Origin of the sequence: Streptomyces exfoliatus (genome assembly GCF_000725545.1) — a bacterium.
GTDB lineage: Bacteria > Actinomycetota > Actinomycetes > Streptomycetales > Streptomycetaceae > Streptomyces > Streptomyces exfoliatus.
Window position 1 is genome coordinate 111,138 of sequence record NZ_JNZP01000029.1, and the last position, 57,671, is coordinate 168,808.

Consider the following 57,671-nt stretch of genomic DNA (forward strand, 5'->3'; position numbering starts at 1 on the left):
CGTGGCCCCGCTGCTGCCCGCCGGGACGGTGCCCGACACGCTCGACGGGGTCACCTACGTGGGACTCGTCGCCTTCCGGATGCACCGGGTCGGCTGGTTCCGCCTCCCCGGGCTCCCCTATCTCGGCAGCTTCCCCGAGACCAACGTCCGGCTGTACTCCGTGGACGGGCACGGACGCCGCGGTGTCGTCTTCCGCTCCCTCGACGCGTCCCGTCTGGTCCCCGTGGCCGTCGGCCGCTGGGCGTTCCGGATCCCCTACGTCTGGTCGCGGATGAGCGTCCGCAGCGACGGCTCCACCGTGACGTACACCAGCAGCCGGCGGTGGCCGGGTCCCCGGGGGGCGGGCAGCGCGATCCGCGTCGGGATCGGCGAACGGGTCGAGGAGCCGACCGCGCTGGAGCACTTCCTGACCGCCCGCTGGGGCATGCACAGCTCCTTCCGCGGGCGTCCCATGTACCTCCCGAACACCCATCCCCGCTGGCCGCTGCACCGTGCCCGGCTCCTCGACTGCGACGAGACGCTCGTCGCGGCCGCGGGTCTGCCCAGGCCCCCGGGTGCGCCCGTGAGCGTGCTCTACTCACCGGGCGTACCGGTCCGCTTCGGCGGGCCGCCGCGGCGGCCGGACGTCGTGTCCGTCCCGCGTCCGCGCGACGGCGACGCCTGACCGACCGCCCGGAGCGCGGTGCTCCAGTCGGTCGGTGCGGGGCCGGGCCGACCGCGCGTCAGGGGCAGCTGACGCGGATGTCGCCGGGGTCGGTGGTGCAGGTGTCCGTACCGGGGCCGCCGTTGGCGGTGTCGTTGCCCGCGACGCCGTCGGTGGTGGTGAGGCGGTCGTTGCCGTAGTTGCCGGTCAGGGTGTCTCCGCCCGGACCGCCGTTGAGGGTGTCGTCGCCGAAGCCGCCGTCGATGTTGTCGTTGCCGAAGCCGCCGTGGACGGTGTCGTGGCCGTAGCTCCCCCGGAGGGTGTCGTTGCCGCCGAGGCCGCAGATCACGTCGTTGCCGTTGCCACCGTTCAGGGTGTCCGCACCGCTGGTGCCGATGATCGTGCAGCCGCGGCTGTTGTTCACCGAGGTGGAGGCGACGGCTGTGTTGTTCGAGGTCACCGGGTCCTGGGGGGTGCCGGTGACGCCGGCCGTGTTCGTGAGCGTGCCGGTGCTCCTGGGCTCCGCCGTGACCGTGACGGTCGCGCTCGCCCCCGGGGCCAGGGAGCCCACGGCGCAGCCGGCGCCTGTCGCGGTGGTGGTGCAGCTGCCCTGCGAGGGGACGGCCGAGACGAGCGTCGCGCCGGCGCCCCCGAGGGTGTCCGTCAGGGTGACGCCGGTCGCCGTGGCGGTGGACGTGGCGGCGTTGGAGACCGTCACCGTGTACGTGGCGCGGTCGCCGATGCCGACGGTGGTCGTCCCGGTCTTCGTCACCCGCAGATCCGCGCTCGGCGTGGGCGGGGGCGGGGTCGTGCCGTCGCCGCCCTGGTAACGGGCGAGGGCGAAGGCGAAGCCCGCGCCGTAGCCCGCCGCGACGATCTTCCCGTCCGGCTGTACGAGCACCCCGCGGGCCTCGTCGAAGTCGTTGAAGCCGGTCACCACGAAGCCGTCGCCGCCGAAGCCGGTGTCCACCGTGCCGTTGGTGTGGAGACGGGTCAGGCCGAAGTCGTTGGCCTCGGAGCTGTTCGGGTCGTCCGCCCGCCCGGCGAGCACGATCTTGCCGTTCTCCTGGAGCGCCACGTCGTACGCGATGCCGCCGTCGCCCGGGACGTTGACCGAGGTGCGCCCGCCGGTGCCGAAGCCGGCGTCGGGGGTGCCGTCGGCGTGGTAGCGGAGGGCCGCGAAGCCGGCGCCGCCGGAACCCGTCGCGACGATCTTGCCGTCGGGCTGCACGGCCACGGCGTTGCCGAACTCGGTGCCGCCGAAGTCCGCGGTGACCATGCCGTCGCCACTGAAGGTGGTGTCGAGGCTGCCGTCGGAGTTGTAGCGGGCCACGCCGATGTCGAAGGCGGTGTTCCCGACGTAGCCGACCGAGACGATCTTCCCGTCCGGCTGGAGGGCCATGCCATGGGCGATGCCGCCGCCGTCCTGGGGCGAGGTGGCCGTGAATCCCGCGACCACCGCGCCGTCACCGCCGAGGCTGGGGTCGAGGCTCCCGTCGGCGCCGAGGCGGACCAGCGCGAAACCGCCGCCACCGGGCTTGCCCACGGCGACGATCCTGCCGTCGGGCTGCACCGCCACGTCCGCGCCGTCCGCGGACCCGCCGAACTCGTCGACGCGCACCAGGCCGCCGTCGCCGAAGCTCAGGTCCGGGTGGCCGTCGGGGTGGTAACGGGCCACGGAGAAGAAGCAACAGCCGCCGCCCACCTCGTCGAACACCGCGGTGGTGCCGGCCACGACGATCTTCCCGTCCGACGGCTGGATCGCGACGGCGTTGGCCGTGCCTCCGCCGCCGCCGAAGTCGCTGATCACCGTGCCGTCGCCGCCGAAGCCGGGGTCGAGGCTCCCGTCCGTGTTGTAGCGGGCGAGCGCGAAGCCGGCCTCGCTCACCCCGGCCACGACGAGTTTGCCATCGGTCTGCCGCGCGATGTCGTGGCCCTCCGCGTACCCGGTGATGGAGGTCGTCACCCGGCCGTCGGGACCGAAGGTCGGATCCAGATCGCCCGGGGCGGCCAGGGCCGGCGCGGGGAGCGCGAGTACGAGCGCCATGCCGAGTGCCGTTCCGAGCGCGGCCGGCATCCCTGCCCTCCCACCCGGTCCGCGGCGGCGTTCCGCCGGTCTCAGCTGTCCATGGGTCATGGGGGAAGAACCTCCGTCTTCGCGGTTGTACGGGGAGCAGCGCACAGCTTCGTGCCGGTCCGCTCCCCTCTCACGCGGGCCGTGCCGGAATAGGCCCACCGGCCCCCGGGAACCACCCCCGCGAGGGAGCGCGCGCGGGGCGCGCTCCGTCCGTCGGCCCCTGGGGGAGACCGCCGGGGTCGGCGATGTGCCCCGGGGGCGTGGGGCGCCTCGGGCACCGCGTACCCTCGCCTCGGACGGGACAGGGGTGCGGATCGCGGGATGCCGGACGCACGGCGAGCGGGGAACGGAACATGACGCAGGCGCACGGGCAGCGGACGGAGCCGCCCGGTGGGGACGACCGTGACCGGGCCGCCACCGTGCGCGTCTTCATCGCCCTCGCTCCGCCCGACGGGGCGAAGGACGAGCTCGCGCGCGCCCTGGGCCCCGCGTACGACGCCTACCCGCACCTGCGGTGGAACCGCATCGAGGACTGGCACGTCACCCTGGCCTTCCTCGGCGAGCTCCCGGTCGGGACTGTTCCGCTCCTGCGTCCGCCGCTCGCCGGCCTGGCGGCTTTCCGCCGGCCGGTCGGACTGGCGCTCCGCGGCGCCGGGCATTTCGACGAGCGGGTCCTGTGGAGCGGGATCGAAGGTGACCTGGACGAGCTGCAGCGGCTCGCCTCCGATGTGCGCACGGTCGTCAGGGAGTGCGGTGTCCCCTTCGAGGACCGCCCCCTGCGGCCCCATCTGACGCTGGCCCGCGCCCGTCGTGACGACCGGTCGAGCGTGGTGGACATCGCCGCGGGACTCGCCGGCTTCGCCGGCCGCCGCTGGCCGGCCGAACGGCTCCACCTGGTCGGCAGCGACTTCGGGCGCGGACCGGGGCCGATCCGGTACCGCGACATCGAGTCCTGGTCGTTCGACGGAAGCTGAGGCCCTCGGCGGTGTCGCAACCGGTCGTGGTCCCTGGGCGTGTTTCCCTGTGAAGTGATCACTCCGGAAAGGGAGTTCCCTTGTCCTTCTCAGGATTCAGCCCGTCCCGTCGCACCGCGCTGGCCCTCGGCGCGGGTGCCGCGCTCGCCTCCGCATTACCCCTCGGCGGGAGTGCCCACGCCTCCGCCGGGTCCGGCGGCGAGAACCTCGCCCCGCGGCTGCGGGAGCTGGAGCAGCTGCACTCCGCCCGGCTCGGTGTGTTCGCGCACGACGTGCGGACGGGGCGCACGGTGGCGTACCGCGCCGACGAACGCTTCCCGATGTGCTCGCTCTTCAAGACCGTCGCCGTCGCGGCCGTGCTCCGCGACCTCGATCACGACGGCGCGTTCCTGGCGCGGCGCATCCACTACACCAAGGCGTACGTCGAGCGGTCCGGCTACTCCCCCAAGACCGAGCTGCCCGAGAACCTCGCCCATGGGATGACCGTCGCCGAGCTGTGCGACGCCACCCTGCGCTACAGCGACAACGCCGCCGCCAACCTGCTGCTGCGCGAGCTGGGCGGCCCGACCGCGGTCACGCGGTTCGCCCGGTCGATCGGCGACACCACGACGCGCCTCGACCGCTGGGAGCCCGAGCTGAACTCGGGCGAGCCCTGGCGGGAGACCGACACCAGCAGCCCTCGCGCGATCGGCCGGACCTATGGACGGCTCGTGCTCGGCGACGCGCTCGCGCCGCGGGACCGGGAGCGGCTCACCGCGTGGATGCTCGCGAACACCACCAGCGGTGAGCGGTTCCGCAAGGGGCTGCCCGCCGACTGGCTCCTCGCCGACAAGACCGGCGGCGGCCGGTACGGCGGCAACAACGACGCCGGCGTCACCTGGCCTCCGGACGGCGGCCCGATCGTGCTCGCGGTGATGACCACACGGTTCGAGGAGGACGCGGCGCCGGTCAACGCGCTGGTGGCCGACGCGGCGGCCCTGGTGGCGGCCGAGCTCGGCTGACCCCGGGAGAAACGGCTCGAATAAATGGCTTGAGCGTCGCCCGCGGCCTTCCTAGGCTGTGGGTACACGCTGAAAGGAGGTGATCCGAGAACATGGTTTCTTTTCGGATTCGTGAGGTGACTGCGGGCTAACGGCCTGCCGTCGCACTCTGTGCACCCCGGCAGGTCACCTGCCGAAAACCACGCAGTCACCCGACCCGTGGGCCGCCGGTAATCCGGCCGGCTCCCGTCCGAACTCGAGCGGACGGGACCAAGGCCCACGGGTCGTCCGCGTTCCGGGACACCTCCCACGTCGACCCCTGTGATCCGGATCACAGGGAACCTTCGGGCGGTACAGCTCCTCCTCGGGGTGTCGGCGCGCTGCGGCGCCGGCCTCTGAACGGAGGGGAACCCCATGGAACCCCATGGCGGTCATCGGCATCGAGCGGCCTCGCACGAGCGCGGGTCGGCGTGCTGTCGCCGCGCTGCTCGCCGTCCTCGCGCTGGTGCACCTCTCTCGCCCTCAGCCGCTACGGCCTGCGGGCGCACTTCCACGGCGTGTTGCGGCCCGGCTGGTGCTGGCTGCAGAGCCGGTTCCTCGTCATCGGGATGGCTGCGGTGGACGAGGGAGGGCGGACCCGGGTCGCGCTCACCGGTGGCGTACGTGCCCCCGGGCGCGCCGCGCTGGTGCCGTTCGGCGCGCGACGCGAGCTCGAAGAGGCCATGACACGCCTGGCCGCCCGGGTCACATGACCGCCCGCCGCCCGAGTGCGGCGGGTCGCCCCGGGCCGCTGCCCGGGCACGGTCCCGTCGCGCCAGGCTCAGCGCGCCCGCCTGTCGGGAGGGGTCGCGGTCGCCTCGGAGTGACAGGAACCGCCCGGACGCTCCCCCCTCCGGTGCGGCGCTCGTCGCGCGCGTGACGAGCGCCGCACCGGCCGGGTGAAAACGATCTTGAGCTATCTGCTGACGCAGCCGGACTCGCTCCTGCCGAACGTCGACGGCGAGGGCAACGGCGGCATCGTCGACGGCGTGTCGATCACCGGCTACGGCAAGCGGCTGTCCCGGATCGTGTACGCGCCGGCGGCCGACGACACCACCCTGTGGACGAACTACCAGCGCTACAAGAACATCCGGATCTCCGGGCTCACCTTCACGAGCACCAACGCCACGTCGAGCTTCAACTACGCCTACTCCTCTGCCGACTACGGCGCCCAGGACACCTGGTACACGGACGTCGAGTGGCGCGGCAGCTGGAAGCGCGGCATCGGTCTGGACGGCCCGGCCACGACGTCCAACCTGAACAGCGAGATGGGCTGGGACCACTGCCAGGTCGGCGGCTCCTACTCCGACGCCTTCCTCGTCATGGGGATGACGCCGGCGGCGACGCAGCAGGACCAGTTCCTCAACTACTGGTTCCGCGACTGCAAGGTGGAGTACCAGTCCGGTGTGTTCGTGAAGAACAACCGGGGCGGCTCGATGAACTTCGTCGGCGGCTCCTACATCCTCACCGACGCCGCGTCGAACGGTACGTTCTTCCAGCTCACCGCCGACGCGACCACCCGCGCCGACTCCGTGACGCGTCTGTACGTCCAGGGATCCGCTTCGAACTGCGCGGCCTCGGCCACAAGGTGATCGACTCCCGCTGGTACAAGGGGAACATCACCTTCGAGTCGTGCGACGACATGGCCCTCAGCTTCAAGTCCTGGGCGCCGGACGCGGTCACCCACGTGTACGACTTCGACGCGAACGGTGCCCGCGGTCCGATGGTGCGTTACGTGGACTGTGGCCTGATGGGCTCGCACCAGGTGACGACCGGGTCCACGGCGACGACGGCGGGCAAGTTGCTGTACGACGGGTGCCGCTTCATCGACATGCCGACCGCGACGGGAGCGACCGGGTTCCTCCGCTGGACCGGGGCCGTCGCGCCCCGCTACGAGGTGCGTGACTGCCTCGGCGGCGCCACCTACCTGGCGAACGTGAGGAACCCCGCCTGAGCACCCACGGGCACGCCCCGCCCGGACGGCGACACGTGTCGTCGTCCGGGCGGCGGTTCATCGCACGTACACATGGATTTCCTGCCTCCGGTCACCCGGTGGCGCCGTACCGACACGGACGGGCAGCACGCTCACGCAGGACTGAACGCCCCCTGCAGAGGAGAGTTGTGTGACTCGCCCCATCACCGCCCGGTCACTGTTGCTCGTCATGACCACGGCGCTCGCCGCAGCGGCCCTCGCCGTGCCGGCCCAGGCCCATCACCGCTCCTCCGAAAGCCCGTTGCCCACCGTGACGCCCCGTGCGGAGACCCCGGTCCTGCACGACGACGACGAGGGCGGGAACGCCGACGCCGACGACCCGGCGATCTGGCGCAACTCCGCGGCCCCGGGCCGCAGCCTCGTCATCGCGACCGCCAAGGAGGGCGGTCTGCGCGTCTACGACCTGGACGCGCGACCGGTGCAGTCGATAGCCGCGCCCCCCGCCGTGGGCGAGGACGACGCCCCGGGCCGGTTCAACAACGTGGACCTCGTCCACGGTCTGCGACTGTCCTCCGGACGCGCCGACCTGGCCGTCACCAGCGACCGCGGCCACGACCGGCTGCGCTTCTACCGGATCGACCGCGACCGCGTCGGCGGCCCGCTGACCGATGTCACCGACGCCGCCGCGCCGCCCGTCTTCTCCCGGGACCAGGCCGAGATCAACGACCAGCGCACCGCCTACGGGCTCGCGACCTGGACCGACCCGGCGTCCGGAAAGTCCTTCGCCCTGGTCAGCCGCCGCGAGCGGACCAGCATCACGCTGCTCGAACTGCTCCCGACGGCGACCGGCACGGTCACCTACCGCACGGTCCGGACCCTGGACCTCCCCTCCTCGTTCCGCCTGCCCGACGGCACCTCGTGGTCCCCGTGCGCCGAGCCGGACGAGCTGCCGCAGGTCGAGGGCATGGTCGTCGACCCGGCCAACGGCACCCTCTACGCCGGCCAGGAGGACATCGGCATCTGGCGCCTGCGCGCCGACCTCACCGGCACGCCGAAGCTGATCGACAAGGTCCGCGAGTACGGCGTCCCCGGGACCTACGACGAGGAGACCGAGGAGTGCACGCCCGGTGCCGACCCCGGCTACGGCGGTACGAAGATCAGCGCCGACGTCGAGGGCCTGACGCTGCTCACCGAGTCCGACGGTGACGGCTACCTCCTGGCCTCCAGCCAGGGCGACAACACCTTCGCGGCCTACGACCGGGAGCTCGAGGACGCCAACGAGTACGAGGGCGGATTCCGCGTCGCGCCCGCGAACAGCACCCTCGACGGCTCCGAGGAGTGCGACGGCGCCGCGGTCCTGAACGCCCCGCTCGGCGACAGGTACCCGAACGGCCTCCTCGTCGTGCAGGACGGGCACGACGCGCCCGGTGACGGCGACCGGCCCGCGACCAACTTCAAGTTCGTCGACCTCGGCACCGTCATGGACGCCCTCGACGACTGATCCCGCGCCGCCACGCGCCCGTGCCGTCCGCCGAAGCCCCCGGGCCCGGCGGACGGCACGGTGTCATGGGGCCGCGAGAAGCTCCGCCACCGCGTGGGCCGTGGCCGGGTGGCGGGCCGTCAGGGACGGCGCGTGCCCTGCCGGGGCGGCCGCCGCCCAGGACTCCGCGCAGCCCAGGATGTCCGCCACGGCGTCACAGGTGGCCCGGTGGGCGGAGAGCAGTGCCACGCCCGTCGGGCCGGCGGCCCGGCCGTCCGCCGGGGCCCAGGCCTCCCCGGCGCCCACCAGGTCCGCCACCGCGTCGCACGTCTCCGGGTACCGGGCGAGTAGCGTCGCGCCGCGTTCGTCGCCGGACGACGGGAGGGCGTGCGTCTCCGGCTGGGCGCGCCACGGCGGGACCCAGGCGTCCAGGGCCGCGAGCCGCGCCGGGAAGACCCGTCCCGCCTCGCGGATGAGCAGGGGTGCCAGCTCCGCGGCGTTGGACCGCAGGGTGGTGATGAGGGTCGGCAGCCAGGGCAGCAGCACGGCGTCCGGCAGCCGTCCGAAGGCGTTCGACACCGCCTCCACCACCACGTCCGCGAGCCCCGGCACCGGCTCGAGGGCGTGCACGAAACCGCTGAGGTAGCGCGGGTAGGAGGGCACGACCAGGGGGTTGGCGAGGAGTTCGTCGCAGCGGGCGCGCAGCTCGCCCCGGGAGAGGGTGCCGAGCTGGACCTGAGCGGCCCACAGGAGCGCCGTCTTCGCCTGGTCCCCCGGGTGCGACTGCGCCACCGCCAGTTCCAGCTGCGTCCGGTCGCAGCCCAGGGAGAGGGCCAGACTCTCCATGCCGAACAGGAAGCCCAGCATCGCCGCCACCTGCCCCACGGTCGCGTCCTCGTCACGGAACGCCGTCGGCAGCAGCGTGCAGTAGTGGGCGTACCCGGCTCTGACGAAGGACTCGATCCACGGCGGCAACACCGGTTCGGCGGTGCGGTAGTACGCCAGGAGGCCGCGCACCCTGCGGAGCACCTCCGGCGCCCCGTCCACGCTGCGCTCGCCCGCGAGGACCTCGAGCGCACGGGTGCCGAGTTCGTCGGCGAGGCGCCGGCCGCCGAGGTACAGCGTCGCGTCCTCGACGGCGGCGAGGACCTGCGCCGTGGTGGCCTGGGCCCCGTACGCGGTGCGGCGCAGGCGCTGCTCCAGTACCTGCTCCAGGCTCACGCCCTCGTAGCCGAGCTCGATGAGGGCCCGCTGGTGGGTGCCGAGGGAGAGGTCCCACGACTCCTGGATGGACCGCTCGCCGAGCCGCCGCTCCCCCATCACCGGGCGCGCGGCGCCCGGCGGAAGGAGCCGGCGCAGCATCCACAGCACGTCCGAGCAGGACCTCAGGTCCGGCTCGGACGCCATGTCGAGCAGGGCCCTGCGCACTCCGCGCTGCTGCAGGTTCAGTTCCAGGGGTGCGAGCCGGTCGTGCACGTCGCGGGCGAGGGGCGGCAGCGCGTCGTAGCCGACCTGCCCGATCCGGTCTCCGCCCATCATGATCTCGACGAGCCGGCGCACGTCCCGGCGGCCGGGGACGGTGTCCTTCTCGATGCAGGTGACCGCCGCGTCCTGGAAGTCGTACGGCGTGGGCTTGGCCCGGTCCCGCATGGCGGCGAGCAGGATCGACGTCTCGAAGACGGCGATGGCGTCGGCGGTGGAGGCGAGGTAGCCGTTGCGGCGGGCGGCGCGGACGATGTCCACGGACCAGCCGAGCAGTTCCGCCTCGTCGAGGGTGTGCAGGGCAGGGGGCCGCTGGAGGAAGCCCGAGAGCCGGTCCTCGGTGGCCTCGGGTGCGGGTGCGGGCAGGGGTGCCCGCGCAGCGGTCTTCGCCGGGCGCGGCTTCTTCGTGCCGGCCTGGCCTTCCAGGCGGAACGGCTTCACCCGGGTGCGCTTGAGGTTCTTCGCCCATTCGGTAGCGGCGATGGAGACGGAGCCGGCGGCGAGGCCGAACTGCGCCTCGATCGCCGCGTGGCTGGAGGGGATCAGCCCGTACTGCCAGGTCGTGGCGGTGCGCGGGGAGATGGTGAAGCCGCCGGTGCCGTGGACGCCGAACTCGTCGACGCGGCTGGCCGCGTGGAAGGCGCCGCACACGTAGAGGCAGTCCGCCGGGTCGGTGCCCGTCGCGGCGAGGTGCTCGCGCATCCGGGTCCACATGTAGCGCTCGCGGTCCTCGTCGACGCGCACCCGGTCCCCCTGACCGGGGGCGAGGCGCCGGAACAGGCTGCCGATGAGGAACATGACCTGGCGGTAGGTGTCGTGGTCGCTGTCCCCGAGGGGGACCTCGACGTACTGGTGCCACCATTCGGACCAGTGCCGCACCTTGCCGTGGCGCAGCAGGTGCTGCTCCAGTTCGGCGAAGCGGGGCCGCAGGTCGCCGATCTCGACACCGACGGCTTCGCCGTGGAGTGCGGCCTCGGGCTCGGTGGACGGCTCCGCGGGCGGCTCCGCGGCTTCGGCGGACAGCTTCCCGGACTGTTCGTGCCGGGTGTCCCACTGGAAGACGTGGTCGGAGGAGCGGTCGACGAGGACCAGTTCCACGCCGGGGGTGTCGAGCGCGTAGGCGACGGCCTGGTACTCGGCGGAGGCCTCGGTGATCGGCGCGACGACGGAGAGCGGGGCCCAGCCGGGCGGGAAACCCTCGATGTCGCTCGCGAAGGCCTGCACGGCTACCGGCAGCCGGCAGTTGCGCAGCTCGGTGAGGAGCGGTGCCATGTCCTCGCACAGCTCCAGGTAGACGACCTTGGGCTGCTTCTCGCGCAGCCGACGGGCCATGGCGAGGGCGGAGGCGGGCGAGTGGTGGCAGACGGGGAAGATCTCCAGCGGTTCGGCGACCGCGCGGTCGACGTCGTCGACCATGCCGAGCAGGATGCCTTCCAGGGCGTCCTGGCCTCCGGCGAACTCGGCGGCCGCGTCGTGGAGTTGTCCGCGCAGCGCGGCGAAGGGCGGTGAAGCGGGCCGCTCGGGGACGGCCGTGGTCTCCGGGGTCCCGGTCACGACAGCTTGGCGATCGCGTCGCGGCCGCCCTCCAGGAACTCGGGCCAGGAGCCGCCCTCCTCCTTGCCGCGCGGCTCGACGACGCCGTGCAGGTACTTGTTGAGGATGGCCAGGTCCTCGGGCTCGCGGCGGGCCAGGGTGCCGACGAGCGAGGCGGCGAGGGCGCGGGCCGTGAGGGTCCGCTCGCCGAAGAAGTCGCTGTGCAGGACCGCGTCCTCCAGTACGCCGATCTGTTCGGCGGTGGAGAGGGCGGACTCCAGCTTCTCCTCGTCGCTGCCGGCCGCGGCGGCGGAGGCCCGCAGATCGGCGAAGCTCTGGAGGAGGACGTCGAGGAGGGTGGGGGGCACGTCCAGCTCGATGGAGTGCCGGCGGAGCAGTTCCTCGGTGCGGAAGCGGACGATCTCCGCCTCGCTGTTCTTGTTGGTGACGACCGGGATGCGGACGAAGTTGAAGCGGCGCTTGAGTGCGGAGGACAGGTCGTTGACGCCCCGGTCGCGGCTGTTGGCGGTGGCGATGACCGAGAAGCCGGGCTTCGCGAACACGATGTTCTCGCCGCCGGCGCTGTCGAGTTCCGGGACCGAGATGTACTTCTCGGAAAGGATCGAGATGAGCGCGTCCTGGACGTCGCTGGTGGAGCGCGTGAGCTCCTCGAAGCGGCCGATGGTGCCGGTCTCCATCGCGGTCATGATCGGCGAGGGGATCATCGACTCGCGGGACTGGCCCTTGGCGATGACCATGGACACGTTCCAGGAGTACTTGATGTGGTCTTCCGTGGTGCCCGCGGTGCCCTGGACGACCTGGGTGGAGTTGCGGCTGATGGCGGCGGAGAGGAGTTCGGCGAGCCAGCTCTTGCCGGTGCCGGGGTCGCCGATGAGGAGCAGGCCCCGGTCGGAGGCGAGGGTGACGATGGAGCGCTCGACGAAGCTGCGGTCGCCGAACCACTTCTGCGACACCTCCCTGTCCAGGCCGTCGGCGCGCTCGGAGCCGAGGACGAACAGGCGGACCATCTTCGGTGAGAGGCGCCAGGAGAACGGCTTGGGGTTGTCGTCGATCGACTCCAGCCAGTCGAGTTCCTCGGCGTACTTGATCTCGGCGGGAGCGCGGAGCAGGTCGGACATGCGAAGGGCCTTTCTGGGCGTCTCAGGTGAGGAAGGTCTTGAGTTCGTGCACGAGCTTGTCGATGTGGCCGGAGATCACCGGGGTGCCGAGCGCCTTGAAGCGCTCACGGAACCAGGGGTTGACCTCCTGCCGTCCGGAGCTGGTCACCGATCCGACCGGGATGAACCGGACGCCGGAGCGGTGGACCGCTTCGATGCCCTCGAACAGGGGCTGTGAGCGGGAGAACTCGTAGAAGTCGGAGATCCAGACCATGACGGTGTTCTTCGGTTCGGCGATCTTCGGCCGTGCCATGGCCATCGCCACCGGCCCGTCGTTGCCGCCGCCGAGGTTGGTCCGCAGGAGCACGTCGAAGGGGTCGTGCACCCAGGGCGTGAGGTCGATGGCCCGGGTGTCGTACGCGATGAGGTGGACGTCGACCTTCGGCAGTCCGGCGAAGATCGAGGCGAGAATGGTGCAGTTGACCATCGAGTCGACCATGGAGCCCGACTGGTCCACGACCACGATCAGCCGCTGGGGCGTGGTCCTGCGGACGGTCTGCCGGTAGTAGAGGCGGTCGACGTAGAGCCGCTCCTCCTCGGGGCTCCAGTTGGTGAGGTTCTTCCAGATGGTGCGGTCGAGGTCGAGGTTGCGGAAGACGCGCTTGGGCGGGACCGAGCGGTCGAGGTCCCCGACGGTGGCCTTCTCCACCTGGGTGCGGAGCACCTGGGCGACCTCTTCGACGTACCGGCGGATCAGGGACTTGGCGTTGGCCAGCGCGACGCCGGACAGGTTGCCCTTGTCGCGGAGGAGTTGTTCGATCAGCGACATGCTGGGCGTGAGCCGGGCCGCGAGTTCGGGGTCGGCCAGCACCTCGCGCAGGCGCATGCGACTGACGAGGTCGGCCTCGACCGCGCCGAGTTCGGGTCCGAGGCCGCCGGCGAGCGCGCCGGCCCCCTGTCCGCCGCGCAGTCCGCCGGGCGGGCAGCCGAGCGCCCGCTCCAGCCACCCGGCGTCCGACTGCCAGCGGGCCAGCTGCCCGGCGGACACCGCTCCCGATCCGGTGGCGAAGACGTTGAGCAGCAGCTTCGACGCGAGCGCCGCGCGCCGCACCTCCGCCGCCCGGTCGCGCGCGCCGTCCGGCTCGGGCTCCGGCATCATGAGCCCGTCGAACTCGCCGGCCAGTTCCGGATGGCGCTGTACGACGGATTCGACGGAGGCGCCCGGGTCGAGGAGCGCCGGCGGCAGGCCGATGTCCTCGACGACGGCGAGGCTCGCCGATTCCAGGGCGGCCTGCTCCTGGGGGTCGAAGAGGCGGGCGAGGAGTCGCCAGTAGAGGACCTGGCGGCGGTTGTCGTCGCTCATTTCCGCAGCAGCTTTCCGGCTCGCTCGCGCAGGACGGCGACGGAGTCCGTGGCCGCCTTCTCCGCCCGTGCGCCGAGTTTGTCGGTGGTGCCCCCGGCCCATGCGCCGGCGTGGAGGGCGACGGTCTTCTTCCGGACGGTCGTCTCCACGGCGAGCGGCTGGAGGACGAACTCGCCCGCGTCCCAGCGGAGCAGGCCCAGGCAGGCCCCGGACGCGGCGACGGCCTCAGGGGTGAGCGGGCTCGCGGCGGGGACGCGCTCGGTGTCGACGGTCAGCCGGTGTCCGGCGAGCGTGAAGGTCAGCGGCCCGTCGTCCTCGCGCTCCGCCGTGTACCCCTCGACGAGGACGGGGACGGCGATGCCGGCGGGGTGACGGTCCAGCGGGGCGGTCACCGGGTCGGCGGCGGTGGACAGGATCACCCGGGCGGTGGCGAAGGGGTCGGCGGACTCCCCGGTGCGGGCCCGCTCGTCGTCCCACACGAGGTCGCCCTCGGCGGTGACGGGCATGGCGTCGAGCTCCACGGCGCGCCCCTCCCCCGCCGCGCCGAGCAGCGACATCCGCGGCCGGAGGAGCTGCCACAGGCCGGCACCGACGACGGTGTCGGGCTTGGGCGCGGACACCGCCGCCCGGACCAGTCGCGGCGCCGAGCCGTCGGAGGGCTCCAAGACGGCGTGGACCTGGGCCTGCACGGCGGTCGCGTGCTCCTGTACGTCCACGCCCAGCGGCAACAGGCGGCCGGTCACCGTGTCCGCGGCGGGGGTCCGAGCGGCTCCGGGCAGGGTCAGGAGCAGGGCGCGCGTCCACAGGTCGGCCCAGCGGCGCACCGGGACGCGTTCCAGGGTGGCCCCCGGGCAGGAGGCGGCGAGTTCGGCGGCGAAGCCGTCGAGCAGGGTCGCCTGGCGGCGCAGTCGGGGGTCCGGCAGCATCGCGGAGACGACGGGTCCCGCGCCGGAGACCAGTTCGTGGTCGATGCCCTGCCAGCCGGCGCGGGCGAGGTCGCACAGCCAGGCGCGGGCGGCGGCGAGCACGTTCGCCCCGGGGGTGTCCGCCGGGGTGTCCCGGGTGCTCCGCTCGGCGCGCGGCCGGCCGGTGGCGTCCGCGACGCGGTCCGTGAGCGCGTCGTGCACGGAGCCCATGAGGGCGGTGCGGGCGGCGGCGAGCGCGACGAGGTGGTCCTCGCCCGCGGCGCCCGCCGCGGCCTTGTCGGCCGCCTCGGCGACCAGCGAGGCCAGCGGGGTGCCGGCGACGGAGTGCGCGAGCGCCGCGAGGCCGGCGGCCTGGGCGGGCTGTGGCCGGAGCAGTCCGGCGACGAGCACGCGGTCGAAGGCGTCGACGGCGGCCAGCGCCTCGTCGAGTCCGTCCACGGGGTCGGTGAGCAGGTCCGTGCGCATCAGGCGGCCGTCCTCGTCGCGGGGAACCACTGCATCTCGGGCAACGGAGCGGTGGTCGGCTCCAGTTCGAGGTAGGCGAGGTGCCGGAGGAACCTGCTGAACACCGGGGCGGCGGCCGAGGTGTCGCCCTGCGCGGGGCGCGTGCCGGTCATGACCGAGACGAGTGCCTCGGCGTCGGGCTCGCCGCCCGGTGTCTCGGCCTTGAGGTACCGGGCGACGCGCTCGGCCCCGTACTGCAGGACCGCCTCGCCGACGAGGGCGCGGATGTGGTTGCAGAAGGTGCCGCGCGCGCCGCCGCAGGGGCGGTTGTTGTTGGTGCTGCACGCGAACGCGTACGTTCCCGCGGCGATCGAGGACACGTACACGCGCCCTATGTCGGACCCGCTGGACACGACGCCCTGCAGCCGTCCGTCGGCCAGTTCCACGAACGGCACCTTGGCGAGTTTCCGCGGTCGCGCGGGCGGTACCACCCGCGCCGTACTCGACCTCTCCCAGACCGGCAACGTACCTCTCCCATGCACGTCGAAGGGGTTGTTCTCGCCGTCGCGGCGGAACGGGAACGAACTTATCCCCGCCCACTGACAACGGATCGGAACAGCCCTTCGGACCGGGGGGAGCGCCGCGTACGGTCATCGCCTCCCGGAGGGGGGTCAGAGGTGCGGGACCGAGTTCGCGCCGATGGCCCTGGCGTACCAGCGGGCGCTGGCCTTCGGGGTGCGCAGCTGCGTGGCGTAGTCGACGTGGACGGCGCCGAAGCGCTTGTCGTAGCCGTAGGCCCACTCGAAGTTGTCGAGGAGTGACCAGAGGAAGTATCCGCGGACGTCGGCGCCGTCGGCGACGGCCTGGTGGACGGCGGCGAGGTGCCGGTGGAGGTAGTCGATGCGGTCGTGGTCGCGGACCTGGCCGTCGGCCGTGGGGGCGTCGGGGAAGGCGGCGCCGTTCTCGGTGATCGCCAGGGGGAGGCCGGGGTGGGAGCGGGAGACGGCCATGAGGAGGTCGTACAGGCCGGTGGGGTCGATGGTCCAGCCCATGTCGGTGGTGTCGCCGGGCGGGGCGTGGAAGTTGACGTCCGCGGAGCCGGGCCACGGGGAGTGGTCGCTCTCGCCGTGGGCGTGACTGGCGGCGGCCGCTCCTGGGGTGGGCGCGGAGACGACGGCCGGGGTGTAGTAGTTGATGCCGAGGAGGTCGATGGGGACGCCGATGGCCGCCTCGTCCCCCGGCCTGATCAGGGTGTTCCAGTCGACGACGTGCTCGGTGTCGGCGAGGAGGTCGGCGGGGTATCCGCCGGAGAGCATCGGGCCGGTGAAGATCCGGTTGCCGACGGCGTCGATGCGGCGGGCCGCGTCGAGGTCGGCGGGGTCGGCGGTGAGCGGGCGGACCTGGTGCAGGTTGAGGGAGACCGCGACCTGGGCATGGGCGGGCAGGGTCGCGCGCAGGGCGGCGGTGGCGCGGCCGTGGGCGAGGTTGAGGTGGTGGGCGGCGCGCAGGGCGAGGGCGGGGTCGGTGCGGCCCGGGGCGTGGACGCCGGATCCGTAGCCGAGGAAGGCCGAGCACCAGGGTTCGTTGAGGGTGGTCCACAGCGCGACCCGGTCGCCGAGGGCGTCGGCGGCCAGGGCGGCGTACTCGCCGAAGCGTTCGGCGGTCTCGCGCTCGGTCCAGCCGCCGCCGGAGCCGTTCGGGTGACCGGTCTCCAGCTCCTGGGGAAGGTCCCAGTGGTACAGCGTGGCGACGGGCTGGATGCCCGCGTCGAGGAGTTCGTCGACGAGCCGGCGGTAGAAGTCGAGTCCGGCGGGGTTGGCGGGGCCGCGGCCGCCGGGCTGGACGCGCGGCCAGGACAGGGAGAAGCGGTAGGCCTGGAGGCCGAGGTGGGACATCAGGGTGACGTCGGTGCGGTAGCGGTGGTAGTGGTCGCAGGCGATGTCACCGGTGTCGCCGTTCGCGACCTTGCCGGGGGTGTGCGAGAAGGTGTCCCAGATGGAGGGCGTGCGGCCGTCCTCGGCGACGGCGCCCTCGATCTGGTAGGCGGCGGTGGCCGCGCCCCACAGGAAGCCCGGCGGGAAGTGCAGCCGGTCGAGGGCGGCGGAGGCGAAGGCAGGGGCGGTGGCGGGGGTTGCGGGCATGGCGGAGTACTCCTTCGGCGGAGGGTGTGGGACGAGGAGGGTGAGGAAGGCGGAGAGGGTCAGCCCTTGACGGCGCCCTGGGTGATGCCGCCGACGACGTGCCGCCCGAAGAGGGCGAAGACGAGCAGGAGCGGCAGGGTGCCCATGAGCGCTCCGGCGGTGATGACGGACCAGTCGGTGGACCAGCCGGTGCCGAGGCCGGCGAGGGCGACCTGGACGGTGGGGTTGGTGGAGCCGTTCATGACGATGATCGGCCAGAGGAAGTCGTTCCAGGACTGGACGAAGGTCAGCATGCCCAGGACCGCCATCGCCGGCCGGGCGATGGGGAACACGACGTGCCAGATGACGCGCAGGGAGTTGGCGCCGTCGACGCGGGCGGCTTCCAGGAGTTCGGTGGGCAGCGCCTGGGAGAGGAACTGGCGCATGAAGAAGACGCCGAAGGCGGTGACGAGGACGGGCAGGATCAGCGCTCCGAGGTGATTGCTCAGCCCCAGGTTCTTGGTCAGGATGAACAGGGGGACGACGCTGAGCTGCGCGGGCACGGCGAGGGTGGAGAGCACCAGTCCGAGCAGGACCTTCATGCCGCGGAAGCGGAGTTTGGCGAAGGCGAAGCCGGCGAGGACGGAGAAGGTCACCGTGCTGACGGTGACGGCCCCGGCGACGAGCGTGGAGTTGAGCAGGGCGACGCCCATGCCGCGCCCGCCGGCGTTGTGCCACACGTAGGTGAGGTTCTTGAACAGGTTGCCGCCGGGCAGCATCGGCGGTGGGCTGGAGACGACCGCGTGGCTGTCGGTGGAGGCCGCGACCAGCGTCCAGTACAGCGGGAACAGCGACGCCAGGGCCGCGAGTCCGAGGACGATGTGGGCGAGCGGTCCGGCCCGGTGCTGGCCGCCGGCCCGGCCGGCGCGGGCGGAGGGTCGTCCCGCCGTGCGGTGACGGCTGTGGGGGACGGGTGTGGTGGTGGTCATGTCGTACTCCGGGTCACTGGGAGGCGCGCAGGCGGCGGGTGAGCAGCGCGTTGACGAGCCCGATGAGCAGCAGCAGGCCGAACATGGTCCAGGCGACCGCGCTGGCGCGCCCGAGCATGCTGGAGTGGAATCCCTGGTCGTACATGAGGATGCCGAGGGTCTCGTACTGGTGGTCGGTGCCGCCCTGGTGACCGCTCTGGCCGCCGAACAGGTAGGGCTCGCCGAAGAGCTGGGTGGCGCCGATGGTCGAGACGATCACCGTGAACAGGATCGTGGGACGCAGGGCGGGGATCGTGACGTGCAGGAACTGCTGCCAGCGGTTGGCGCCGTCCAGGGCCGCGGCCTCGTACAGTTCGCGCGGAACGGCCTGCATGGCCGCGAGGAAGATCAGGGCGTTGTAGCCGGTCCAGCGCCAGGTGACGATCACGGAGATCGCGAACTGCGAGCTCCAGCGGCCGGCCTCCCAGTGCAGGGGTCCCGCGCCGAACAGTCCGAGGACCCAGTTGGCCATGCCGCCCTCGGGGCTGAAGATCAGGGCGAAGACGAGGGTGGCTGCGGCGACGGACGTGGCGTACGGGGCGAGGAGCGCCGTGCGCAGGAATCCGCGGGCGCGGAGCCGGTAGTTGAGCAGGTGGGCGAGGCCGAGGGCGATGAGGAGCTGGGGGACGGTGGACAGCACGCCCAGGGTGAAGGTGTTGAGCAGGGCGTTCCAGAAGTAGTGGCTGACCTGGCCGGTGAACAGGTCCTCGTAGTTCCGCAGGCCGACCCATTCGGCGCGGTCGACGTTGTAGAGGCTCACCCGGTGGAAGGAGAGCCAGCCGGTGTAGAGCAGCGGGAAGAGGCCGAAGGCGGCGAAGACGAGGAAGAAGGGCGCGACGAGGGCGTACGGCGTGCCCTTGGTGTCCCAGCGGTGCAGGCGGCTGCGCCAGGCCGACGGTCCGGTGGGGCGGGCGGGGGGCGGCTGGGTGTCCGGCCGCTCTGCGGAGCCGTTGCGGCTGGGTGCGGTCGTGGAGGCCACGGGCGGGTTCCTTCGGTGGTGACGGCGGTCGCGCCGGTACGGGGAAGGGGCGGCCGGCTCCCCTGTGACCGGCCGCCCCTCCCCCGCCACGGCGGCCCGGGGAGAGGCGGGGAAGGTTTACTGGATGGTGCTGTCGATCTGGCGGACGGTGGCGTTCCAGGCCTCTTCGGGGGTCTTGCCGTTCTGCTCCATCAGCAGGACGCCGGTGCTGAAGGCGCCGGTCAGGTCGCCCGCGCGCGGGCCGGTCTCGGCGGGCTTGATGGACTTGGCGGCGGTGGAGAAGATCAGGCCGGTGGCGGCGTCGGGGCCGATGTAGGCGTTCTTGTAGCCGACGACGCCGGGCAGGTCGTAGGCGGCCTGGTTGGCGGGGATGTTGCCGACCTTCTGGAAGACCTTCGCCTGCTGCTCGGGCGCGGTCAGCCAGGCCACGAGCTTCTTGGCCTCGTCGACGTGCTTGCCGGAGGCGGGCACGGCGAGGAAGGAGCCGCCCCAGTTGCCGGCGGCCGGGGGCTGGGCGATGTTCCACTTGCCCTTGTTGCCGGGGCCGGAGAACTGCTGGACGTTGGCCTGCTGCCAGGAGGGGCAGACGGTGGTGGCGAAGGTGGACTTGGAGAAGGCGGTCTGCCAGGGGGTGTCGAACATCTTCAGGCCCTGGCTGGTCTTGCCCTGGACGGCCTTGACGGCGAGGTCCCAGGCGGTCCTGACGCTCGCCGAGTCCTTGTAGGCGAGCTTGCCGTCCTTGTAGTACTGGACGGGGCTGCTGGAGACCACGGCGTTGAAGAGGCCGCTGGCGCTGTCCATGAAGGCGGTGCCCTTGGGGGCCTTGGCCTGGTACTGCTTGCCCACCTCGACGAACTTCGCCCAGTCGCCCGCCCACAGCTTGCCGACCGACTCGGGGTCGGAGGGCAGGCCGGCGGCCTTGAACAGGTCCTGGCGGTAGCAGATGGCCATCGGGCCGACGTCGGTGCCGAGGCCGATGGTGCGGCCGTCGGCGGTGGTGGCCTGGTCCCACTTCCAGGGCAGGTAGTCCTTCTTGTCGACGCCGGGGGCGTCGGACAGGTCGACGAAGGCGTCGGCGAGGTCCTCGGAGGTGGCCAGGGATATCCGGGCGACTTCGAGAGCCTGGACGTCATCGAGGCCGCCGCCGGAGAGCCGGGTCTGCAGGGCGGTCCAGTAGTTGCCCTCGACGGTCGTCGGGTTCTCCTTGATGGTGATCCCGGGGTTCTGTTTCATGTAGGCGTCGTACAGACCGGCTTCCTTGTAGCCGAAGGTCCCGAAGGTGCCGACGGTCAGGGTGATCTTCCCGTCGGCGGAGGCGGAGCCCTCGTCGGAGGAGCAGCCGGTGAGGGCGAGCGCGAGGGCCGCGACCGCGGAGACGAGTGCGGCGGAGCCGGAGCGGGCGCGCGGCAGGGACAAGCGGGACATGGCATCTCCTCGATGCGTCAACGGGGGTGGAGGGGTACGCCGGGCGGGACCTCGCCTCTTGGGCGGTCGGCGTGGGGGTTTTCGAGGGCCTTGCGTCGAAGGCCGGTGCGTTCGAAGACCGGGGCTTACAGGGCCAGGCCTTCAAGACCGGTCGTTCGAGGACCAGGGCGTTCAAGAACCCGGCCTTCGAATGTCGTGGCGAGAGCACGCTCTGAGGGTCGCTTCCCGGATTGGGAGCGCTCCCAAAACATGGCATCGAAACCCTGCCGTCCCTCTGACGGCCTGTCAAGGGTGAAGGCCGGGACGGCAGGGGGCACTGCTCGCGGGCAGGCCCGCAGGGGCGTCTGTCAGGCGCTGGCGCGCGTGACCAGACGCGTGGGGAGGATGAGAGGGGTGGGATCCTGCCCGCCGATGAGCGCGACGAGCATGCGGGCCATCTCCCTTCCGAGAGCCTCTATGGGCTGATGAACCGTGGTCAGCGGCGGATCGGCTATCCGGGCGACGGCCAGGTCGTCGAAGCCGACCACGGCGACGTCACGGGGGACCGGCCGGCCCGCCTCGCGCAGCGCACGCAGCGCCCCGGCTCCCATGTTGTCGTTGGCGGCGAACACCCCGTCCAGGTCGGGATGGCGCGCCAGCAACGCCGCCATGGCGGCGGCGCCGGTGGACTCGGTGAAGTCCCCGACCTCCGGCGGGTACGGATCGAGGCCCGCCGCCAGCATGGCGTCCCGGTAGCCGCGGTACCGTGCCCGACCGACCTCGGTGTCCAGGCGCCCGGCGATCGTGGCCACCCGGGTCCGGCCGGCCGAGATCAGGTGCTCGGTCGCCTGGCGCGCTCCGCCGACGTTGTCGACGTCCACGTACCAGCGAGGGTCTAAACCGACCGGGCGGCCGCCGAACACGACGGGCATCTCCGCCTCTTCGGCCATGCGGGACAGCGGGTCGTCCTCGCGCAGCGCCATCAGCATCACACCGTCGGCGCCCTTGGACCGGAGGAGCTGCTCCACTCGCCTGCGGCCCCGGTCGGAGGCGGCCAGGCAGAGCATGAGGTGCAGATCGGCGTCCTCCAGGGCGGCCGAAGCCCCCACGATCACCTGTGCGAAGAACGGATCCGCGAAGATCGACGGATCCTCTCCCGAGACGACCAGGGCGGCAGCCCCGGTCTGACGGGTCGCCAGCGCGCGAGCGGTCGGATTCGGTACGTACCCGAGCCGGTGGACGGCCCGTTCGACCGCCTCGCGTTTGGCCCGGCTGACGTGCGGGGCGTTGTTGAGCACACGAGAGGCGACCGATCGCGACACGCCCGCCAGCTCGGCCACCTCGTCGAGTGTCGACTGCCGGCGTGGCACACCTTCCGTCATGAACTGCCCTCTTCTCTCGTGGCCCGACGGTTGCGCCCCGGGGGTCTCGTGCACCGACCGGAAAACTGGGAGCGCTTCCAGTTCCAGGACTGTAAACCTTTCGGGCCGCCGTGTGAAGTGCGGGTTACGAGTGGCTACTTGACAGCCTGAGCGGGGCGTCACACGATACCGGCCACAACCCCAGGCCGATCGAGTGCTTATTGGGACCGCTTCCAGTGGGAGCGCTTCCACAAGTCTCCGTAGGTCCAGGATGTGGTGTCCCCGCCGAAGAGCCACCGGCACACGGGGACGTCGTACCACCGCAGTTCCCCAGTGCGTCGCCCGCTCGGGACGAGAGCGTGCGGCGCGTCCGCCGTCAGGAAATCGAGGTACCGTCATGCGCCGCAGATTCCGTGCCCTCACAGCAGCCCTCCTCGCGCTGCCGCTGACGCTCACCGTCGCGCCGTCCGCACACGCGGCCGACCCGACCACCATGACCAGCGGGTTCTACGTGGACCCCAACTCCAGCGCGAAGCAGTGGGTCGCCGCCAACCCCGCCGACGGCCGGACGCCCGCGATCAACGCCTCCCTCGCCAACACGCCGATGGCCCGCTGGTTCGGCGCCTGGAGCGGCACCATCGGCACCGCCACGGGCGCGTACGTGGGGGCCGCGGACAACGCGGACAAGCTGCCCGTCCTGGTCGCCTACAACATCTACCACCGCGACTACTGCGGCGGGCACTCCGCGGGCGGAGCCGCCTCGCCCTCCGCGTACGCGACCTGGATCGCGCAGTTCGCCGGCGGGATCGCCAACCGTCCGGCCGTCGTCCTCCTCGAACCGGACGCCATCGCGGACTACGGCTGCATGAACCAGACCCAGATCCGCGAACGCGAGGGCATGATCACCGGCGCCCTCGCCGAGTTCAACCGCCAGGCGCCCAACACCTGGGTCTACCTCGACGCCGGCAACCCCGGCTGGGTGAGCGCGGCGGCGATGGCCCAGCGCCTCCACGAAGCCGGCCTCCGGCAGGCCCACGGCTTCTCGCTCAACATCTCCAACTACTTCACCACCGCCCAGAACACCGCCTACGGAAACTCCGTCAACAGCGAACTCAGCGCGCGCTACGGCTACACCAAGCCGTTCGTCGTCGACACCAGCCGCAACGGCAACGGCGCCAACGGCGAGTGGTGCAACGCGGCGGGCCGCCGCATCGGCACCCCGACCCGGCTGGGCGGTGGCGCCGAGATGCTCCTGTGGATCAAGGCCCCGGGCGAGTCCGACGGCAACTGCGGTGTCGGAGCGGGCTCCTCCGCCGGACAGTTCCTCCCCGAGGTCGCCTACAAGATGATCTACGGCTACTGACCCCCGACTCCTGTGGCCCGGTACAGCCCGCCCCGCGACCGGGCCACAGGGACCATCCACCCCTGACCTCTCCGTTCTGATCCCCGCCGCCTTGACCCCCTCCGCCCTGACTCCCTCCATCCTTCGACCAGGAGCATTCATGAAGCCACGCAGCCTACGGCGCCGTGCGACCGCCGCAATCGCCGCGGTCGCCGCCTTCGCCGCCCTCACCGCGACACAGGCACAGGCGCAGACGCAGACGCAGGCCGCACCCGCGCAGGACGTGGTCACCCCGGCCACGAAGTTCTACGTGGACCCGCACAGCAAGGCCGCCGGGCAGGCTCTCGTCGACTTCCGCAACGGCGACTTCGCGAACGCCGCGAACATGGCCAGGCTGGCGAGCTGGCCGCAGGCCGACTGGTTCACCGAGGGCACGCCCGGGGAGGTCCGCGTCGAGGTGAACAGGCTCGTCCGCAAGGCGCGGTGGGTCGACCGGACCCCCGTTCTGGTCGCCTACAACGTCCCGGGCCGGGACTGCACGCAGTACTCCAGCGGCGGCGCCGCGTCCTCCGCCGCCTACCGGCAGTGGATCGACGCCTTCGCCGCCGGGATCGGTGACAACAAGGCGGTGGTCGTCGTCGAGCCCGACGGCCTGGCCCTCCTGCCCAAGGACTGCGGGCCGACCGTGGACCCGACCGGTGAACTCACCGCCACCCGCATCGCCGATCTCGAGTACGCCGTCAGGACCCTCAAGGCCAAGCCCCGCACGGCGGTCTACCTGGACGCGGGGAACGTCCTGTGGCGGTCCGTCGGTGACATGGCGCAACGGCTGCTCGACGCCGGGGTCGAGCACAGCGACGGCTTCGCCCTGAACGTGTCCAACACCCACCCCACCGACCACAACGCCAGGTACGGCACCTGGATAGCCAAGTGCATGTGGTTCGCCACCGAGGGGCCGGAGTACGCACGCGGCCACGCGGACTGGTGCGCGACCCAGTACTACTCCCCCGCCGCACCCAACGACGGCGCCCCCGGCAACGCCGTCGACTCCGCCAACCCCACCACCTGGCGCTGGACGGACGCCTGGTTCGACCAGAACGTGGGCACCCCGGCGACCGACGCGCTGCACCACTTCGTCATCGACACGAGCCGCAACGGCCTCGGCGCCTGGACCCCCGAGCCCGGCAAGTACACCGGTGACCCGGAGATCTGGTGCAACGCACCCGGCCGCGGCCTCGGGGCACGCCCCACCGCCGACACCGGGGTCCCGCTCGTCGACGCCTACCTGTGGATCAAGATCCCCGGTGAGTCCGACGGCAGCTGCACGCGCAACACCGGCGGCACCATCGACCCCGAGTACGGCATCGTGGACCCGCCCGCCGGCACCTGGTGGGCCGACCAGGTGCACTCGCTGGCCCGCAACGCGGCCCCGCGCCTGACGTTCAACCGCTGAGCCCAGTCCGTCGCCCGTTCCCGCCCGGCGTAGGCCGGCACCCCGCCCGGGGGCATTGCCCGGGCGGGGCGCCGGCCCTTTTTCATGCCGCGAGTCGAAGCGCATCGACAATCGCATCGCCCTCACGCCCTGTCAATTGGGCGGTCTCAAGAAAGTTTCCTTCCGTCAAAGCCCTTGTTTCGCACGAAACTTGTCCGTTACTTTCGGCGGCCAGCGAAGCGCTTCGACGCATCCTCTGGGGAAGGCCGGCGTCGCCCTTCGGCGCCGCCTGACCAGCACTCGGATCAACCCCCCACTCCCGACCGAGGGGCTCGGCCCCGCGAAAGGAACGATCCATGAACGACATACGGCAGCCGGCGCGCCACCGCGGCCGGGGCCCAGGCCGCCTGATCGCCCTCGCGCTGGCGCTCTTCGTCATGCTGGGGCTGTCGGGCGGCACCGCGTTCGCCGCGCCCGACGACGCCGAGAAGCCGTCACACGCGGTCTGGGTACCGGCCTCCGCCAAGGACGTCGTCGCCGCGATGCAGCCCAGCTGGAACCTGGGCAACACCCTGGACGCCATTCCCGACGAGGGTTCCTGGGGCAACGGGCAGACCACCAAGGCGACGTTCGAGAAGGTCGCCGCGGACGGGTTCCGCAGTGTCCGCATCCCGGTGACCTGGAGCGACCACCAGTCCGCCACCGCGCCGTACACCATCGACGCCACGTACATGGCCCGCGTCAAGCAGCTCGTCGACTGGGCGCTGGAGAGCGGCCTGTACGTCGTGCTCAACGTCCACCACGACTCGTGGATGTGGGTCGAGAAGATCACGAGCGACCACGACAACGTGATGGCCCGGTTCAACTCCACCTGGTCCCAGATCTCCACGACCTTCCGGGAAGCCCCGCGCACCCTGGTCTTCGAGGGCATCAACGAGCCGAGCTTCGCCAACGCCACGGAAGCGCAGAAGTTCCAGTACCTGAGGGAGCTGCAGACCTCGTTCCACCGCCTGGTCCGCGCCTCGGGCGGCATGAACGCGAACCGTCTGCTGAGCCTGACCACGCCCGCCGGTGCCCCCGAACCGGCCTTCATGAACGACCTCTACACCACGATCGCCGGGCTGAACGACAGCCAGCTCGTGGCGCAGGTGCACTTCTACAGCTGGTACCCGTTCAGCGTGAACGTGGCGGGCGGCACCCTCTACGACGCCGTCGCGCAGAAGCACCTGGACGACACCTTCGCCAACATCCGCACGACCTTCGTCGCCCGGGGCATCCCGGTCTACATCGGTGAGTACGGTCTGCTCGACTACCCGAACCACTTCCACCCCGACCGGACCGAGCGGGGCGAGGCGCTGAAGTACTACGAGCACGTCAACCACACGGCGCGTGCCGTCGGCGTCACCACCGCCCTGTGGGACCCGTTCGGCTACCTGAACCGCGACACCCTGCAGTGGCGTGACCAGGCCCTGTTCGACTGGATCAAGTCGAGCTGGACCACCCGCTCGGGGACCGCCTCCTTCGACAAGGTCTTCGTGCCGAAGTCGGCACCGATCACGGCCAAGTCGCTCACCCTGAACCTCAACGGCACGAGTTTCCGCGGGGTGTGGCAGGGCGGCACCAAGCTGGTCGCGGGACGGGACTACACCGTGTCCGGCACCCGGCTGACCCTCACCGCCAACGCGCTGACCCGCCTGGTCGGCAACCGCGCCTACGGCGTCAACGCGACGCTCCAGGCCCGGTTCACCAGCGGGCTGCCCTGGAACATCGACGTCGTCACCAACGACGCTCCGGTGCTGTCGAACACCACCGGCACCTCCACGGCGTTCGCCGTTCCCACCCAGTACCGGGGCAACAACCTGGCGACCATGCACTCCACGTACGCCGACGGCACCAACGCCGGCCCGACGGACTGGACGCCGTACCAGGAGTTCAGGAGGGCCTTCTCGCCGGACTACGCGAACGGCGCGATCACCCTGACCCCCGACTTCCTCAGCTCGCTCCGCGAGGGGGTCACGGCGACGCTGGTCTTCCACTTCTACAGCGGCCAGACCGTCACCTACAAGGTCACGAAGTCCGGCACCACGGTGACCGGCACCCTCGCCTGACCCGTACCCTCCCCTCCCCGGCCGCCGGCCTCCCCGTCGGCGGCCGGGGCCCCACAACGTCCCGAGGTGCACGCACGGGCACTGGCACACCCTGCACTTCGGCGCCGAGACGTACTGGGGCGGCATCCTGCCGCACAGCGGCCGCCCGGGCCGCGTCTACGCCGAACTCGCCCGCCTGGGCGCCGAGTTCGAGACAGCCGGAGCGCTGGCCGCCGGGATCGATCCCGACGCCGACATCGCGATGGTCTACTCGATGCCCAGCAAGTGGCTGATGCAGAAGTACCCGCCGCTCGCCACGGCGGACGGCGGGGAGGACGGTTCCTCGTACCACCGCCTCTTCGACCCCTTCTACCGCGGCCCGTTCGAGGCCGGCCGTCAGGTGCGGGTCCTGCACGCCCGCCAGCTCCACGACGCCCGCGGCGAGCGGGCGGGCCTGGCACCGGACGTCGCCGCGGCACGCCACCCCGTCCTCGTCGTCCCCGGGCTCTACCTCGCCGAGGAGTCGCTGCTCGACTGGTTCGCGGCCTACGCCCACGCCGGCGGGCATCTCGTCCTCGGCCCCCGCACCGGCTACGCCGACCAGGAGGCCAGGGCGCGCCACGAGCCGGGACCCGCGCGTCTCGTGGCGGCGGCGGGGGCGTCGTACGACGAGTTCTCCAACCTGTCGGCCTACCTCCCGCTCCGCGCCGTGCAGGGCGAGTTCCCGTGCGGCCCGGAGCACGGAGGCGGAGGCGGAGGCGTCGTCGTACATCACCCCGGCATGCGGGTTCGCGAGCACGCCGCTGTTGAAGGCCCCGCCGACGAGGACACCGACTCCGCGGGCGGCGCACAGCGGCACCAGGGTCACCGGCGTCAACCCGGGCACGGTGGCGACGCCGTGGGTGGACCGGCTCCTGGCGCAGGCCGACGACTCCCTCGCCGGACGGGCCGCTCTCGAAGCCCGCCAGCCCACCGGGCGCCTGGTCTCCGCCGATCAGGCGGCCGCCGCCATCGCCTGTCCGGCGGCCCGCTCGCCGGCGCCGCCACCGGCACCGATCTCGTCGTGGACGGCGGCATGAGCGGGCTGCGGGTCCGCCCGCGCGGCTGATCCGGCACGGTGGCCGGGCGCATGCGCCCGGCCACCGCACACCTCTCGCCGCCGGTTCAGGCGGGGTACGGGAGGTCCGCCTCCAAGGTGTCGGCGGGCTGGGAGTGCACGCTTCCGTCCGGGCCGCCGATACGCAGGTGCCAGGGCCGCCGGCTGTCGGTGGTGACGTGGAGGCGGTCGCCCCGGCGGCGCAGGTTGAAGCGGGCGGCCTCGCCGGGGCCGTCGGAGCGCGGGATCACGAGGGTCCGCTCGGCGCCGTCGGCGAAGGAGTGCACCCGCAGCTCGACTCCGTCCGCCCAGTCGGAGACCGGGCGCTGGTCGTCGGCGCCCAGCGGGACCACCGAGTCGGGGCGGGCGAGCAGCGGCAGGGTGTGGAAGTCGTGCCGCTCGCGGACCCAGCGGGGCCCCTCGATCCGGGCACCGGTCAGGACGTTCGTCCACGGCCCTTCGGGCACGTAGTACTCGACCGTGCCGTCGTCGGTGAAGACGGGGGCGACGAGCAGGTCGTCGCCGAGCATGTACTGCCGGTCGAGCGTGCCGACGGCGGGGTCGTCGGGGAACTCCAGGACCATGGCCCGCATGACGGGGATGCCGGTGGCGTGCGCCTGCTGGGCGGCGCGCTGGAGGTAGGGGGCGAGGCGGTGCTTGAGCAGGGTGAACGCGCGGGTGACGTCGACGGCCTCCTCCCCGTAGTCCCACGGGACGCGGTAGGACTTGCTGCCGTGCAGGCGGCTGTGCGAGGAGAGCAGCCCGAACTGCACCCAGCGCTTGAACACGGTGGGGGTGGGGGTGCCCTCGAAGCCGCCGATGTCGTGGCTCCAGAAGCCGAAGCCGGACATGCCGAGGGAGAGTCCGCCGCGCAGCGACTCGGCCATGGCGTTGAAGTGCGACTCGCAGTCGCCGCCCCAGTGCACCGGGTACTGCTGTCCGCCCGCAGTGGCGGAGCGGGCGAAGAGCAGGGCCTCGCCCTCACCGCGTACCTCGCGCAGCAGCTCGAAGACGGCCCGGTTGTACAGGTGGGTGTAGTAGTTGTGCATGCGCTCCGGGTCGGAGCCGTCGTGCCAGACCACGTCGGTGGGGATGCGCTCGCCGAAGTCGGTCTTGAAGCAGTCCACCCCCTGGTCGAGCAGGGTGCGCAGCTTGGCGATGTACCACTCCTGCGCGGCCGGGTCGGTGAAGTCGACCAGGGCCATGCCGGGCTGCCACAGGTCCCACTGCCAGACGCTTCCGTCCGGACGCCGGACGAGGTGTCCGAGGCGCATGCCCTCCTCGAACATGGCGGACTTCTGGGCGATGTAGGGGTTGATCCAGGCGCTGATCCTCAGCCCTTGGTCCTTGAGCCGGGCCAGCATGCCGGCCGGGTCGGGGAAGGTGTCGGGGTCCCACTCGAAGTCGCACCACTGGTACTCGCGCATCCAGAAGCAGTCGAGGTGGAAGACGCTCAGGGGGATGCCGCGCTCGGCCATGCCGCCGACGAAGCGGTTGACGGTGGCCTCGTCGTAGTCGGTGGTGAAGGAGGTGGTCAGCCAGAGTCCGAGGGCCCAGGCCGGGGGCAGGGCGGGGCGGCCGGTGAGCGCGGTGTAGCGCTCCAGGATCCGCTTCGGGGTCGGGCCGTGGACGACGAAGTACTCCAGCGACTGGTCCTCGACGCTGAACTGGACCTGGCCGACGGCCTCGGTGCCGACCTCGTAGCTGACCTTGCCGGGGTGGTTGACGAAGACGCCGTAGCCCCGGTTGGTGAGGTGGAAGGGGACGTTCTTGTAGGCCTGTTCGCTGCTGGTGCCGCCGTCGGCCTGCCAGATGTCGACCGTCTGGCCGTTCCTGACGAAGGGGGTGAACCGCTCCCCGAGGCCGTAGATCAACTCGCCGACTCCGAGGGAGAGCTGGCCGAGCATGAAGTGGCGGTCCTCGTCGTCGGTGACGAAGGCGGTGCCGCGCTCGCCCACGGTGGTGAGGACCCGCCCGTCGGCGGTGAACTCCAGCTTCCACGGCGCGGACGTGTCCACCCGCAGGGTGAGGTCTCCGGCGCTGAGCTCGACGACGCCGCCGTCCCGCCGCACCTTTCCCGCGCCCTGCTCCGCGCCGGGCAGCGCGAACTCGGGCCCGGACCGTACCGAGCCGGCGTGGTGGGTGGTGCGCACGCCAATAACGCCCTCGGCGGGCGACCAGCACTCGACGGTGAGGAGCGGGCTGTTGAGCGTGTCGCCGCGGCGGCGCACGTGCTTCACCGGCGCGTAGAGCGTCACCCGGTGTTCGTCGGCGCGGACGTCCGCGACCTCGGTGGCATAGCGTGCGGTGCGACCCGGGCGCATCAGCCAGTACCCGTCGGTGAACTTCATCGGGTGGTTTCCTCCGTCCGCGCGCGGTGCGCGGTGATCATGCCCTGGTACCAGCGGAAGCTGTCCTTGGGCGTTCTGGTGAGGGTGTCGTAGTCGATGTGCACCAGGCCGAAGCGCTGGTCGTAGCCGCGCGCCCACTCGAAGTTGTCGAGCAGCGACCACGCGAAGTAGCCGCGTACGTCCACCCCGGCGGCGACGGCGTCGGCGACGGCGGCGAGGTGGTCGGCGAGGTAGGCGATCCGCTCGTCGTCGCGGATCCGGCCGTCGGCGTCGAGGGTGTCGGTCTCGGCGGAGCCGTTCTCGGTGATCCAGACGGGCGGAAGCCCCGGATGGCGGGCGTGGAGCGCGCGGAGCAGCTCGGTGAGCGCCTCGGGGACGACGGGCCAGCCCATGGTGGTGTGCCGGGTCCCGTACGGGTCCAGCTCGATGACACCGATGTCGACGGCCGTGCGGGCCTCGGGGTCCTCGGCGCGGTGGGGGGCGGCGGCCACGGTGATCGGGCGGTAGAAGTTGACGCCGAGGAAGTCCAGGGGGGCGCCGATCAGCTCCAGGTCACCCGGCCGTCGCCAGGGCCCTTCGGCGAGACCGGCCCAGGTCTCCTCCTCGTACGCGGGGTAGCGGCCGGCGAGGAGCGGCTCGGTCCAGACCTCGTTGTGGAGGACCTCGGCGCGGCGCAGGGCGGCGAGGTCCTCGGGGCGGGTGGAGGCGGCGTGGACGCGGTCGAGGTTGAGGGTGATCCCGACCTCGCGGGCGCCCGCGGCGCGCAGTTCGCGTACGGCGAGGCCGTGGGCGACGAGGAGGTGGTGGGCGGCCGCGAGCGCGCCGCGGCCCTCCTCGGTGCCGGGGGCGTGGCGTCCTTCGGCGTGGCCCACGAAGGCGGAGCAGTACGGCTCGTTGAGGGTGATCCAGCGCTCCACCCGGTCGCCGTAGCGCTCGGCGGCGAGGGCCGTGTACCGGGCGAACGCCTCGGCGGTCTCCCGGGTACGCCAGCCTCCCCGGTCCTCCAGGGCCTGCGGCAGGTCCCAGTGGTAGAGGGTGACGGCCGGTGCGACTCCGGCGGCGAGCAGCTGGTCGATCAGTCGGTCGTAGAAGTCCAGGCCCTTCTGGTTGACCGGTCCGGTTCCTTCGGGCAGCAGGCGGGACCAGGCGATGGAGAAGCGGTAGTCGTCCACGCCGAGCTCGCGCAGCAGGGCGATGTCCTCGGGGTGGCGGTGGTAGTGGTCGCAGGCCGTGTCACCGGTGGCTCCGCCGAGCGTACGGCCCGGGGTGTGGCTGAAGGTGTCCCAGATGGACGGGCCGCGGCCGTCCTCGTCGTGGGCGCCCTCGATCTGGTAGGCGGCGGTGGCGGCTCCGAAGCGGAAGCCCGCGGGCAGGCCGGGAACCGCGCGGGTGGAGGGCTCGGGTGTGGTGGACATCGCGGTCAGAGCTCCGTTCCGAGGCCGCGTTCGCGCAGCCAGTCGAGTTGGACGGGCGGGTTGGATCCGTAGCCGCCGCCGTGGTCGGCGAAGGGCCAGACGGTCATGGCGCGGTCCTCGCCCGCGTAGTGGTTGAAGGCGGCGTAGACGGTGGACGGCGGGCAGACCGGGTCCATGAGCCCCACGCTGAAGAGCGCCGGTGCGGTGGCCCGCTGGGCGAAGTGGACGCCGTCGAAGTAGTCGAGGGTGGTGAACGTCGGCTCCACCCGGTGCCGGCTGTGCCAGCGCAGGTACTTGGCGATCTCCTGGTACGGGCCGTCCCCGCTGATCTGGACGGCGCGGCGGAAGTGGCACAGGTACGGGACGTCCGGCAGCACCGCGGCCACGCGGTCCCCGGAGAGACCGGCGACGGCGAGTGCCAGGCCGCCGCCCTGGCTGCCGCCGGCCACGACGACCCGGTCGGGGTCGAGGCCGGGCAGCTCCGCGACCGCGTCCACGGCGCGCACGCAGTCGGTGATCAGGCGCCGGTAGTAGTACTGGTCGGGGGATTCGATGCCGCGCGTCATGAAGCCCTCGCTCCACTGCGTGCCCTCGCCCGCGTGCCGGTCCGGGGTGTCGTGGCCCTGCCCCCGGCTGTCGACGACGAGTTGGGCATAGCCCGCCGCGGACCAGAGCAGGTGGTCGGTGGGCAGGCCGCGACCGCCGCTGTAGCCGATGTAGGTGACGACGACCGGGAGGGGGCCGGACGCGCCGCGCGGGCGCAGCAGCCAGGCGGCGACCGGGTCGCCGTTCCAGCCGGGGAGGCGGACGTCGTCGACGTCGACGGTGCGCAGCAGGTGCCGGGCGGTCACCCGCTCGGCCGTCACGGCTCCGCCCTGCGAGCGGGCTGCGGCGAGGGTCCGCCACCAGAAGGCGTCGAAGTCGTGGGGGGCGGTCGACTTCGGGCGGTAGTCGCCGAGTTCGTCGAGGCCGAAGTCTGTCAGCGGCATGGGATTCCTCTGGTCATGGCGGTGCCGGGGTGACGGGGTGACGGTCGGGTGGTCCGGGTCTTCGGGTGACGCCGGGACGCCCGGCTCACAGGTCCGGGCGTACGGGGTGGGCGGGGTGGCGGCCCGTCCCCCTCGAACGGGCCGCCGGTCTGGAGACGTACCGTCGGTCTAAGCGGACGTGCCGCCGGCCCAGGCGGACGTCCCGAAGCGGAAGGCCGCCACGCGGAAGTCGCCGTGCAGGGTCAGGCGCAGGTCGTGGACGCCGGCCACCGGGGCGACGAGGCCGGTCTCGACGGCCGTCCAGGTGTAGGGGCCGCCGGTGACGGGCACGTCGAGCTCCGCGAGGAGCCGCTCTCCCGCGTGGATCTCGAGCCGGGCCGCCCGCGGTCCCCCGCCCTCGCGGGCGGTCTCGACCTCCACGCGTACGGCTCCGGAGAGGTCGGCGGCGCGGAAGAGCAGGGTCGCGGGCCGGGCCGGATCGGTGGGCGTGACGGCGTCGCCGCTGGTGCGGGTGGCGTCGACCAGGGTGGAGTCCGCGTGGTCGTCGAAGTCGCCTGTCAGGGTTCGACGTCCGACGACCACGCGGGGCGCGGGGGCGGGCCCGGTCACCGTGAGGGGTGCGGTGAGGACCGGGTGTGCGGCGGAGCGGGCCACGGCGATCTCGTAGGCGCCGGGGTCGACGGTGAAGGCGTCGGTGGCCACGTCCCAGTGGGCGAGGCGTTCGGCCGGCAGCCGGAAGGTCAGTTCCCGGCTCTCGCCAGGTGCGAGGCGGACCTCGCGGAAGTCGGCGAGGCGTCGCAGGGGGGCGTCGTAGCGGGCGTCCAGGGCCCGGACGTAGAGCTGGACGACCTCGCTGCCGGGCCGCGTGCCGGTGTCGGCGACGGTCACGGTGACGTCGACGGTGCCGTCCTGGGCGACGGACGCCTGGGAGAGGCGCAGGTCACGGTAGGTGAAGTCGGTGTAGGACAGCCCGTGGCCGAAGGGGTAGAGGGGGGCGGCCCGGTGGTACTGGTAGGTCCAGCCGGCCTTGATGATGTCGTAGTCGAGCCGCTCCGGCAGCGGGTCGTCGCCCCGGTACCAGGTCTGCGGCAGGCGGCCCGCGGGCTCGGCGTACCCGAGCAGTGCGGCGGCGAGCGCGTGGCCGGTCTCCTGCCCGCCGTGGGACGTCCACACCACGGCGGGCAGGTGTTCTTCGGCCCGGTCGACGGCGAACGGGTAGCTGCTCATCACCACGAGCGCCGTGTCGGGGCGGACGGCCGCGACGGTGCGCAGCAGCTCCTCCTGCCGCTCGGGCAGCTCGATGCCCGAGCGGTCCTCGGTCTCCCGGCCGTTGATCATGGGGTGGTTGCCGAGGACGACGATCGCCGCGTCGGCGGATTCGGCCGCCGCGCGCGCCTCGGCCACGCCGTCGCGCAGCAGCTCGCGGTGCCAGTGTTCGGCGGCGTCCGCGGTCTCGGCGGTGACGGTCACCCGGCCGTCCGTCGGGTCCACGGTGGCGTAGCGACCGGTGAGTACCGAGCGCAGCCGTATGTCGCCGTCCCCCGCCTGCTCCAGGCGGAAGGTCTCGTGGATCTCCCAGGTCTTGAGCAGTTCCCGGTCCGCCGCCAGTGAGGCGTCGTCCTTGAGGCTGAGGTGGCGGCCGGTGTCGGCGGCGCGCAGCGTGACCACGCCGCGGCCCCAGTCGACGACGTCGAACGGCGTCTTGCACAGGAGTTCGCCGGTGGTGCGGGAGCGGAGCGTGATCCGGTCGGAGTCGTCCACGCGGATCACCTCGCCGCCGTGGGCGGCGAGCCGTGCCGCGAGTCCGTCGGCGACGGTGACCCGGTAGGGCAGGGTGCCGCTGTACCAGTCCTCGCACAGGGTGTCGGCGAGCGGGCCGACGACGGCGACGCGCCGGGTGGCGGCCGGGTCGAGCGGCAGCAGTCCGTCGTTCTTGAGCAGGACCACCGACTCGGTCGCCGCGTGCCGCGCCAGGGCGCGGTGCTCGGCGCAGTCGATGACCTCGGGTCCCGTCCCCGCGTACGGGTCGAGATCCGGATCGAACTCGCCGAGACGGAAGCGGATCTCCAGCTGCCGGCGGACCGCCAGGTCCACGTCGTCCTGGTCGATCAGGCCGCGTTCCAGCGCCTCGCGCAGTCGGCCGATCGGCCTCTCGCCGTCCTCGCCGCTGTCGGTGAAGCTGTCGATGCCGGCCTTGAGCGCCGTCGCGTGGGACACGGCGTGGTCGTCGAAGTACCGCTCGGGGTCGACGAGGTTCGACGGGGCCTCGGCGTCGCTCACCACGAACAGCTCGTGCCCTGTCGGCTCCGCCCAGCGGCGGAGTTCCGTCGCGATGAGCGGACTCACGTGGCAGGGGCGGCCGTTGACGAGGTTGTACGCGGCCATGGCGCCGGTCGCGGCGCCGGAGGCGACGACGGGGCGGAAGGCGGCGAGGTCGTACTCGTGCAGGACGCGCGGGCGCAGCCCCGAGGAGGTGACGCAGCGGTCGTCCTCGTTGTTGTAGGCGAGGAAGTGCTTGAGCACCGGGGCCGCGCGCAGGTAGGTCGGGTGGTCGCCGGACAGACCCCGGCAGAAGGCCTCGCCGAGGCGTGCGGTGTGCTCCGGGTCCTCGGAGTAGCCCTCTTCGTTGCGCCCCCAGCGCGGGTCGCGCAGCAGGTTCAGGACGGGCGCCCAGGCCTGGAGGCTGATGGGGGCGCGGTCGGGGGCGATCACCGCCGGGCGGTGGTCGTGGAAGGCGCGCAGTTCGACGGAGGTCGCCTCGGCGACCTGGCGGACCAGTTCCTCGTCCCAGGTGGCGCCGAGTCCGACGGCCTGCGGGAAGACGGTCGCCGCCCCCAGCCAGGAGACGCCGTGGAGTGCCTCGCTGCCGGTGCGGAACGAGCCGACGCCGAGACGCGGAACGGCCGGCGCGTACTGGTGGAGCATCGCGATCCGCTCGTCGGGCGTGAGCCGTTCCAGCAGGTCGTCGACGCGCTGACGCAAAGGGAGCGAGGGATCGCGGAAGGGAGGCCGATCGGTCGCGGACGCGGACAGGGAACTCACGTGGACAACCCCTTGCAGGCTGGGCGATGCGATCGCACATCGAAGCGCTTCGACGCTGACATGGACCGGTAGGGGTGTCAACTCCCCCAGCACTCAAGAATTTTCAATTTGTTCAGGCTCTTGCCGAATGGGAAACGCGTCATTAGCCTCGCCGAAGCATCCAAGCGCTTCGACATTTCGACGCTTCGACGCATCGGCGCGTTCGACCCTTCGACACGTTCGACGACTCGGCACCGTGGGCACTCCGGACCTTCGACACGCTTCGACACCTTCGGCACATCGACACGCTTCGACACTTCGACGAGGAAGGGTCCTCCCGCATGAGAACCGAGCTGAACCGCAGAACCTTCGTGAACGCCGCCGCCACGATCGCCGGGGCCGCCGACATGGCGCCGCTGCTGACCGCGTGCGGCGGCGGCGCGGACCGGAAGACCGGTACGAACACCGCGAAGGGCCTGAAGGCGGCGTCTTCCTCGCGGCCCTCAGCGCCATCAACAACGAGCTGTACGAGGCGGCGGCCGACGGCGCGGGGCGGATGCGGCGGATGTGGCACATCACCCTGCCGGGCCTGCGCGGGGTGACCGTGCTGATGCTGGTGCTGCGCCTGGGCAACGCGCTCTCGGTCGGCTTCGAGCAGTTCCTGATCCAACGCGAGGCGGTGGGTCACGACGCCGCGGACGTCCTCGACACCTTCTCCTTCCACTACGGCATCGCCACCGGCGACTACAGCTACGGCGCGGCGGCCGGCCTCGTCAAGAGCGTGCTCTCGCTGCTGCTCATCTGGGGTGCCAACGGGCTGGCGCACGTCTTCGGCGAGGACGGGTTGTACCGGAAATGACCAACACCCTCACGATCAGGCCCAGCGGCGACGAGCGCGGCGGGCCGAAGGTCCGCCGAAGTCCGGCCCACAGCAGCCGGTCGGCCTCGGAGGAGCCGCCGACCCCCGTCGGCCGAGCGGCCAAGGGCCTCACCATCGGGGCGACGCTCGCCGTCGTCCTGGTACCGCTGTGGATCATCGTCCTGCCGAGTTTCTCCACTCCCGGGGCGATCAACCGGGCCGGTGGCCTGGTGCTCTGGCCGGACGGCCTGACGACCGCCTCGTACGTCCAGATGCTGGAGGACTCGACGGTCCTCAGCGCGCTCATCGTGAGCCTCGGCATCACCGTGGTCGGCACGGCGGTGTCCATGGTCGTGTCGATCCTGTGCGCCTACGGCCTCTCCCGGCCCCGGTCGCTCGGACACCGCTTCGTCCTGCTGCTGCTGATCGTCACGAGCGGGCCATCACCGTGCTCGGCTACCACCCCCACGCGGGCGCCCGGGCCCTGGCCGGCAGACGCTCGCACATCATCGCCCTGGTGGTGCCGCTCCACACCGAGGAGTACGTGCCGACGATGACGGAGATCGCCATCGCGGTCACCGTGACGGCCCGCGAGCACGGCTACGACGTCCTGCTGCTCACCAACGACGAAGGCGCCGAGGGCGGGTGGCGGGTGGCGGCCAGCGGACTCGCCGACGGCGTGATCCTCATGGACGTCACGCTGGACGACGACCGCGTCAGGGTCCTGCGCACCCTGGACACCCCGGCCGCGCTCATCGGCCTGCCCGAAAACCCGGCCGGACTCTCCTGCGTCGACAACGACTTCGCCCTGGCGGGCGCGCTCTGCGCGGACCACCTGGCCGACCTGGGCCACCGCGACGTCGCCTTCGTCGGCTACGGCAGCGGGGTGTACCGGCGGCACGCAGGCTACGCCGAGCGCACGCTGACCGGCTTCCGCGAGCGCGCCGAGCGGCGCGGCCTGCGCTTCCTGCACCGGCCGTGCGAGGGCACGTACGAGAGCACCGCGGGCACCCTGTCCCGCATCCTCGCCGACCGGCCGGACACCACGGGTTTCGTGGTCCAGAACGAGGCGGCGATCGGACCGCTCCTCAGTCTGCTGCGCGCCGGCGGGCGGATCGTGCCGGAGGACGCCTCGGTCGTCGCCATCTGCCCCGAGCCGCTGGCCGACCAGCACTCCCCCCGGCTCACATCGGTGACCGGCCCGCAGAAGGAACTCGGGCGGGCGGCCGTCGCACAGGTCCTGGCCAGGATCACCGCGGTGGCCGGGGGCGGCGGGCCGGAGGACGTACTGCACCTGATGGCACCGGAACTGGTCGTCCGCGAAAGCACCGCTCCGGCCCCGCGCCGGAACTCCCACCGTTGACCCACGACCAGAGAGATCGTTCGACATGCAGATGCGCCGGCTCACCGATCGGCTCGACGGCCTCGCGTTCGGCGGGGACCACAACCCGGAGCAGTGGGACGAGGAGGTGTGGAAGGAGGACGACGAACTGATGCGCCGGTCGCGGGTCAACCTGGCCACCGTCGGCGTGTTCTCCTGGGCCCTGCTCGAACCCGATGAGGGCCGCTACGACTTCGGCTGGCTCGACGCCCACCTCGACCGTCTGCACGCCAACGGCGTCGCCGTCGACCTCGCCACCCCGACCGCGTCCCCGCCGCCCTGGTTCACCCTGGCCCACCCCGACGCCCTGCCGGTCACGCCGGAGGGCACCCGTCTGACCCACGGCAGCCGGGACACGTACTGCCTCGCCGCGCCCGCCTACCGCCGGGCCGCCCGCCGCGTCGCGGACGCCCTCGCCGAACGCTACGGCGACCACCCGGCCCTGGCCCTGTGGCACGTGCACAACGAGTACGCGACCCTCTGCTGGTGCGAGCACACCGCGGCCGCCTTCCGGGTCTGGCTGCGGGCCCGCCACGGCTCCCTCGACACCCTCAACGAGGCGTGGGGGACGGCTTTCTGGAGCCAGCGGTACACCGCGTGGGAGCAGATCCAGCCGCCCCGCGCCACCCAGTGGCACAAGAACCCCGGCCAGGCCCTGGACTTCCGCCGCTTCTGGTCGGACGAGGCCCTCGCCGCGTACCGCGAGCAGCGCGACGCGATCCGCGCCCACAGCGACCTGCCGGTGACGACGAACCTCATGCTGCCCGGCTACCAGAACCTGGATCTGTGGGCCTTCGGCCGCGAGGTCGACCTGGTCTCCGTCGACCACTACCCGGCCGCGCCCGGGGTGGACGCCGCCGCCGACACCGCCTTCGGCGCCGACCGGGCCCGCTCCTTCGGCGGCGGCGCCCCCTGGCTCCTGATGGAGCAGGGCACGAACACCGTCTACGGCGGCGACCGCGTCCTCGGCAAGGAACCGGGCGACATCGCCCGCCACAGCCTCGGCCACATCGCCCGCGGTTCGGAGGGCGCGCTGTTCTTCCAGTGGCGGCAGTCCCGGGCCGGAGCCGAGCAGTGGCATTCGGCGATGGTCCCGCACGCCGGTCCCGACAGCCGCGTCTTCCGCGAGGTCACGGCCGTCGGAGAGGCAGTCTCCCGGCTCGGCGAGCTCGCCGGCTCCACCGTCCGGGCCGAGGTCGCCGTCCTGCACGACGCGGACGCCTGGTGGGCCCTGGAGGTCGACGGTCTGCCGTCGGAGGACCTCGACTACCACTCCACGCTCCGCCGCGCCCACCGGGCCCTGTGGGACGCCGGTGTCACGGTCGACTTCGCGCACCCCGAGCACGACCTGAGCCGTTACCGGCTCGTCCTCGCCCCCGCCCTGTTCCTGCTGTCCGACGCGGGTGCCGCGAACCTGAACCGCTATGTCGCCGGCGGCGGAACGCTGCTTGTCCAGCATTACAGCGGTGCCGTCGACGAGCGCCTCCACGCCCGCCTCGGCGGCTACCCGGCCGCACCGCTCCGTGAGGCCCTCGGCATCCGGGTCGAGGAGTACCGCCCGCTGGGGCGGGACGAGGAGATCGTCCTGTCCGACGGCTCGGGCGCCACCGTCTGGAGCGAGTCCCTGCGTACGGAGGGCGCCGAGGCCCTCGCCACGTACACCGGGGGGATGCTCGCCGGCAGCCCCGCGCTCACCCGCCGCGGGTTCGGGGCGGGGGCCGGCTGGTACCTCTCCACCCGTCTCGACGACGCCGGCTACGCGGCCCTGGTCGCCCGGCTGCTCGACGAGGCCGGGGTGACCGAGGAGCTCCCGGGCCTGCCGTCCGGTGTCGAGGCCGTCACCCGTCACGCCGAGGACGGGCGGCGCTGGCACGTGCTGATCAACCACCGCGCCGACCCCGTGCCGCTGCCGGAGCCCGCGCACGACCTGCTGACGGGCGGCCGGGTCGTCCGCCTGGAGCCCGGCGGCCGCGCGGTGCTGCGCGCCCGCTGAGACGCCCCGGGCGACCCGCGGCCCGGTGCCCCCCTGACCCTGCTCACGGGCCCGTCGCCGTGCTGCTCCGACTCGCCGTCCCGACAACCGCATACGCGTCCGCACTCGCATCCGCATCCGCATCCGCATCCGCATCCGCATCCGCATCCGCCGACAGGGACTGATCACGTGTCAGCTCAGCAAACGGTCACCAACCCCGTGATTCCCGGGTTCCACCCCGATCCCAGCATCTGCCGCGTGGGCGACGACTACTACGTCGTCTGCTCCAGCTTCGAGTACTTCCCCGGCATCCCCGTCTTCCACAGCCGCGACCTGGTGCACTGGACCCAGATCGGCAACGCCCTCGACCGGCCGAGCCAGCTGCGCCTCGATACCTCCTCATCGGGCGGCATCTACGCACCCACGCTGCGCCACCACGACGGCAGGTTCTGGCTGATCGTCACCAACGTGGCACGGGGCGAGGGCAACCTGCTGTTCAGCGCCACCGACCCGGCCGGTCCCTGGTCGGACCCGGTCAGGCTGCCCGGGGTCCCCGGCATCGACCCGGATCTCGCCTGGGACGAGGACGGCACCTGCTGGTGCACCGTCGCGGGGGTCTCACAGGTCCGTCTCGACCCGGTCACCGGCGAGACGCTCGGCGAGCCGCGCCAGCTGTGGTCGGGCACCGGGGGCGCGGCCCCCGAGGCGCCGCACCTGTACCGGATCGGGGAGTACTGGTACCTGCTCATCGCCGAAGGCGGCACCGAGCGTGGCCACGGCGTGTCCATCGCCCGTGGCCGTGCGCCCGCCGGTCCGTTCGAACCCGGTCCTGGCAACCCCATCCTCACCCACCGCAGCACCGATCACCCCGTCCAGAACACCGGCCACGCGGATCTGGTCCAGGCTCCCGACGGGTCGTGGTGGATGGTGCTGCTGGGCGTCCGGCCGCGCGGCGGCACCCCGGGCTGGCACGTACTCGGTCGCGAGACCTTCCTCGCGCCGGTCGACTGGGTCGACGGCTGGCCGGTCGTCGGCAAGGTCTCCACCGAGCTGCCCGCACCGGCCTGGCCGCTCCGTCCCGGTCCCGGCGCTCCGGTCAGGGACGACTTCGACCAGGCCGAGCTGCGGCCCTGCTGGGTCTCGCTGCGCGAGCGCCCCGAGCGGCTCTGCACGACGAAGGAGCGGTCCGGGTGGCTGACGCTCCACGCCGCGGGCGACTCCCTCGACGCGGACGACGCGGTGTTCGCCGGCCGACGCCAGCAGCACCTGACCTGCGGGGTACGCACGCTGGTCGACGCCTCGGAGGGGCGCGGCGGCCTGGCCGTCCGGCTCGACGAGCGGCACCACTACGAGATCGAGGCCACGGCCGGAGCGGTGACGGTCTTCGCCCGCATCGGTCCGCTCCGCACCGAGGTGGCGTCGGCCCCGGTACCGGCGGGGCCGGTGGTCCTCGGCCTCGACATCGCGCCGCAGCCGCCGGGGGACGCGCGGACGGGACCCGATCTGCTCTCCTTCGGCGTCGAGGAGCCGGACGGAACGTTCGCCGTGCTTGCCACGCTCGACGGGCGCTACCTGTCGACCGAGGTGGCCGGAGGCTTCACCGGCCGGGTCATCGGCATGTACGCCGCGGCCGGCACCGTCCACTTCGACTGGTTCGACTACGAGCCGGGGCAGTCGGCGTGACCGGGATCAGGGCGCGGACCGGCCGGAGTACGCGGACCGCCCGGCCTCCGCGGACTGCGGCTACTGCTACTGCTTCGGCTTCGGCTTCGGCTTCGGCTTCGGCGGAGCCGTGCTCTCCCGGACGGTGAGGGTGGTCGCGATCTCCAGGCCCAGCTGCGGCACCTCCTCGCCGCGGCCGAGGGCCAGGGCGATCTCGGTGGCGGCCTTCGCCATCTCGGCCAGCGGCTGGTGGACCTAGGGCCTTTCGTTTGGATCATGCCGGGCTCGCGGGGTCCGGCACCGCACCTCGCCGCGTTGTCGTCGGTTGCCATGGCTCCGCCATGGCGCCCTTCTCCGCCTTGCGAGGCACGGCACCAGTGGGCACGGAGACGCCCGCCGACTCGGCGATGAACGCGATCGTCACCGACACCGGTCCGCCACCGCCCCCGCTGTCGCCTTCCTTCGAAGGCTCTTCGGCGCGGTCTTCCGACACGGTCCTCCTCCCCCTCCCCTGGTCGCGCCGCCGTTCTGGCACCTCCCCCTCGGGCGGACGCATGGCCGGGGCCCGCCGGCCGGGTCGACGGATCATTCCGTACACGCGTCTTGACGGGACACCTACAACCCTGGCTTGATGCATATGGGAGCGCTCCCATCACCCCGTCCCCATTCGTGGAAGGCCCCACCCGTGCCTCCTCTCCTCCTCCGCGGCGCGTCGCGCCGCGCGGCCGCCGCGGTCGCCGGCCTGGCCCTGGCCGCCGGCACCCTGACGGGCACCGCCCTCGCGGCGGACTCCGCCCGCGCGGCGAGCCCGGCCGCTCTCGCGGCGCCCGCCGAATCCCCCGTCCGGGTCAACCAGCTCGGCTACCTGCCCGACGGCCCGAAACGGGCCACCGTGGTCAGCTCCGCGACTTCGCCGCTCACATGGCAGCTCCGCGACGCCTCCGGCACCCAGGTCGCGTCGGGCAGCACCGCGGTGCGCGGCGCCGATCAGGCGTCCGGCCAGTCGACCCATCTGGTGGACTTCGGCGCCTTCACCGGCACGGGCACGGGCTTCACCCTGGTGGCCGGCGGTCAGGCCAGTCACCCGTTCGACATCTCCGCCTCGCTGTACGACGGGCTGCGCGCCGACAGCATGTCGTTCTTCTACCAGCAGCGCAGCGGCGTCGCGATCGACGCGGCCCTGGCGGGCAGCGCCTACGCCCGCCCCGCCGGGCACCTCGGCGTGGCCCCGAACAAGGGCGACACCAGCGTGCCGTGCCAGGCCGGGGTGTGCGACTACCGGCTGGACGTCCGCGGCGGCTGGTACGACGCGGGCGACCACGGCAAGTACGTGGTCAACGGCGGCATCGCGACCTGGCAGGTCGTCAACTCCTACGAGCGGGCGCGCCGCTCCGGCGGCGACGCCGCGCTCGGCGACTCGACGCTGCGGGTGCCGGAGCGCGGCAACGGGGTGCCGGACGTGTTGGACGAGGCCCGCTGGGAGCTGGAGTTCCTGATGCGGATGCAGGTCCCGGCAGGCCGGCCCTCGGCGGGCATGGCCTTCCACAAGATGCACGACGCCCAGTGGACCGCCGTACCGACGCGCCCGGAACTGGACGACAAGGTGCGCGAGTTGCACCGTCCGTCCACGGCGGCCACGCTGAACCTGGCGGCCACGGCCGCCCAGTGCGCCCGGGTGTACGCGCCGCACGACGCCGCCTTCGCCGCCCGCTGCCTGGACGCCGCCCGTGTCGCCTGGGCGGCCGCCAAGGCCAACCCGAACGTGCTCGCCCCCGCGAGCGACAACGCCGGCGGCGGCGCGTACGAGGACGCCGACGTCTCGGACGAGTTCTACTGGGCCGCCGCCGAACTGCTCGCCACCACCGGTGAGTCGCAGTACCGGGACGCCGTGACCTCGTCCCCGCACCACACCAAGCCCGCCGACGGCCCCTGGTGGGGCGGTACGGCGACGCTGGGCCGGATCACCCTCGCCACCGTCGCCGGCGTGTCCCTTCCGGCCGACGACGTGACACGGGTGCGCGGCACGCTGACGGCCGCGGCCGACGGCCATCTGTCCACCGCGGCCGGCCAGGGCTACGCCGTGCCGATCCCCGCCACGGGCTACGTGTGGGGATCGAACAGCGCCGTCGCCAACAACGCGATGACACTGGCCGTGGCGTACGAACTGACCGGTGCGCAGCGCTACCGGGCGGGCGCCCTCGAGTCGCTCGACTACTTGCTCGGCCGCAACGCCCTGGACCGCTCGTACGTCACCGGGTACGGCGAGCGCGCCTCCGAGAACCAGCACCACCGCTTCTGGGCGCACCAGAACGACGCCTCGCTGCCGCACCCGCCGGCCGGTTCCTTCGCGGGCGGGCCGAACGCGGGGCTGGATGACCCGGTGGCGAAGGAGCGGCTGAACGGCTGCGCGCCGGCCGCCTGCTACGTGGACGACATCGGCTCGTACGCCACGAACGAGGTGGCGATCAACTGGAACTCGGCGCTGGCGTGGCTGGCGGCCTTCGCCGCGGAGCGGCGCGACGCCCCGGCGACGCCCGCGGTGCAGGTGACGCCCGCCGCGGTGACGGTTCCGGAGGGCGGTTCGGCGACGGTGGGGGTCCGGCTGTCGGCCGCGCCCGCGCAGGAGGTCACGGTGACGGTGGCCCGGTCGGCGGGCGACGAGGACCTGTCCGCGACGGCGGGTACGACGCTGGTGTTCACGCCCGCGAACTGGGCCACGACGCAGCAGGTCTCGGTGTCCGCCGCGCAGGACGGGGACGCGGTGGCGGGCAGCGCGACGTTCGGCGCGGCCGGGAACGGAGTGCGGTCGGCGACGTTCACGGCCACCGAGACGGACGACGACACGGCGCCGCCCTCGGCGTCCTGTGCGGTGACGTACCGGGTGGCCAGTTCGTGGGGCAACGGCTTCACGGCGACGGTGACCGTGAAGAACACCGGGACGTCGGCGTTCTCCGGCTGGACGGCCGGGTGGAGCTTCGCGGGTGACCAGCGGATCAGCAGCGCCTGGAACGCGACGGCGAGCCAGTCCGGCAGTGCGGTGACCGTCCGGGACTCCGGGTGGAACGGGTCGCTGGCGCCGGGCGGCAGCGCCGAGTTCGGGTTCCAGGCGACGTACTCGGGCGCGAACGCGGTGCCGACGCGGTTCACGGTGAACGGCGCGGTCTGCTCCTGAGTGCCGCGGACGCCCTGCCGGTGGCCCCTTTCCCGGGGTCACGGGCAGGGCGTCGTCACATGACGCGAGGACACAGCCGTCGCCGCCGGCGAGCTGCCGCCAGAGCAGGATGGGGTTGTACCGCTCGAGGCGGCCGGTCGCTCCCTCGTACCACGGGAACATCGTGTCCCGCTCCCCGGTCACCTGCGGGTCGTGGAGGTCCGAGGTGTCCCCCCAGTCGGCGCCGGCGCACCCGGGGATTGAAGCGGATCTTGAACAGGTAGCGGAGGGTGTCGCTGTCGTTGCGCAGGTTCTGGTAGCGGTCCGTGTCCGATTCGTTGCCCCGGATACCCCGCACAGGCCTCTGCGTCCTGCACGTAACAGACGGTACATTTGGCAGAGGCCACACCGGGGAGGAAGGTCGATGAGCCACACGCTGGCCGACGAGATTCGCAAGCGACTGGGAGATCTCAGTCCGGCCGAACGCAAGGTCGCGCGGGTCTTGCTGGCCGGCTATCCGGCTGCGGTCTTCGAGACGGTCGCCACGATCGCGGAGCGGGCATCGGTATCCTCTCCCACGGTCCTGCGCTGTGCTTCCCGTCTGGGCTTCAAGGGCTTCCCCGACCTGCAGGCGGCTCTGCGCTCCGAACTCGACGCGCGCACGGCCTCCCCCATCTCCCTGTACGAGAACTCCGGATCGTCGGAACACAGCACGTCGACACGGCCCGAGGGGACCAGCGATCCCCGGCTCGGGGCAGCGCTGTCGCTCGTGCGGCAGGCCGTGTCGCAGACGTTCGACGAGGTCGCTCCGCATGAGTTCTACGACGCGGTGAATCTGTTGAGCGATCCTCGCCGTCGCGTGCACGTTGCCGGCGGCAGGTTCACCCACCTACTGGCCCAGTACCTGGGTCTGCATCTCACCCAGTTTCGTGACCAGGTGCATTTCCTGCCCGACAGGGATGTGGAACGGACTTCCTTCCTCACGCAGCTCGCGCGCCGCGACGTCACCGTGGTGTTCGACTACAGGCGCTACGAACCCGACAAGACCGTCATGGCCGAACTGGCCCGCGAGCGAGGTGGGAAAGTCATCGTCTTCACCGACCCATGGCTGTCGCCGGCCGCTGCCCACGCGGACGTCGTGCTCACCACTCAGGTGACGTCCGACTCTCCGTACGACAGTCTCACGCCTGCCCTGGCTCTCGTGGAATCCTTGGTCGCCGCGGTCCTGGACCGGATCGGCAACGAAGGACACGAGAGGATGAAGATGTCCGAGAGTGTGGCAAGGCGCACCGGGCTGATCTGACCCGTAGCAGCACTCACGGTTCCTCGCACGGCGTTCCTCCGGTCAGTGGCTGCCTCTCGGCCCGTCGCGGTTCCGGCATGACGCCCTCCCTCGTGTCGAGGGGGCAGAGATGGCTCCCCCGCGCATCCGTACGCGTACCGGCGACCGAAACAACGCGTACATCCCTCGCTTCACGGGAGGCCACTGTGCTCGTTCTGATCGGAGTGATCGTCGTCGCCGTCCTGATCGGCGCGTTCGTCCTCGGCACCAAGGTCCGCGACGGGGAGGCCCCGCCGCCGGACCCCGCCTCGCATCCGCTGCGACCTCCCACCGACCGCCTGCCGGGCGAGATGTCCGCGTACCGGAGGCCCTTCGACATTCCCCGCACAGACTGGGCACACCGCCTCCGGCCGCACCAGCTCGGAGCCGGTACGGAGACGTCACCGGTTCCACCGCGGGAGTAGCCGGCGCGTCGCGCAGGCGCATCCGGCGCAGGGCGGGCGGCCTCCCCGGAGTCATGCAGCGCTTGACCCGCTACGCAGCGTTTATGCACCGTAAGGGGATCGCATGGCACAGACGACCACGGGAATCACCACGGGGGCCTTGGCCCGACGCCTGGGGGTGTCGCCGACCACCGTTCGTTCCTGGGAGCAGCGCTACGGCATCGGGCCGGCCATCCGCGCGGATGGCAAACACCGGCGCTGGTCCCCCACCGACGTCGCGATGCTCGAGGACATGTGCCGTCTCACCGCCTCGGGAATTCCCCCGGCGGAAGCCGCTCGGGCCGCCCGGAGCGACCGCCGGGAACCCGCCGGCACGGACCTGGAGCTCCTCGCCCCGTCCGCGTCCGACGCCGATCCTTCCTCGCGCAGCAGGCCGGTCGGAGGCGGCGGACTGCCTCTGGGGGACGTACGCCTGGAGTGCCGGGGGCTGGCCCGGGCGGCAGTCCGGCTGGACGCCCCGGCGATGGAGGGGCTGCTGAAGCGGGTGATCTCCGACTACGGCCTCGTGACCGCCTGGGAAGAGGTGATGGCTCCCACCCTGCACGCCGTCGGCCGTAAATGGGAATCCTCGGACGACCGCTACGTCGAAGTCGAGCATCTGCTGTCCTGGCAGGTCTCGACCGCCCTTCGCCGCGCCGCCATCGCTTCCGTGGGGAAGCCGAGGCCTCCGGTGCTGCTTGCGTGCGTGCCCGCAGAGCCCCATACGCTTCCGCTCGAAGCACTTGCCGCAGGCCTGTCCGAGCGGGGTCTCGGGACCCGTATGTTCGGAGGCTCCGTCCCCGCGGAGGCGCTGGATTCGGCGGTGCGCAGGTGCGGACCTGCTGCGGTCGTGCTGTGGTCTCAAGCGCGTTCGACGGCGAGCCACGCACTGGCACGCCACCTGGCGGGCGTGACGTTCGGTCTGCGCGGTGCCCGGACAGCGCCGCTGGTGTTGCTGGCGGGCCCCGGCTGGGCGGGCCGGACCCCCGACTCCGGCATGCTGCGGCCCCGGAGTCTGCGGGAGGCTCTCGACGCCATTGCCCGTATCTACGGCGAGCCCGTGCCGGGATCGGAACGCTGATCCGTCGCCCCCGAACGGAACCCCTCGGCACGGACCGCTCGCCTACGTCCGTCCGGCACGGGGTTCAGCGTACGCATGGCGCAGGCTTCCCGGGCAGCGAACCGTCAGCCTGTACCCGCGAAGGGGACCGCCGTGACGACGAGGTTGCGCAGATAGCCGCCCTTGTCAGGGTCGTACGGTGAGGCGCAGGTGATCAAGGTGAGGACAGGTGGGCCTGATCTGGCGAAAGCGGACGCGGGCAGCTCGCTCTTGTCGACTGTTTCGCGGGACGTGATGCGGTACGAGACAGGAGGCGCGTTGTCGCGTCGCACCAGCACCGTGTCATCGGCGCGGACGTCGAAGAGGGCGCCGAATTCGCCCAGGTCTCCCGAACGGGAGTCGACATGCCCCATCAGTACGGCCGAGCCGGAGGCCTCTCCCGGAGCGGGGCCGAAGCGGTACCAGCCGGCCAGTCCGGGATCGGCGGGAACCTGGGCGCTCCCGTCCTGACCGACCCCGACCGGTGTGACGGAGGCGTCGAGGCCGACGCGCGGGATCTCGATGCGTAGCGGGCGAGCAGGTTCTCCGAGTGACTTCTCGGCCCGTGCGGGTGCGGGACCGAGTGAGACGGAGGCGTGACCCGGGGACGCCTCCGGCCTGGGCTCGGAGGCGGAGAGTGACGTCCGGGCCGGGATGTCCGGGGCAGCCCGGGCGGACGGCTGGAGTGCCACTCCGACCGCCAGCGCGGCCGTTCCGGAGGCGGCCAGCACTGCGACTGCGACGCAGTACGCCGGACGCCTTCGGGACGGTGCGGCCCTGCGTTCTTCAGGCACGGGAGCGTGCCACCACACGACGAGCCGTGAGGGCGCCGGCGAGCGCGAGCAGTCCGGTTCCGGCGGAGAGGGCGATCCAGGCACCGGAGTTGTTCGGCTGACCGAGTCCGGCGGCCACCGCGGAGGGTGCGCCGTGCATGCCGGTCAGAGTCTGGACCTTGAGCGCGAGGTTCTTGTCCGCGGCACTGCCCCAGGCGTAGACGACGTTCGTCGTGCCTTCCTTCAGGTCGAGGTCGGCCGGGCCGATCACGACGTCGTCGCTCCCGGCGAGGACGACGTCGGCCGAGACGGTGCCGGCGGGCAGTTCAGCGGTGGCCTCCTTGGGGTTCTCGAGTGCCTTGAACACGGGCTGGCCTTGTGCCCTGACGTCCACGGCGGGTGCGGCAGCGACGTGGCGCACGGTCAGCCGGGTCTCCCCCGCGGGGATCTTCGAGGTGTCGTTGACGAATGCGGCGAGCTGGGGCTTGCCATCGGCCGACAGGTGCGCGACGACGGTCGCGTTCGCGCCCGCGGGGACTTCCACGGTCTTCTGGATCGAGGGAGTCCCCTTGGGGTCGGCTCCGGCCGGGAAGACCTTCAGGTCGTAGCTCCCCGCAGGGAGTTCCTGGGGGTCGGTCAGGGTGCCCGGCTTGAAGTCCGGGAGGAGTTCGTCACCGTTGGCGTACACGTCGACAGTCAGTCCGGGCACGGCGTGCAGGACGGACACCGTGGCCTTGTCCTCGTCGGCGGCGGAGGCGGGCAGCGCAGCGCTCAGGGCGATGGCGCATGTTCCGAGGGTGGCTGCCACCAGGGTGGGGGTCCGGGGATTCATCTCTGATTCCTTTCGAACCATTCACTCCGTGCGAGTGAGCGGATACCTGAGCTTCGCCGCGCGACCAGGGGCGGGATGCAGATTTACCCGCCCGGGTCTTTTCGACGCAATATCAATGCGTATTGCCGCAGCGCTTCGATTCGACGGACCGTGTGAGGGACGGTGCATTCTCGTGCCATAGGAGCAAGCCATGGTCTCCGCTCGATGTTCGGAGTCGACTCAAGGTCGCCGACAGGCGCCGCACGCGACCAGCACCCGGGCAACGTGGACGGCTGAGCGTTCCATGATGCTCGACGGGTCGGCAGCAGAGCCTTCGAGAGTCATATCAGGCGGGCCCTGCACGCCCTTCGGCGTTGCATGGAACCACCTGCCTGAAGCACGCGCGCCGTACGGGTCAAAGTCGCATCCAACGACGCGAAATCGCCATAAGCCGTGACGAACCGTACCCATGAGCTGCCAAGGAGATCCGATGGCCTTCATCGAGACACACACACCCGGCGCGTACACCCCCAGGGCCGGCCTCTACGAGTGCGACTGCGCCGGGGGGCACCTCTGGCGGATCGACCTGGCCGGTCATCTCTTCCCTCCGTTCCCACCTGGTTGTTCCGCGGAGCGCTGGCGGGCGAAAGAGGGCGGCGCCATGACCTCCACTGCTCCCGAGGGCAGCCCTCGGCCATGAAGGCGAGGAACTCGGTGACGAACGAGAGGAAACGACAACTCCTTCACCGAGCGCGTGGCATCCGCGACTCCGGCGCTGATCCTGTCCTTCTCCAGCGACCGGTTCTCCCTAGCCCACGATGCCGAGCGCGCACGGCCGGCCACGTGTCTGAACCCGGCGACGCTGACCGAGGGCGACACGGGTACGGCTGTGCGCCGTCTCCTCGCACACGTCGAGGGCCTGCCGCGCTGGTCCGAGGCGCTCCGTCGCCGTGGGCCGCACTGGACTGCCGACCGCTTGCTGGACGCCATGGAGTCACCTGCCAGGCCCCGGTGACGACAGCACGACGGCACCGGCCATCGCCCTCAGCGCACCTCTGCTCCCCCTCGCCCGGAGCCGTGCCTCATTGCCCCCTCATCGAAGGAATCCGGAGCCCCGTCGATGGGTCGAGTGGATGAGGACGAAGACCAGGCCAGCCAGGTCTGCCGCTCCGGCGTCGTCGTCCGCACAGCGCGTGGTCCGCAACGGGCCGACCTGGTCCAGTCGAACCCCCTGCAACTCCAGAACGTAGGCGAGGGTGAGCATGGCGAGGCGAGCGTTGCCATCCGGGAAGGGATGGAAGAAGGCCACGTCCAGGTAGGCCCTGGCCGCGCGGGAGGCCAGAGGGACTCGCGGGTCGGTGCTGTCCCGCAGACGCAGCTCAAAGTCGCGCTGGGTGTGGGGCGTCAGTGCGTAGCGTTCCCGGCCGCCCTTGGCGAAGGCGTCGCCTTGCCGGAACTGGACCTCGGGGATGCCGAGGAGCAGCTGCTGCCATCCCGTCAGAAGTGCGCACGTGAGGGGGCGCCTACGAGAAGCGTCTACGCGTGACTGAGCCATGGCCTCGGACAGTCGGCGGCTTCGAGCGGGATCCGAGGAACGGTCCCCCTCACCGCACCAGCTCAGGAGGCCGTCCACGACGGGCTCGACGGGGGCCGGCACCTCACCGGCCGCGGACGTCCAGTCGATCTGGTTCCTGACCTGGATCCAGGCGGCCAGGGCATCAGCGCTCACGGTAGGGCCGCACTCCGGTCAGATCTGCGGCGAGATCCTCTCCCACTGCGTCGATCAGGGTCTGCGGCGGCACGGTCCAGCTCTTGAAGCGTCCGCCGATCGCGGTGTCGACCATGTTCTTCGCATCGTCCGCCCCCATGCCAGTGGAAGAGAGGAACCACGTCAGCACCTTGTGGCAGAGCCGTACCAGCCGCATTCCGCACTCGTCCGGTCCACGACCACGGTCACGAGTCGGCTGGCCGCCCGTTCCAGGTGCCAGCCGCGGTCCTCGGCATCCGTTCCGTCGGGCGGAGCCAGTAGCTCGAACCGGTCCGCCAGCTCCTCCAGCCAGTCGCGCCACTCCAGCAGCGACGCGACCACGTTGGCGGCCGTCACTTCAGGCTCGCCTACGGAATGGGAGGTGCAGCACCAGCTCGTGACGACGCCGCCACCACCGCCCTCACCGACCGCCCAATCCCGTCCGCAGGCCCACCTGCCGTATCGTGCGGCCAGAAGGGCCGTGACCTCGCTGGTGAAGCGCCTCTTCTCTTCCCACCCGGCACCGTTCACAGGAACCATCGAGGCGATCACCGTGGTGATCTCGGACGCCTCCGAACGCAAGTTTCTGGCGCCGTCCATGTCCTGCCGGGGCACAGTGCGACGCTGCCCATCCACCTGCTCCGGCGGAGCGGACGTCGGCGGGCGGTTCCGCGTGGAGAGCCGGGTCAGGCGCGACGGTGAGCCCGGTGATCACTGTGACGGGGCCGGCCTTTGAGGGTGCAGGCCCGCGTGCCGGGCGGCGACGACGGCTACTTCGGCGCGATGTCGATGCGCAGGCCGATCAGGGTCTGCGGATTGTCGGCGGTGTCGGACCAGGCCGTGAAGCCACGCGGCTCGGTGAAGGTGACGGTGAAGCCGGGCTGGGTCTCGTACGTCGTCGCCGTGGCCCGGGTCTGGAGACGGGCGGCGAGTTCACGGGCGGTGGTCCGAAACGCGTAGGGCCTGCCGTCAGGGTTGGCGGGCGAGTGGAAGACGTCGCTGTTGGCCGGCACCGGGGTGGTGTCGCGTGGGATCAACAGCTTCTTGCCGGGCGCGGGAAGGGGGGTCCCGGTGCGGGCGGCGTAACGGTCGCCGTTGGTGAGGTAGGTGTAGTGGGCGTTGCGGAGGGACCAACCGGCCGTGGTGGTGCGCGTGTGCGCGTGGCGAAGGTCCAGGACGGCGACGCCGTTCGGCCCGAGGACGGACAGACGCTCGTCGGCGCTACCGGGGTCGTCGACGACGAGGGCGGTGTTCTCCTCCAGGGCGTAGACCCGGTCATGGTGCGTATCGCCGGCCAGTCGCAGGGCACGTCCCTCACGGCCGTAGGCGCCGGTGTGGGTGTCGATGAGCCCGGAGCGCAGGAAGCCGAATCCGCCTCGGGGTACGTACCCGAGGCGGGTCGCGTCGTCGAAGTAGCCGGGGCTGCTGCCGTCGCGGAGCGCCTCGTAGGACTCGCCGCCGCTGACCATGTCGGGTCCGGAGGCGATCTGGGCGCCGGCGGAGGATCCGGCGACGACGGCTCCCTGGGCCAGCTTGGCGCGGATGGCGGCGAGGACCTTGGAGTCGGCGTGCCTGTCACCGTTCAGGAGCGTGGTGACGTAGCGGTACTGGTCCCCGCCTCCGAAGAAGAAGCCGGTCATGGCGTTGACCTGGGCGACGACGCTGTCGGAGTCGGCGTTCGCGATGTGGTCGAGGTCGATGGGGACCCACTGCGCGTCGGCGGCACCGTGCTTCTTGAAGAGACTCGCGTAGTGGTTGCCGTTGCAGGCGGAGTTGCTGCACCGCTCGGGGTCGTCGGCGTCGGGATCCTGGCTTTCCGGCACGGAAGCGGCGGTGATCACGCCGATGCGCGCCTTCAGTCCGCCGGCGCGCTTGATGATCTCGCCGTAGACCTGTCTGTTGTCGTCCTTGAGCCCACCGCCCACCAGAACGAGCGAGCCGGGGTGCCGCGGGCCGACAGGGGTGGCCTGCGCCGCGGGAGTGGAGGCGAGGAGACCGAGTACGAGTGCGGTGCTGCCGGCAAGGATGACGCGGCGTGCGGATACGGGGTGAGCGCGCATGATGCCTCCGTGGGCGGTGTGGGTGGGGTGTGACCAGGGCCCACGGCTGTCCGCCGGGGGGCCTGGTCGGTGCCCGGCAGGGCGACGGGAGAGACTGCCGGGGACGATGGCGGCACAGACGGCTCTGCTGGGCCCGGCTTGTCGCACGGGTCAGGAGTCGTTGCCGGCGCTGCCGAGCGAGGCGATCAGAGAGGCCAGCGTCGCGACACGGTGCGCGACGCTGGAGGTGTCGAGCCATTCGCCAGGGGTGTGGTCGGCCCCTCCCACGGGGCCGAGGCCGTCGAGCGTGGGCACTCCCGAACCGGCGATGAGGTTGGCGTCGCCGACTCCTCCGGTGACGGCGGCTCCCAGCCGCACGCCGTAGGCGGACGCGGCCTTGCGTGCCGCTTCGAAGACCCTTCGCGAGGCGGGAGTGTCCTCCATCGGGGGGCACAGGTCGATCTGCTCGACCGTGACGGCGGTGCCGGGCACGGCGGGACAGGCGGCGGCCTGGACGATGGCCCGGGTGGCACGCCTCATGTCGACCGTGGTGGCGGCGCGGACTTCGACGTGCAGTTCGGCTTCGGCACACACGATGTTGGGGCGGGTGCCGGCGCGGACGACTCCGACGTTGAGGGTGACGTCGTCCCAGTGTCCGTTGAGTCCTTGCAGTTCCACCGTGAGATGGGCGGCGGCGAGAGCGGCGTTGGCACCGCGTTCCGGCTCGATGCCGGCGTGCGCGGCACGGCCGGTGACCGTCAGCCGAAAGTCCGCGACGCCCTTGCGGGCGACCACGAGGTCACCGTTCTCACGGGCGCATTCGAGGCCGAGGCCGTAGTGCATGCCCTGCGCGGTCCTCTCGATGAGCGGCCTGCTGATCTGCGAGCCGATCTCCTCGTCGGGGGTGGCGAGGAAGACGAGCTCGCCGAAGTCCTGCGCGGAGACCTCGTGGAGGATTTCCAGGGCGGTGAGGCCGGCCAGAAGTCCGCCCTTGTCATCGCTGACGCCGGGACCGTAGGCGATGGCTCCGTTCATGTGGAACGGTCGGTCGGCCGCGGTGCCGTCGTCGAAGACGGTGTCCATGTGTGCGGCGAGGAGGATCCTGCGACCGTCCGCGGCGGGGTCGAGCCTGCCGCGCTTGCGCCCGATGACGGCGTCACCGGCTTGGTAGCGGTGGTCGGCCGGGAAGCGGACCCGCTCGACGTCGAATCCGATGCGGAGGAGGCGCCGCTGTACCCAGTCGGCGACCTTGTTGACGCCGTCCGGGCTGTAGGAGCCGGAGTCGATCGAGACGAGATCGCGAAGGTCCGTCAGGTACTGGGGGTGGCGAGCGCGTGCCAGGGTCAGCAGCTCCGCGCTGAGCAGCTGACGAGGGGGCGCGCTCACAGGACTTTGGACAGGAAGGCGCGGGTACGCTCCTGCTCCGGGTCGACGAGTACCTGCCGCGGATCGCCCGCTTCCACGACGACACCCTGGTCCATGAAGACGGCGGTGTCGCCGACCTCGCGGGCGAAGCCGATCTCGTGGGTGACGACGACCATGGTCATGCCGTCCGCGGCAAGCCGGCGCATGACGTCCAGGACGTCGCCGACGAGCTCGGGGTCGAGTGCCGACGTGGGCTCGTCGAACAGCATGAGCTTGGGCTTCATCGCGAGGGCTCGTGCGATGGCCACGCGCTGCTGCTGACCGCCGGACAGCTGGGCCGGGTAATACCCCGCTCGGTCACCGAGGCCGACCTGCTCCAACAGTTGCCGCGCCTGTTCCCTGGCTGCCGCTCTCGGCACCCCGCCCACCTTGACCGGGGCTTCGATGACGTTGTCGAGCGCGGTCATATGGGGGAAGAGGTTGAAGCGCTGGAAGACCATGCCGATGTCGCGGCGGCGCTCGGCGACCTCCCGCTCGCGCAGCTCGTGCAGCTTGTTGCCGTGCTGCCGGTAGCCGACGAGCTCACCGTCGACGGTGAGCCTGCCGCCGTCGACCGTCTCCAGGTGGTTGATGCACCGCAGGAAGGTGGACTTCCCGGAGCCCGAGGGACCCAGGAGGCAGCACACCTGACCACGCTCGACCGTGAGATCGATCCCTTGGAGGACCTCGAGCTTTCCGAAGTGCTTGCGCACGCCCTCGGCGCGCACCATGGGGGCGTTCATCGGCCCGTCTCCTTGTTCTTCCTGCCGGTCAACCCCGTGGCTCCTCCCAGCATCCGCTGCAGCGGGGACACGTGGCCGGCTTGGGCGGTGCCGCGTCCGTACCGGCGCTCCAGCCACGCCTGAGGAATGCCGAGCAGGGTGACGAGCGCGAGGTACCAGAGGCTGGCGACGACCAGCATGGGGATGACCTGGTAGTTCTGCGCGTACACGTCCTGGATGTTGGACATGAGGTCGTGGGCGGAGATGACCGAGACGAGGGCGGTCATCTTGAGCATGTTGATGGTCTCGTTGCCCATCGGCGGGATGATGACGCGCATGGCCTGGGGCAGGACGATCCGTCGCATGGTGAGCGCGGGACGCATCCCCAGGGAGTGCGCGGCTTCGGCCTGTCCGTGGTCGACGGACTGGATGCCCGCGCGGACGATTTCGGAGGCGTAGGCCGCCTCGTTCAGGCCGAGCGCGAGCAGGGCCGCGACGGCGGGGGTGAGGAGGGAGTTCGTCTCGGCCTGGAGGAAGGTGATGTCGGTGAAGGGGACACCGATCTTCACGTACTTGTACAGGGCTGCGGCGTATCCCCAGAAGATGATCTGGACGAGGAGCGGTGTGCCTCGGAACAGCCAGACGAAGGCGTTCGCGAGTCCGTAGAGCACGGGGCTCGTGGACAGCCGCATCACCGCGATGAGGGTTCCCAGGCCCAGGCCGAGGGCCATGGCGGCGGCGGTGAGCCAGAGGGTCGTGGCAAGCCCGTCGAAGATCAGGTCGGCGAAGAGGTACGTGGCGACGACGTCCCAGTGCAGGTTGTCGTTCTTCGCCAGTGAGCCGATCAGTCCGACGAGTGCCATGATCGACGCTGTCGCGGCGATCCATCGTCCGTAGTTGCGGACGGGGACCACTTCGAGGTCCTGTACGGCCGCCTCGGGGGTGGATGTGGTCGTGAAGGAGGCAGTGGTGTCGGTCATCTTCAGTCGACCGCCGCGTTCTTGGTGGCTTCCTTGACCGCGATCGAGGCGACGCCGTACTTGTCGTAGATCCTGGTGACGGTGCCGTCGTCGATGAGGGCTTGGAGGGCCTTCTGGATGGCGTCGGTCAGTTCGGGCTGCTGCTTGCTGACGGCGATGCCGTTGGGTGAGGCGTTGTAGCCGCCGGGCGCGGCCGGGTCCTCGACCAGGTCGAAGGCCTTGCCCGCGTCCGCCGTCTTGGCGACCCAGCCGGCGGCCGGTTTCGTCAGAACCTGGGCCACGACCTTGCCGGAGCGCAGAGCGAGCTGGGCGTCGGAGTCCTTGGGGAAGGTCTGGATCTCCATGGCGCCCTTGCCGGCCTTCGCGCACTTCGCCTGGTGGGCCTTGAGGAGGTCGAGTTGGTTGGTCGCGGTCTGGACCGCGACCTTCTTGCCGCACAGGTCGTCGAGATCGGCGATCTTGGCGGGGTTGTCGTTGCCGACGAGGATGGCGGATCCCGACTGTGAGTAGTCGACGAAGTCGACGACCTGCTGACGCTCCTTGTTGTCGGTGATGGCCGACATGGCGGCGTCGAACTTGCCCGCCTGGATGGCGGGGACGATGCCGTCGAACTTCTGCGGCGTGAAGGCGAAGGTCACGCCGAGTTTCCCGCCGAGAGCCTGGCCCAGGTCGTAGTCGAGCCCGGTCAGCGCGGTCTCGCCTTCCTTCACGAACATCTCGAAGGGCGGGTACGGCACGTCGGTGGCGACGCGGACCTTCCCCTCCTTCCTGATGCCGTCCGGCAACATCGCGTGGAGGGCCGGGTCCTTCTTGATCTGGACGCCGTTGATGGTGACCGTTCCGCCTGCGGCGGGGGCGGGGTCAGGGTCTCCGCACGCGGCGAGCGTCGCGAGGGCCGTGGTCGTGACGACGGCCGCCGCAAGGCAGCGGGTAACACGAGCGTTCATCGGGGTCGAACCTCTCGGGAATTCAGCCGACGGCTTCCAGCCGCCGGTCACAGCACGGAAGTTACAGACCGGAGAACAAGTTGGCTAGATGTATCGCGCGTTACGTCGGTGTAGAGCCACTGAATCCATCGCATCGTGAGGCATTCGTGCCGTTTCAGCTGCCAACAGAGCAGTCGTGAACTGCGGCGGAGAGAATACGGGCCATACATCTTCCGCAATGGAGGAACCATCTGTAAGTTCCGCTACCAACTCGGATCCGGAGATCGCACTCGCCGGTACGTCACTTCGGCACTCGCGGCCCTCCCCACCGACACCACCCCTCTCCCCCATGGAGCGCATCATGGCGTCACCCGCCACCCGCAGAACCGCCCCGGCACTGGCCGTCACGCTGCTGACCCTGACGATGTCGCTCACGGCACAGCAGCCCGCCCACGCGGCTGCCGAGCGCGTCCGGCTCGGTTCCGCCGCGGACGTCAGCCGCACCTCGTGGAACGGCCCGGCCTTCACGATGAACGGAGCCGGTGCCGTCGTGCCCGCCTCCATGAACAGAGCCATCGAGGAGATCCGCGGCGGAACGGGAAGCATCGACGTCGTCGTGCTCGCCGGCTCGGCGCCGACCTCGGGCAGCAGGACACCGGAGTGCGACTCCGTCATGGTTCTGACGGGGGTCAACTCCTGTACGACCTGGACGCTCACCGCGGCCACGGACGGCAACAACAACCAGGTGAACACCGACGTACGCA

43 protein-coding genes and 3 pseudogenes (2 of these 46 cut by a window edge) are annotated in these 57,671 nt (G+C 71.6%); 20 read left to right on the plus strand and 26 right to left on the minus strand.

Annotated elements, in window-relative coordinates:
• On the plus strand, positions 1-664 hold the 3' portion of the coding sequence (locus IO20_RS0128790; RefSeq protein ID WP_037636456.1) for a YqjF family protein. The gene continues 131 nt to the left of window position 1, outside the view; the window shows 664 of its 795 coding nt (coding positions 132-795); the start codon falls outside the window, past its left edge; its stop codon occupies positions 662-664.
• Positions 665-722: 58 nt separating this feature from the next.
• Here the strand turns inward: IO20_RS0128790 and IO20_RS0128795 are convergent, their stop codons facing one another.
• Positions 723-2,720: a DUF11 domain-containing protein gene (locus tag IO20_RS0128795; protein WP_106978667.1), complete on the minus strand. Its 1,998-nt coding sequence runs from the start codon at positions 2,718-2,720 to the stop codon at positions 723-725.
• 353 nt (positions 2,721-3,073) lie between these two features.
• On the opposite strand from IO20_RS0128795, the gene thpR reads away from it, so the two are divergent.
• From thpR to IO20_RS0128820, 6 genes are all read left to right on the plus strand, one after another.
• Entirely contained in the window at positions 3,074-3,694 is a 621-nt protein-coding gene (gene thpR / locus IO20_RS0128800) for an RNA 2',3'-cyclic phosphodiesterase (RefSeq protein WP_030555076.1), read from the plus strand.
• 80 nt (positions 3,695-3,774) lie between these two features.
• The gene (bla, locus tag IO20_RS0128805) at positions 3,775-4,695 is read left to right on the plus strand and encodes a class A beta-lactamase (protein WP_030555078.1); all 921 of its coding nucleotides are present in this window, start codon (positions 3,775-3,777) and stop codon (positions 4,693-4,695) included.
• Positions 4,696-5,144: 449 nt separating this feature from the next.
• On the plus strand, positions 5,145-5,426 hold the full coding sequence (locus IO20_RS0128810; RefSeq protein WP_245685083.1) for a hypothetical protein: 282 nt from the start codon (positions 5,145-5,147) through the stop codon (positions 5,424-5,426).
• 198 nt (positions 5,427-5,624) lie between these two features.
• Entirely contained in the window at positions 5,625-6,305 is a 681-nt protein-coding gene (locus IO20_RS39005) for a hypothetical protein (RefSeq protein WP_051874754.1), read from the plus strand.
• On the plus strand, positions 6,302-6,667 hold the full coding sequence (locus IO20_RS41050; RefSeq protein WP_051874757.1) for a hypothetical protein: 366 nt from the start codon (positions 6,302-6,304) through the stop codon (positions 6,665-6,667). Before IO20_RS39005 ends, IO20_RS41050 begins: the two co-directional genes overlap by 4 nt.
• Before the next feature lie 208 nt (positions 6,668-6,875).
• Positions 6,876-8,147 (plus strand): phytase, encoded by a 1,272-nt coding sequence (locus IO20_RS0128820; protein WP_106978670.1) that lies wholly within the window; start codon positions 6,876-6,878, stop codon positions 8,145-8,147.
• A 63-nt stretch (positions 8,148-8,210) separates the two neighbouring features.
• On the opposite strand, the gene IO20_RS0128825 is transcribed toward IO20_RS0128820, so the two are convergent.
• The 10 genes from IO20_RS0128825 to IO20_RS0128875 all read right to left on the minus strand — a co-directional run bounded on the left by IO20_RS0128825 (position 8,211) and on the right by IO20_RS0128875 (position 21,905).
• Positions 8,211-11,024, minus strand: a complete 2,814-nt coding sequence (locus tag IO20_RS0128825) for a DUF5682 family protein (RefSeq protein ID WP_245685089.1) — start codon at positions 11,022-11,024, stop codon at positions 8,211-8,213.
• A 134-nt stretch (positions 11,025-11,158) separates the two neighbouring features.
• On the minus strand, positions 11,159-12,280 hold the full coding sequence (locus IO20_RS0128830; protein WP_030555084.1) for an ATP-binding protein: 1,122 nt from the start codon (positions 12,278-12,280) through the stop codon (positions 11,159-11,161).
• Positions 12,281-12,302: 22 nt separating this feature from the next.
• Positions 12,303-13,622, minus strand: a complete 1,320-nt coding sequence (locus IO20_RS0128835; protein ID WP_030555086.1) for a vWA domain-containing protein — start codon at positions 13,620-13,622, stop codon at positions 12,303-12,305.
• The gene (locus IO20_RS0128840) at positions 13,619-15,043 is read right to left on the minus strand and encodes a hypothetical protein (RefSeq protein WP_030555088.1); all 1,425 of its coding nucleotides are present in this window, start codon (positions 15,041-15,043) and stop codon (positions 13,619-13,621) included. The genes IO20_RS0128835 and IO20_RS0128840 overlap by 4 nt, the downstream gene beginning before the upstream one ends.
• The gene (locus tag IO20_RS0128845; protein WP_030555090.1) at positions 15,013-15,516 is read right to left on the minus strand and encodes a hypothetical protein; all 504 of its coding nucleotides are present in this window, start codon (positions 15,514-15,516) and stop codon (positions 15,013-15,015) included. The genes IO20_RS0128840 and IO20_RS0128845 overlap by 31 nt, the downstream gene beginning before the upstream one ends.
• A gap of 147 nt (positions 15,517-15,663) precedes the next feature.
• Positions 15,664-17,133, minus strand: a complete 1,470-nt coding sequence (locus IO20_RS0128850; protein ID WP_030555092.1) for a GH1 family beta-glucosidase — start codon at positions 17,131-17,133, stop codon at positions 15,664-15,666.
• A 59-nt stretch (positions 17,134-17,192) separates the two neighbouring features.
• Entirely contained in the window at positions 17,193-18,101 is a 909-nt protein-coding gene (locus IO20_RS0128855) for a carbohydrate ABC transporter permease (protein WP_030555094.1), read from the minus strand.
• Between the two features lie 13 nt (positions 18,102-18,114).
• Positions 18,115-19,119, minus strand: coding sequence for a carbohydrate ABC transporter permease (locus IO20_RS0128860; RefSeq protein ID WP_037636460.1), 1,005 nt, complete (start codon positions 19,117-19,119; stop codon positions 18,115-18,117).
• Between the two features lie 117 nt (positions 19,120-19,236).
• Positions 19,237-20,544, minus strand: a complete 1,308-nt coding sequence (locus tag IO20_RS0128865) for an ABC transporter substrate-binding protein (protein ID WP_037636462.1) — start codon at positions 20,542-20,544, stop codon at positions 19,237-19,239.
• A gap of 347 nt (positions 20,545-20,891) precedes the next feature.
• The gene (locus IO20_RS0128875) at positions 20,892-21,905 is read right to left on the minus strand and encodes a LacI family DNA-binding transcriptional regulator (protein ID WP_030555102.1); all 1,014 of its coding nucleotides are present in this window, start codon (positions 21,903-21,905) and stop codon (positions 20,892-20,894) included.
• A gap of 376 nt (positions 21,906-22,281) precedes the next feature.
• On the opposite strand from IO20_RS0128875, the gene IO20_RS0128880 reads away from it, so the two are divergent.
• From IO20_RS0128880 to IO20_RS41620, 4 genes and pseudogenes are all read left to right on the plus strand, one after another.
• Positions 22,282-23,247 carry a glycoside hydrolase family 6 protein gene (locus tag IO20_RS0128880; RefSeq protein ID WP_030555104.1) on the plus strand — a complete coding sequence of 322 codons (966 nt, stop codon included), beginning with the start codon at positions 22,282-22,284 and terminating at the stop codon, positions 23,245-23,247.
• A 139-nt stretch (positions 23,248-23,386) separates the two neighbouring features.
• Entirely contained in the window at positions 23,387-24,679 is a 1,293-nt protein-coding gene (locus tag IO20_RS0128885) for a glycoside hydrolase family 6 protein (RefSeq protein ID WP_030555106.1), read from the plus strand.
• 335 nt (positions 24,680-25,014) lie between these two features.
• Positions 25,015-26,766 carry a cellulase family glycosylhydrolase gene (locus IO20_RS0128890; protein ID WP_030555109.1) on the plus strand — a complete coding sequence of 584 codons (1,752 nt, stop codon included), beginning with the start codon at positions 25,015-25,017 and terminating at the stop codon, positions 26,764-26,766.
• Between the two features lie 82 nt (positions 26,767-26,848).
• Positions 26,849-27,463, plus strand: a pseudogene (locus IO20_RS41620) (beta-galactosidase trimerization domain-containing protein); the annotation flags it as partial.
• Positions 27,464-27,909: 446 nt separating this feature from the next.
• On the opposite strand, the gene yicI reads toward IO20_RS41620, so the two are convergent.
• The 4 genes from yicI to IO20_RS0128915 form a co-directional block, all read right to left on the minus strand.
• Positions 27,910-30,192, minus strand: coding sequence for an alpha-xylosidase (gene yicI, locus IO20_RS0128900; RefSeq protein WP_030555113.1), 2,283 nt, complete (start codon positions 30,190-30,192; stop codon positions 27,910-27,912).
• Entirely contained in the window at positions 30,189-31,607 is a 1,419-nt protein-coding gene (locus tag IO20_RS0128905) for a GH1 family beta-glucosidase (protein WP_051874762.1), read from the minus strand. Before IO20_RS0128905 ends, yicI begins: the two co-directional genes overlap by 4 nt.
• 5 nt (positions 31,608-31,612) lie before the next feature.
• A complete protein-coding gene (locus tag IO20_RS0128910) occupies positions 31,613-32,596 on the minus strand; it encodes an acetylxylan esterase (protein WP_030555117.1) in 984 nt (327 codons plus the stop codon).
• A gap of 168 nt (positions 32,597-32,764) precedes the next feature.
• Complete coding sequence (locus IO20_RS0128915; protein WP_030555119.1) at positions 32,765-35,629, minus strand: glycoside hydrolase family 3 protein; 2,865 nt, start codon at positions 35,627-35,629, stop codon at positions 32,765-32,767.
• 475 nt (positions 35,630-36,104) lie between these two features.
• On the opposite strand from IO20_RS0128915, the pseudogene IO20_RS0128920 reads away from it, so the two are divergent.
• The 4 genes and pseudogenes from IO20_RS0128920 to IO20_RS0128940 all read left to right on the plus strand — a co-directional run.
• Positions 36,105-36,476 (plus strand): annotated as a pseudogene (locus IO20_RS0128920) (ABC transporter permease subunit); the annotation flags it as partial.
• Between the two features lie 427 nt (positions 36,477-36,903).
• Positions 36,904-37,839 (plus strand): annotated as a pseudogene (locus tag IO20_RS0128930) (LacI family DNA-binding transcriptional regulator); the annotation flags it as partial.
• A gap of 25 nt (positions 37,840-37,864) precedes the next feature.
• Positions 37,865-39,850: a beta-galactosidase gene (locus IO20_RS0128935; RefSeq protein WP_030555127.1), complete on the plus strand. Its 1,986-nt coding sequence runs from the start codon at positions 37,865-37,867 to the stop codon at positions 39,848-39,850.
• Positions 39,851-40,018: 168 nt separating this feature from the next.
• Positions 40,019-41,512, plus strand: coding sequence for a glycoside hydrolase family 43 protein (locus IO20_RS0128940; RefSeq protein WP_030555129.1), 1,494 nt, complete (start codon positions 40,019-40,021; stop codon positions 41,510-41,512).
• Between the two features lie 66 nt (positions 41,513-41,578).
• Here IO20_RS0128940 and IO20_RS40425 read toward each other — a convergent pair whose 3' ends face one another.
• Positions 41,579-41,725, minus strand: a complete 147-nt coding sequence (locus tag IO20_RS40425; RefSeq protein ID WP_157850818.1) for a hypothetical protein — start codon at positions 41,723-41,725, stop codon at positions 41,579-41,581.
• 397 nt (positions 41,726-42,122) lie between these two features.
• On the opposite strand from IO20_RS40425, the gene IO20_RS0128950 reads away from it, so the two are divergent.
• The 4 genes from IO20_RS0128950 to IO20_RS0128965 all read left to right on the plus strand — a co-directional run bounded on the left by IO20_RS0128950 (position 42,123) and on the right by IO20_RS0128965 (position 47,487).
• Complete coding sequence (locus IO20_RS0128950) at positions 42,123-44,663, plus strand: glycoside hydrolase family 9 protein (RefSeq protein ID WP_425423752.1); 2,541 nt, start codon at positions 42,123-42,125, stop codon at positions 44,661-44,663.
• 403 nt (positions 44,664-45,066) lie between these two features.
• Positions 45,067-45,945, plus strand: a complete 879-nt coding sequence (locus tag IO20_RS0128955) for a MurR/RpiR family transcriptional regulator (RefSeq protein ID WP_030555133.1) — start codon at positions 45,067-45,069, stop codon at positions 45,943-45,945.
• Positions 45,946-46,130: 185 nt separating this feature from the next.
• Complete coding sequence (locus IO20_RS0128960) at positions 46,131-46,388, plus strand: DUF6479 family protein (protein ID WP_051874774.1); 258 nt, start codon at positions 46,131-46,133, stop codon at positions 46,386-46,388.
• A 103-nt stretch (positions 46,389-46,491) separates the two neighbouring features.
• Positions 46,492-47,487 (plus strand): MerR family transcriptional regulator, encoded by a 996-nt coding sequence (locus tag IO20_RS0128965; protein WP_037636465.1) that lies wholly within the window; start codon positions 46,492-46,494, stop codon positions 47,485-47,487.
• Positions 47,488-47,591: 104 nt separating this feature from the next.
• Here the strand turns inward: IO20_RS0128965 and IO20_RS0128970 are convergent, their stop codons facing one another.
• From IO20_RS0128970 to IO20_RS0129015, 10 genes are all read right to left on the minus strand, one after another.
• Positions 47,592-48,197 carry a class F sortase gene (locus IO20_RS0128970; RefSeq protein ID WP_051874793.1) on the minus strand — a complete coding sequence of 202 codons (606 nt, stop codon included), beginning with the start codon at positions 48,195-48,197 and terminating at the stop codon, positions 47,592-47,594.
• Positions 48,198-48,291: 94 nt separating this feature from the next.
• On the minus strand, positions 48,292-49,110 hold the full coding sequence (locus IO20_RS0128975) for a DUF4397 domain-containing protein (protein ID WP_030555142.1): 819 nt from the start codon (positions 49,108-49,110) through the stop codon (positions 48,292-48,294).
• A gap of 1,072 nt (positions 49,111-50,182) precedes the next feature.
• Positions 50,183-50,818 carry a Fic family protein gene (locus IO20_RS0128985; protein ID WP_245685085.1) on the minus strand — a complete coding sequence of 212 codons (636 nt, stop codon included), beginning with the start codon at positions 50,816-50,818 and terminating at the stop codon, positions 50,183-50,185.
• Entirely contained in the window at positions 50,808-51,014 is a 207-nt protein-coding gene (locus tag IO20_RS40430) for a hypothetical protein (RefSeq protein WP_157850819.1), read from the minus strand. The genes IO20_RS0128985 and IO20_RS40430 overlap by 11 nt, the downstream gene beginning before the upstream one ends.
• Positions 50,981-51,451, minus strand: coding sequence for a hypothetical protein (locus tag IO20_RS36990; protein WP_051874776.1), 471 nt, complete (start codon positions 51,449-51,451; stop codon positions 50,981-50,983). Before IO20_RS36990 ends, IO20_RS40430 begins: the two co-directional genes overlap by 34 nt.
• 155 nt (positions 51,452-51,606) lie before the next feature.
• Complete coding sequence (locus tag IO20_RS0128995) at positions 51,607-52,896, minus strand: cyanophycinase (RefSeq protein ID WP_030555148.1); 1,290 nt, start codon at positions 52,894-52,896, stop codon at positions 51,607-51,609.
• A 150-nt stretch (positions 52,897-53,046) separates the two neighbouring features.
• Entirely contained in the window at positions 53,047-54,261 is a 1,215-nt protein-coding gene (locus IO20_RS0129000) for a M20 family metallopeptidase (protein WP_030555150.1), read from the minus strand.
• The gene (locus IO20_RS0129005; protein ID WP_030555152.1) at positions 54,258-55,022 is read right to left on the minus strand and encodes an amino acid ABC transporter ATP-binding protein; all 765 of its coding nucleotides are present in this window, start codon (positions 55,020-55,022) and stop codon (positions 54,258-54,260) included. The genes IO20_RS0129000 and IO20_RS0129005 overlap by 4 nt, the downstream gene beginning before the upstream one ends.
• On the minus strand, positions 55,019-55,981 hold the full coding sequence (locus IO20_RS0129010; protein WP_030555154.1) for an amino acid ABC transporter permease: 963 nt from the start codon (positions 55,979-55,981) through the stop codon (positions 55,019-55,021). Before IO20_RS0129010 ends, IO20_RS0129005 begins: the two co-directional genes overlap by 4 nt.
• A gap of 2 nt (positions 55,982-55,983) precedes the next feature.
• Positions 55,984-56,928, minus strand: coding sequence for an ABC transporter substrate-binding protein (locus tag IO20_RS0129015; RefSeq protein ID WP_030555156.1), 945 nt, complete (start codon positions 56,926-56,928; stop codon positions 55,984-55,986).
• Positions 56,929-57,268: 340 nt separating this feature from the next.
• Here IO20_RS0129015 and IO20_RS0129020 point away from each other — a divergent pair, with 340 nt between their 5' ends.
• On the plus strand, positions 57,269-57,671 hold the 5' end (the start) of the coding sequence (locus IO20_RS0129020; RefSeq protein ID WP_030555158.1) for a pre-peptidase C-terminal domain-containing protein. The gene runs 1,028 nt beyond the window's last position; only the first 403 of its 1,431 coding nucleotides appear in the window; it begins with the start codon at positions 57,269-57,271; the stop codon falls past the right edge of the window.

Excerpts from the sequence above, each read along its gene's own strand:
- IO20_RS0128795 (WP_106978667.1), bottom strand. The coding sequence starts at position 2,720 with ATGCCGGCCGCGCTCGGAACGGCACTCGGCATGGCGCTCGTACTCGCG.
- thpR (WP_030555076.1), top strand. The coding sequence starts at position 3,074 with ATGACGCAGGCGCACGGGCAGCGGACGGAGCCGCCCGGTGGGGACGAC.
- IO20_RS0128820 (WP_106978670.1), top strand. The coding sequence starts at position 6,876 with ATGACCACGGCGCTCGCCGCAGCGGCCCTCGCCGTGCCGGCCCAGGCC.
- IO20_RS0128825 (WP_245685089.1), bottom strand. The coding sequence starts at position 11,024 with ATGGTCGACGACGTCGACCGCGCGGTCGCCGAACCGCTGGAGATCTTC.
- IO20_RS0128830 (WP_030555084.1), bottom strand. The coding sequence starts at position 12,280 with ATGTCCGACCTGCTCCGCGCTCCCGCCGAGATCAAGTACGCCGAGGAA.
- IO20_RS0128835 (WP_030555086.1), bottom strand. The coding sequence starts at position 13,622 with ATGAGCGACGACAACCGCCGCCAGGTCCTCTACTGGCGACTCCTCGCC.
- IO20_RS0128850 (WP_030555092.1), bottom strand. The coding sequence starts at position 17,133 with ATGCCCGCAACCCCCGCCACCGCCCCTGCCTTCGCCTCCGCCGCCCTC.
- IO20_RS0128855 (WP_030555094.1), bottom strand. The coding sequence starts at position 18,101 with ATGACCACCACCACACCCGTCCCCCACAGCCGTCACCGCACGGCGGGA.
- IO20_RS0128865 (WP_037636462.1), bottom strand. The coding sequence starts at position 20,544 with ATGTCCCGCTTGTCCCTGCCGCGCGCCCGCTCCGGCTCCGCCGCACTC.
- IO20_RS0128875 (WP_030555102.1), bottom strand. The coding sequence starts at position 21,905 with ATGACGGAAGGTGTGCCACGCCGGCAGTCGACACTCGACGAGGTGGCC.
- IO20_RS0128880 (WP_030555104.1), top strand. The coding sequence starts at position 22,282 with ATGCGCCGCAGATTCCGTGCCCTCACAGCAGCCCTCCTCGCGCTGCCG.
- IO20_RS0128885 (WP_030555106.1), top strand. The coding sequence starts at position 23,387 with ATGAAGCCACGCAGCCTACGGCGCCGTGCGACCGCCGCAATCGCCGCG.
- IO20_RS0128890 (WP_030555109.1), top strand. The coding sequence starts at position 25,015 with ATGAACGACATACGGCAGCCGGCGCGCCACCGCGGCCGGGGCCCAGGC.
- yicI (WP_030555113.1), bottom strand. The coding sequence starts at position 30,192 with ATGAAGTTCACCGACGGGTACTGGCTGATGCGCCCGGGTCGCACCGCA.
- IO20_RS0128905 (WP_051874762.1), bottom strand. The coding sequence starts at position 31,607 with ATGTCCACCACACCCGAGCCCTCCACCCGCGCGGTTCCCGGCCTGCCC.
- IO20_RS0128910 (WP_030555117.1), bottom strand. The coding sequence starts at position 32,596 with ATGCCGCTGACAGACTTCGGCCTCGACGAACTCGGCGACTACCGCCCG.
- IO20_RS0128935 (WP_030555127.1), top strand. The coding sequence starts at position 37,865 with ATGCAGATGCGCCGGCTCACCGATCGGCTCGACGGCCTCGCGTTCGGC.
- IO20_RS40425 (WP_157850818.1), bottom strand. The coding sequence starts at position 41,725 with ATGGCGAAGGCCGCCACCGAGATCGCCCTGGCCCTCGGCCGCGGCGAG.
- IO20_RS0128950 (WP_425423752.1), top strand. The coding sequence starts at position 42,123 with ATGCATATGGGAGCGCTCCCATCACCCCGTCCCCATTCGTGGAAGGCC.
- IO20_RS0128955 (WP_030555133.1), top strand. The coding sequence starts at position 45,067 with ATGAGCCACACGCTGGCCGACGAGATTCGCAAGCGACTGGGAGATCTC.
- IO20_RS0128965 (WP_037636465.1), top strand. The coding sequence starts at position 46,492 with ATGGCACAGACGACCACGGGAATCACCACGGGGGCCTTGGCCCGACGC.
- IO20_RS0128975 (WP_030555142.1), bottom strand. The coding sequence starts at position 49,110 with ATGAATCCCCGGACCCCCACCCTGGTGGCAGCCACCCTCGGAACATGC.
- IO20_RS40430 (WP_157850819.1), bottom strand. The coding sequence starts at position 51,014 with ATGCGGCTGGTACGGCTCTGCCACAAGGTGCTGACGTGGTTCCTCTCT.
- IO20_RS0128995 (WP_030555148.1), bottom strand. The coding sequence starts at position 52,896 with ATGCGCGCTCACCCCGTATCCGCACGCCGCGTCATCCTTGCCGGCAGC.
- IO20_RS0129005 (WP_030555152.1), bottom strand. The coding sequence starts at position 55,022 with ATGAACGCCCCCATGGTGCGCGCCGAGGGCGTGCGCAAGCACTTCGGA.
- IO20_RS0129010 (WP_030555154.1), bottom strand. The coding sequence starts at position 55,981 with ATGACCGACACCACTGCCTCCTTCACGACCACATCCACCCCCGAGGCG.
- IO20_RS0129015 (WP_030555156.1), bottom strand. The coding sequence starts at position 56,928 with ATGAACGCTCGTGTTACCCGCTGCCTTGCGGCGGCCGTCGTCACGACC.